Annotated in this window: 66 protein-coding genes, 1 tRNA gene and 1 riboswitch (2 of these 68 running past the window's edge); of the genes, 35 read left to right on the top strand and 32 right to left on the bottom strand. The window is 63.7% G+C overall.

Going from position 1 to position 51951, the window contains the following annotated elements; genetic code table 11:
- Positions 1–196 carry the 5' portion of an alpha/beta fold hydrolase gene (locus LB516_RS14715; protein ID WP_224719821.1) on the bottom strand. Its footprint begins 566 nt before the window's first position, so the window shows 196 of its 762 coding nt (coding positions 1–196); its start codon is at positions 194–196; its stop codon lies off the left edge, out of view.
- Positions 197–312: 116 nt separating this feature from the next.
- The gene (locus LB516_RS14710) at positions 313–1227 is read right to left on the bottom strand and encodes an alpha/beta fold hydrolase (RefSeq protein WP_224719820.1); all 915 of its coding nucleotides are present in this window, start codon (positions 1225–1227) and stop codon (positions 313–315) included.
- Between the two features lie 121 nt (positions 1228–1348).
- Between LB516_RS14710 and LB516_RS14705 the strand changes: the two genes are divergently transcribed.
- On the top strand, positions 1349–2281 hold the full coding sequence (locus LB516_RS14705; protein WP_140716273.1) for a LysR family transcriptional regulator: 933 nt from the start codon (positions 1349–1351) through the stop codon (positions 2279–2281).
- Here the strand turns inward: LB516_RS14705 and LB516_RS14700 are convergent.
- The 5 genes from LB516_RS14700 to LB516_RS14680 all read right to left on the bottom strand — a co-directional run bounded on the left by LB516_RS14700 (position 2259) and on the right by LB516_RS14680 (position 5845).
- On the bottom strand, positions 2259–3002 hold the full coding sequence (locus tag LB516_RS14700; RefSeq protein ID WP_224719819.1) for a 2OG-Fe(II) oxygenase: 744 nt from the start codon (positions 3000–3002) through the stop codon (positions 2259–2261). The genes LB516_RS14705 and LB516_RS14700 overlap by 23 nt on opposite strands.
- Positions 2999–3547, bottom strand: coding sequence for a methylated-DNA--[protein]-cysteine S-methyltransferase (locus tag LB516_RS14695; RefSeq protein WP_224719818.1), 549 nt, complete (start codon positions 3545–3547; stop codon positions 2999–3001). Before LB516_RS14695 ends, LB516_RS14700 begins: the two co-directional genes overlap by 4 nt.
- Positions 3548–3670: 123 nt before the next feature.
- Positions 3671–3889 carry a hypothetical protein gene (locus LB516_RS14690; RefSeq protein WP_224526894.1) on the bottom strand — a complete coding sequence of 73 codons (219 nt, stop codon included), beginning with the start codon at positions 3887–3889 and terminating at the stop codon, positions 3671–3673.
- Positions 3890–3903: 14 nt separating this feature from the next.
- A complete protein-coding gene (ada, locus tag LB516_RS14685; protein WP_224622651.1) occupies positions 3904–5019 on the bottom strand; it encodes a bifunctional DNA-binding transcriptional regulator/O6-methylguanine-DNA methyltransferase Ada in 1116 nt (371 codons plus the stop codon).
- Positions 5020–5152: 133 nt separating this feature from the next.
- Positions 5153–5845 (bottom strand): winged helix-turn-helix transcriptional regulator, encoded by a 693-nt coding sequence (locus tag LB516_RS14680; protein ID WP_224583741.1) that lies wholly within the window; start codon positions 5843–5845, stop codon positions 5153–5155.
- A gap of 175 nt (positions 5846–6020) precedes the next feature.
- Here LB516_RS14680 and LB516_RS14675 point away from each other — a divergent pair, with 175 nt between their 5' ends.
- Together LB516_RS14675 and LB516_RS14670 are read left to right on the top strand one after the other, a co-directional pair.
- On the top strand, positions 6021–6347 hold the full coding sequence (locus LB516_RS14675) for a DUF1330 domain-containing protein (protein ID WP_015316997.1): 327 nt from the start codon (positions 6021–6023) through the stop codon (positions 6345–6347).
- A 127-nt stretch (positions 6348–6474) separates the two neighbouring features.
- Positions 6475–7005 (top strand): hypothetical protein, encoded by a 531-nt coding sequence (locus tag LB516_RS14670; RefSeq protein ID WP_224719817.1) that lies wholly within the window; start codon positions 6475–6477, stop codon positions 7003–7005.
- A gap of 61 nt (positions 7006–7066) precedes the next feature.
- Here LB516_RS14670 and LB516_RS14665 read toward each other — a convergent pair whose 3' ends face one another.
- Positions 7067–7516, bottom strand: a complete 450-nt coding sequence (locus tag LB516_RS14665) for an ester cyclase (RefSeq protein WP_224719816.1) — start codon at positions 7514–7516, stop codon at positions 7067–7069.
- Positions 7517–7745: 229 nt separating this feature from the next.
- Between LB516_RS14665 and LB516_RS14660 the strand changes: the two genes are divergently transcribed.
- Positions 7746–9851: an EAL domain-containing protein gene (locus tag LB516_RS14660; protein ID WP_140618034.1), complete on the top strand. Its 2106-nt coding sequence runs from the start codon at positions 7746–7748 to the stop codon at positions 9849–9851.
- Positions 9852–9947: 96 nt separating this feature from the next.
- Here LB516_RS14660 and LB516_RS14655 read toward each other — a convergent pair whose 3' ends face one another.
- Positions 9948–10142: a hypothetical protein gene (locus LB516_RS14655; protein WP_181173006.1), complete on the bottom strand. Its 195-nt coding sequence runs from the start codon at positions 10140–10142 to the stop codon at positions 9948–9950.
- A gap of 200 nt (positions 10143–10342) precedes the next feature.
- Between LB516_RS14655 and LB516_RS14650 the strand changes: the two genes are divergently transcribed.
- The 3 genes from LB516_RS14650 to LB516_RS14640 all read left to right on the top strand — a co-directional run bounded on the left by LB516_RS14650 (position 10343) and on the right by LB516_RS14640 (position 13111).
- Positions 10343–11068 carry a 3-keto-5-aminohexanoate cleavage protein gene (locus LB516_RS14650; RefSeq protein WP_015317001.1) on the top strand — a complete coding sequence of 242 codons (726 nt, stop codon included), beginning with the start codon at positions 10343–10345 and terminating at the stop codon, positions 11066–11068.
- A 126-nt stretch (positions 11069–11194) separates the two neighbouring features.
- Positions 11195–11758 (top strand): cytochrome b, encoded by a 564-nt coding sequence (locus LB516_RS14645; protein WP_140618036.1) that lies wholly within the window; start codon positions 11195–11197, stop codon positions 11756–11758.
- Positions 11759–11962: 204 nt separating this feature from the next.
- Positions 11963–13111 (top strand): Fic family protein, encoded by a 1149-nt coding sequence (locus LB516_RS14640; RefSeq protein WP_015317003.1) that lies wholly within the window; start codon positions 11963–11965, stop codon positions 13109–13111.
- Positions 13112–13177: 66 nt separating this feature from the next.
- On the opposite strand, the gene LB516_RS14635 is transcribed toward LB516_RS14640, so the two are convergent.
- The 3 genes from LB516_RS14635 to LB516_RS14625 form a co-directional block, all read right to left on the bottom strand.
- Complete coding sequence (locus LB516_RS14635) at positions 13178–14281, bottom strand: serine hydrolase domain-containing protein (RefSeq protein WP_224719815.1); 1104 nt, start codon at positions 14279–14281, stop codon at positions 13178–13180.
- Positions 14282–14366: 85 nt separating this feature from the next.
- Entirely contained in the window at positions 14367–15995 is a 1629-nt protein-coding gene (locus tag LB516_RS14630) for an ABC transporter substrate-binding protein (protein ID WP_224719814.1), read from the bottom strand.
- Positions 15996–16039: 44 nt separating this feature from the next.
- Positions 16040–17173: an NAD(P)/FAD-dependent oxidoreductase gene (locus LB516_RS14625; protein ID WP_224719813.1), complete on the bottom strand. Its 1134-nt coding sequence runs from the start codon at positions 17171–17173 to the stop codon at positions 16040–16042.
- Positions 17174–17304: 131 nt separating this feature from the next.
- On the opposite strand from LB516_RS14625, the gene LB516_RS14620 reads away from it, so the two are divergent.
- The 3 genes from LB516_RS14620 (at position 17305) to LB516_RS14610 (ending at position 19223) form a co-directional block, all read left to right on the top strand.
- Complete coding sequence (locus tag LB516_RS14620) at positions 17305–17922, top strand: helix-turn-helix domain-containing protein (RefSeq protein ID WP_224642178.1); 618 nt, start codon at positions 17305–17307, stop codon at positions 17920–17922.
- A gap of 122 nt (positions 17923–18044) precedes the next feature.
- A complete protein-coding gene (locus tag LB516_RS14615) occupies positions 18045–18749 on the top strand; it encodes an SDR family oxidoreductase (protein WP_140824105.1) in 705 nt (234 codons plus the stop codon).
- A 186-nt stretch (positions 18750–18935) separates the two neighbouring features.
- A complete protein-coding gene (locus tag LB516_RS14610; RefSeq protein WP_041163796.1) occupies positions 18936–19223 on the top strand; it encodes a GIY-YIG nuclease family protein in 288 nt (95 codons plus the stop codon).
- A gap of 193 nt (positions 19224–19416) precedes the next feature.
- Here LB516_RS14610 and LB516_RS14605 read toward each other — a convergent pair whose 3' ends face one another.
- A complete protein-coding gene (locus LB516_RS14605; RefSeq protein WP_224719812.1) occupies positions 19417–20685 on the bottom strand; it encodes a cytochrome-c peroxidase in 1269 nt (422 codons plus the stop codon).
- 209 nt (positions 20686–20894) lie between these two features.
- Between LB516_RS14605 and LB516_RS14600 the strand changes: the two genes are divergently transcribed.
- Entirely contained in the window at positions 20895–22430 is a 1536-nt protein-coding gene (locus LB516_RS14600) for an acid phosphatase (protein WP_224719811.1), read from the top strand.
- Positions 22431–22477: 47 nt separating this feature from the next.
- Here LB516_RS14600 and LB516_RS14595 read toward each other — a convergent pair whose 3' ends face one another.
- Entirely contained in the window at positions 22478–23074 is a 597-nt protein-coding gene (locus LB516_RS14595; RefSeq protein ID WP_224622495.1) for a DUF922 domain-containing Zn-dependent protease, read from the bottom strand.
- 106 nt (positions 23075–23180) lie between these two features.
- On the opposite strand from LB516_RS14595, the gene LB516_RS14590 reads away from it, so the two are divergent.
- The 3 genes from LB516_RS14590 to LB516_RS14580 all read left to right on the top strand — a co-directional run bounded on the left by LB516_RS14590 (position 23181) and on the right by LB516_RS14580 (position 25577).
- Positions 23181–23675, top strand: coding sequence for a hypothetical protein (locus LB516_RS14590; protein WP_224719810.1), 495 nt, complete (start codon positions 23181–23183; stop codon positions 23673–23675).
- 97 nt (positions 23676–23772) lie between these two features.
- Complete coding sequence (locus LB516_RS14585; protein ID WP_140618044.1) at positions 23773–24231, top strand: GNAT family N-acetyltransferase; 459 nt, start codon at positions 23773–23775, stop codon at positions 24229–24231.
- Positions 24232–24407: 176 nt separating this feature from the next.
- Positions 24408–25577: a PLP-dependent aminotransferase family protein gene (locus tag LB516_RS14580; protein ID WP_224719956.1), complete on the top strand. Its 1170-nt coding sequence runs from the start codon at positions 24408–24410 to the stop codon at positions 25575–25577.
- A 91-nt stretch (positions 25578–25668) separates the two neighbouring features.
- On the opposite strand, the gene LB516_RS14575 is transcribed toward LB516_RS14580, so the two are convergent.
- On the bottom strand, positions 25669–25923 hold the full coding sequence (locus LB516_RS14575) for a hypothetical protein (protein ID WP_224583713.1): 255 nt from the start codon (positions 25921–25923) through the stop codon (positions 25669–25671).
- 154 nt (positions 25924–26077) lie between these two features.
- Here LB516_RS14575 and LB516_RS14570 point away from each other — a divergent pair, with 154 nt between their 5' ends.
- The 5 genes from LB516_RS14570 (at position 26078) to LB516_RS14550 (ending at position 30507) form a co-directional block, all read left to right on the top strand.
- Complete coding sequence (locus LB516_RS14570) at positions 26078–26506, top strand: VOC family protein (RefSeq protein ID WP_140716239.1); 429 nt, start codon at positions 26078–26080, stop codon at positions 26504–26506.
- 226 nt (positions 26507–26732) lie between these two features.
- A complete protein-coding gene (locus tag LB516_RS14565) occupies positions 26733–27692 on the top strand; it encodes an AraC family transcriptional regulator (RefSeq protein ID WP_041163409.1) in 960 nt (319 codons plus the stop codon).
- A 350-nt stretch (positions 27693–28042) separates the two neighbouring features.
- Positions 28043–28690 carry an outer membrane protein gene (locus tag LB516_RS14560; RefSeq protein ID WP_224583711.1) on the top strand — a complete coding sequence of 216 codons (648 nt, stop codon included), beginning with the start codon at positions 28043–28045 and terminating at the stop codon, positions 28688–28690.
- A 228-nt stretch (positions 28691–28918) separates the two neighbouring features.
- Entirely contained in the window at positions 28919–29635 is a 717-nt protein-coding gene (locus LB516_RS14555) for an outer membrane protein (protein ID WP_224719809.1), read from the top strand.
- 47 nt (positions 29636–29682) lie between these two features.
- A complete protein-coding gene (locus LB516_RS14550) occupies positions 29683–30507 on the top strand; it encodes an outer membrane beta-barrel protein (protein WP_140725390.1) in 825 nt (274 codons plus the stop codon).
- On the opposite strand, the gene LB516_RS29145 is transcribed toward LB516_RS14550, so the two are convergent.
- Positions 30494–30742, bottom strand: a complete 249-nt coding sequence (locus tag LB516_RS29145) for a hypothetical protein (RefSeq protein WP_411969392.1) — start codon at positions 30740–30742, stop codon at positions 30494–30496. The genes LB516_RS14550 and LB516_RS29145 overlap by 14 nt on opposite strands.
- 274 nt (positions 30743–31016) lie before the next feature.
- Between LB516_RS29145 and LB516_RS14540 the strand changes: the two genes are divergently transcribed.
- The 4 genes from LB516_RS14540 to LB516_RS14525 all read left to right on the top strand — a co-directional run bounded on the left by LB516_RS14540 (position 31017) and on the right by LB516_RS14525 (position 35382).
- Complete coding sequence (locus LB516_RS14540; RefSeq protein ID WP_224719955.1) at positions 31017–31475, top strand: hypothetical protein; 459 nt, start codon at positions 31017–31019, stop codon at positions 31473–31475.
- Positions 31476–31557: 82 nt separating this feature from the next.
- Entirely contained in the window at positions 31558–32175 is a 618-nt protein-coding gene (locus LB516_RS14535) for a C39 family peptidase (RefSeq protein WP_224719808.1), read from the top strand.
- A gap of 22 nt (positions 32176–32197) precedes the next feature.
- Positions 32198–33277: a D-alanine--D-alanine ligase family protein gene (locus LB516_RS14530; protein WP_224719807.1), complete on the top strand. Its 1080-nt coding sequence runs from the start codon at positions 32198–32200 to the stop codon at positions 33275–33277.
- Positions 33278–33399: 122 nt separating this feature from the next.
- Positions 33400–35382, top strand: coding sequence for an AI-2E family transporter (locus LB516_RS14525; RefSeq protein ID WP_224719806.1), 1983 nt, complete (start codon positions 33400–33402; stop codon positions 35380–35382).
- Positions 35383–35702: 320 nt separating this feature from the next.
- On the opposite strand, the gene LB516_RS14520 is transcribed toward LB516_RS14525, so the two are convergent.
- On the bottom strand, positions 35703–36011 hold the full coding sequence (locus LB516_RS14520; protein ID WP_140665772.1) for a hypothetical protein: 309 nt from the start codon (positions 36009–36011) through the stop codon (positions 35703–35705).
- Positions 36012–36276: 265 nt separating this feature from the next.
- Between LB516_RS14520 and LB516_RS14515 the strand changes: the two genes are divergently transcribed.
- Both LB516_RS14515 and LB516_RS14510 read left to right on the top strand, forming a co-directional pair.
- Positions 36277–36519: a hypothetical protein gene (locus LB516_RS14515; protein WP_015317026.1), complete on the top strand. Its 243-nt coding sequence runs from the start codon at positions 36277–36279 to the stop codon at positions 36517–36519.
- Positions 36520–36612: 93 nt separating this feature from the next.
- Entirely contained in the window at positions 36613–37689 is a 1077-nt protein-coding gene (locus tag LB516_RS14510; RefSeq protein WP_140716222.1) for a sensor histidine kinase, read from the top strand.
- 28 nt (positions 37690–37717) lie between these two features.
- Here LB516_RS14510 and LB516_RS14505 read toward each other — a convergent pair whose 3' ends face one another.
- The 7 genes from LB516_RS14505 to LB516_RS14475 form a co-directional block, all read right to left on the bottom strand.
- A complete protein-coding gene (locus tag LB516_RS14505; protein ID WP_224642158.1) occupies positions 37718–37984 on the bottom strand; it encodes a DUF982 domain-containing protein in 267 nt (88 codons plus the stop codon).
- 109 nt (positions 37985–38093) lie between these two features.
- The gene (locus LB516_RS14500; protein WP_015317029.1) at positions 38094–38300 is read right to left on the bottom strand and encodes a hypothetical protein; all 207 of its coding nucleotides are present in this window, start codon (positions 38298–38300) and stop codon (positions 38094–38096) included.
- A 139-nt stretch (positions 38301–38439) separates the two neighbouring features.
- Entirely contained in the window at positions 38440–38730 is a 291-nt protein-coding gene (locus LB516_RS14495) for a hypothetical protein (RefSeq protein WP_224719805.1), read from the bottom strand.
- A 209-nt stretch (positions 38731–38939) separates the two neighbouring features.
- Positions 38940–39185 carry a hypothetical protein gene (locus tag LB516_RS14490; RefSeq protein WP_140716216.1) on the bottom strand — a complete coding sequence of 82 codons (246 nt, stop codon included), beginning with the start codon at positions 39183–39185 and terminating at the stop codon, positions 38940–38942.
- A 203-nt stretch (positions 39186–39388) separates the two neighbouring features.
- Positions 39389–39462, bottom strand: a tRNA-Gln gene (locus LB516_RS14485).
- A gap of 35 nt (positions 39463–39497) precedes the next feature.
- Positions 39498–39794: a hypothetical protein gene (locus tag LB516_RS14480; protein ID WP_181166456.1), complete on the bottom strand. Its 297-nt coding sequence runs from the start codon at positions 39792–39794 to the stop codon at positions 39498–39500.
- Positions 39795–40178: 384 nt separating this feature from the next.
- Positions 40179–41087 (bottom strand): alpha/beta fold hydrolase, encoded by a 909-nt coding sequence (locus LB516_RS14475; protein WP_224719804.1) that lies wholly within the window; start codon positions 41085–41087, stop codon positions 40179–40181.
- A 188-nt stretch (positions 41088–41275) separates the two neighbouring features.
- Between LB516_RS14475 and LB516_RS14470 the strand changes: the two genes are divergently transcribed.
- Both LB516_RS14470 and LB516_RS28875 read left to right on the top strand, forming a co-directional pair.
- Entirely contained in the window at positions 41276–41572 is a 297-nt protein-coding gene (locus LB516_RS14470; protein WP_140716212.1) for a hypothetical protein, read from the top strand.
- A 92-nt stretch (positions 41573–41664) separates the two neighbouring features.
- Positions 41665–41799 carry a hypothetical protein gene (locus tag LB516_RS28875; protein WP_263492567.1) on the top strand — a complete coding sequence of 45 codons (135 nt, stop codon included), beginning with the start codon at positions 41665–41667 and terminating at the stop codon, positions 41797–41799.
- Between the two features lie 66 nt (positions 41800–41865).
- Here LB516_RS28875 and LB516_RS14465 read toward each other — a convergent pair whose 3' ends face one another.
- The 4 genes from LB516_RS14465 to LB516_RS14450 all read right to left on the bottom strand — a co-directional run bounded on the left by LB516_RS14465 (position 41866) and on the right by LB516_RS14450 (position 43354).
- On the bottom strand, positions 41866–42111 hold the full coding sequence (locus LB516_RS14465) for a DUF982 domain-containing protein (protein WP_140716210.1): 246 nt from the start codon (positions 42109–42111) through the stop codon (positions 41866–41868).
- Between the two features lie 23 nt (positions 42112–42134).
- On the bottom strand, positions 42135–42371 hold the full coding sequence (locus LB516_RS14460; protein WP_015317037.1) for a DUF982 domain-containing protein: 237 nt from the start codon (positions 42369–42371) through the stop codon (positions 42135–42137).
- Positions 42372–42483: 112 nt separating this feature from the next.
- Positions 42484–42927, bottom strand: coding sequence for a GFA family protein (locus LB516_RS14455; RefSeq protein WP_140791368.1), 444 nt, complete (start codon positions 42925–42927; stop codon positions 42484–42486).
- Between the two features lie 247 nt (positions 42928–43174).
- Positions 43175–43354: a DUF3606 domain-containing protein gene (locus tag LB516_RS14450; RefSeq protein WP_015317039.1), complete on the bottom strand. Its 180-nt coding sequence runs from the start codon at positions 43352–43354 to the stop codon at positions 43175–43177.
- 606 nt (positions 43355–43960) lie between these two features.
- Between LB516_RS14450 and LB516_RS14445 the strand changes: the two genes are divergently transcribed.
- A complete protein-coding gene (locus tag LB516_RS14445; protein WP_224719803.1) occupies positions 43961–44389 on the top strand; it encodes a DoxX family protein in 429 nt (142 codons plus the stop codon).
- A gap of 67 nt (positions 44390–44456) precedes the next feature.
- Here the strand turns inward: LB516_RS14445 and LB516_RS14440 are convergent, their stop codons facing one another.
- Both LB516_RS14440 and LB516_RS14435 read right to left on the bottom strand, forming a co-directional pair.
- Positions 44457–44762 (bottom strand): hypothetical protein, encoded by a 306-nt coding sequence (locus tag LB516_RS14440; protein ID WP_015317041.1) that lies wholly within the window; start codon positions 44760–44762, stop codon positions 44457–44459.
- A 98-nt stretch (positions 44763–44860) separates the two neighbouring features.
- Positions 44861–45115: a hypothetical protein gene (locus LB516_RS14435; protein WP_224531690.1), complete on the bottom strand. Its 255-nt coding sequence runs from the start codon at positions 45113–45115 to the stop codon at positions 44861–44863.
- Here LB516_RS14435 and LB516_RS14430 point away from each other — a divergent pair.
- The 3 genes from LB516_RS14430 (at position 45114) to LB516_RS14420 (ending at position 46133) form a co-directional block, all read left to right on the top strand.
- The gene (locus tag LB516_RS14430; protein WP_224719802.1) at positions 45114–45281 is read left to right on the top strand and encodes a hypothetical protein; all 168 of its coding nucleotides are present in this window, start codon (positions 45114–45116) and stop codon (positions 45279–45281) included. The two genes, LB516_RS14435 and LB516_RS14430, sit on opposite strands and share 2 nt — an antisense overlap.
- A 155-nt stretch (positions 45282–45436) precedes the next feature.
- Positions 45437–45811 carry a hypothetical protein gene (locus LB516_RS14425; RefSeq protein WP_224719801.1) on the top strand — a complete coding sequence of 125 codons (375 nt, stop codon included), beginning with the start codon at positions 45437–45439 and terminating at the stop codon, positions 45809–45811.
- A complete protein-coding gene (locus LB516_RS14420) occupies positions 45804–46133 on the top strand; it encodes a hypothetical protein (RefSeq protein ID WP_224719800.1) in 330 nt (109 codons plus the stop codon). Before LB516_RS14425 ends, LB516_RS14420 begins: the two co-directional genes overlap by 8 nt.
- Positions 46134–46290: 157 nt before the next feature.
- Here LB516_RS14420 and LB516_RS14415 read toward each other — a convergent pair whose 3' ends face one another.
- Positions 46291–46998, bottom strand: a complete 708-nt coding sequence (locus LB516_RS14415; RefSeq protein WP_224622488.1) for a hypothetical protein — start codon at positions 46996–46998, stop codon at positions 46291–46293.
- Positions 46999–47196: 198 nt separating this feature from the next.
- Here LB516_RS14415 and LB516_RS14410 point away from each other — a divergent pair, with 198 nt between their 5' ends.
- The 3 genes from LB516_RS14410 (at position 47197) to LB516_RS14395 (ending at position 50825) form a co-directional block, all read left to right on the top strand.
- Positions 47197–48744, top strand: coding sequence for a glycosyltransferase family 39 protein (locus LB516_RS14410; RefSeq protein ID WP_224719799.1), 1548 nt, complete (start codon positions 47197–47199; stop codon positions 48742–48744).
- A 171-nt stretch (positions 48745–48915) separates the two neighbouring features.
- Complete coding sequence (msrA, locus tag LB516_RS14405) at positions 48916–49434, top strand: peptide-methionine (S)-S-oxide reductase MsrA (protein WP_140620653.1); 519 nt, start codon at positions 48916–48918, stop codon at positions 49432–49434.
- Between the two features lie 338 nt (positions 49435–49772).
- Positions 49773–50825, top strand: a complete 1053-nt coding sequence (locus LB516_RS14395) for a formyltransferase family protein (protein WP_140876257.1) — start codon at positions 49773–49775, stop codon at positions 50823–50825.
- A 58-nt stretch (positions 50826–50883) separates the two neighbouring features.
- Here the strand turns inward: LB516_RS14395 and LB516_RS14390 are convergent, their stop codons facing one another.
- Positions 50884–51192, bottom strand: coding sequence for a hypothetical protein (locus LB516_RS14390; RefSeq protein WP_140718388.1), 309 nt, complete (start codon positions 51190–51192; stop codon positions 50884–50886).
- A 275-nt stretch (positions 51193–51467) separates the two neighbouring features.
- A riboswitch (TPP riboswitch) is annotated at positions 51468–51581 on the top strand.
- On the opposite strand from LB516_RS14390, the gene LB516_RS14385 reads away from it, so the two are divergent.
- Positions 51572–51951, top strand: partial view of a Ykof family thiamine-binding protein gene (locus LB516_RS14385; RefSeq protein WP_224719798.1) — the 5' portion only. It continues 229 nt past the right edge of the window; only the first 380 of its 609 coding nucleotides appear in the window; its start codon is at positions 51572–51574; its stop codon lies off the right edge, out of view. It overlaps the preceding riboswitch by 10 nt.

Here is a 51951-nt window from a genome sequence, read left to right as displayed (position 1 = left end):
TCAACGGATTTTGCACGGCCACCACATTGAGCCCCTTGGCCTCCAGCAAGGGAATGACCTTGCTCCAGCTCGATCCGTCGGCGAACGCGCCGTGCACCAGGACGACCGTTTTCTTCGGGACATCGGCGGCTGACGCCGGTGCTGTCGCCGCCAGGAGAACGGCGCTTCCAAGAGCCAGGAAATGCGTTAACGGCATAGAATGTCTCCCATTGTCGCGACGGGCCGCACCCTTGCTGGGCGCGATCCCGTTCGGCTTCATCGTTACAAAGGTCGGCCCTGACAGAGCCCGCGGTGGTCGCTGAAGCCGTGCTGTTACTTGGCGAGGAAGTCTGTAATCAGCGTGACGGTGGCGTCCGGGTTTTCCTCCATGATCCAATGGCCCGATGCAGGCACGATGGCTCCGGTCACGTCACTGGCGACCAACCGCAAGATGTCGGCCTGCGTCGTGCCGGCCGATTTTTCCGCACCCGCCGCGAGCACTGGCATGATCAGCTTGCCGCCCGTGGTGAGCATCGCCTGATTGTCGATCGCATCCTGGTCGAATGCCTTGAACTGCTCGAAGGCGTCGTGCATGGCATGTGGCCGGGCGTAAAGCTTGGCGTAGTGGACGCGCGTCGCCTCGTCGATCTTCTTGGGGTCGGCCGACAGTTCGTTGTAGAAGCGATCGAGGTAGATGCGCTCGCGGCCCGCCACCAGCCGTTCCATGTCGGGGCCGCGGAAGTTGAAATGCCACAGCAGCGGGCTCTGCTTGATCTTGTCCCAGTCGCCTATGCCCGGCAGCGGCGCGTCGATGACAACCCATTTGGTGATGCGCTTCGGATACTGCGCGGCCAGCGCATAGCCGACCATGTTGCCGATGTCATGGGTGACCAGGTCGGCCTTGTCGATCTTCAGCGCGTCCATCACGCCGGCGATGTCGACGGCTTGGTTCTTCTTCGTGTAGCCGTCGTCGGGATGCGCCGAAAGGCCCATGCCGCGCAGGTCCGGCACGATCACGGTGTGGTCCTTCATCAACGCTATCGCAGCCGGCGCCCACATGTCGCCGGTGTCGGCGAAACCATGCAGCAGCACGACCGCCGGCCCTTGTCCGCCGACACGGACGTTCAGGCTGGTGCCGTTGGTCTCGATCGTCTGCGTCTTGAAGCCGGCCGGAAACGCGACAACGCGCGCAGAGGCCGGAACACTCATGGCCAGCAGACCAAGGACGACAACGAACGGACGAAACATGCTGCACTCTCCGAAGCTTTTGTTCTGTGACCGCGGTATCGCGGCTTGTACAATTATGGCACCATGTCCTTGATTTCGTTAGGTGGCTGTCGCCTGACGGTGAATTTGGGAAAGCCGAACAATGCTGAAGCTCGAATCGGCCGCCGCGTTTGTCGCCGTAGCGGAATCCGGTTCGATCAGCGAAGCGGCCAGGCGCATGAGCCTGTCGAAATCCGTCATCAGCGAGCGACTGTCGGAACTGGAGCGCGGCCTCGGCACAAAGCTGCTGGACCGCACTACCCGCAAACTCTCCATCACCGAGGCGGGACGAGGTTTTTACGAGCGCGCCAAGCGCATCATGCAGGAGGTGGCCGATGCCCGCGCCGAAATCGCCGAGCGCCGCGGCGAACTCGCCGGGCCGCTCAGGATATCGGCGCCGACCAGTTTCGGCATCCTCCATCTCGGCCCGGCGCTATATGGCTTCCTGGCCAAGCACCCGGGAATTGAACTGACGCTCGATCTCGAGGATCGTTTCGTCAGCATGGTGGCCGATGGCTACGATGCCATTGTGCGTCATGGGCCGGTCGTCGAAGATGGACCTGTCATCGTCAAGAAGCTGGCTTCCAGCCGTCGCTTCCTGGTGGCCTCGCCGGATTATACCGAGCAATTCGGGTTGCCCGTGACCATCGATGACTTGAAGCGCCACAAGGGCATCATCTATTCCATCCGAGGTGCCGCCGACTGGCGGTTCAAGATTTCGCGGCGGCTGGTGACGATCCGCCCGGAAACCGCGCTGCGCGTCAACAATGGGATTTTGATGCGCGACGCCGCGCTTGCCGGCCTGGGGCTGGCGCTGCTCCCCGCCTACTTCATCCGCACCGAGATCGCCGACAAGCGATTGACGGTCGTCGATGTGGGTGCGGAGCCTGAAGGAGCCACCATCTATATCGCTTGTCCCGAGGATCGGCGCGGATCCGCCAAACTGCGCGCACTTACCGCATGGCTGCGCAACGCTTTCGGCGATCCGCCCTATTGGGAGCATGAGCCGGCGCTCACTTCGCATCGTGAAAAATGATGCCGACCGTGTGGCGCATGCCGGAGCGCAGGCGGCTGACGCCGTGGCGCAGGTTGACGCGGTAATTGCCCTTCGTGCCCTGCACCGGCCGGTTGTGGACCGCGAAAGCCACCGCATCGCCCTGGCGCAAGGGCACCACTTCGACCCGGCTCTGCATGCGCGGCCGCTGTTCGGTCAGGGCGAATTCGCCGCCGGTGAAATCCTCGCCCGGTTCGGAAAGCAGGATCGCCACCTGCAGCGGGAAGGCAAGGTCGCCATAGAGGTCCTGGTGCAGGCAGTTGAAGTCGCCGGGCACATATTGCAGCAAAAGCGGCGTCGGCCTGACCTGACCGGCGGCATGGCACTGGTCGAGAAACGCGCCATGCGTGGCGGGGTAGCGCATGGCGATCCCCATGCGCTCGTTCCAGCGGTTGGCGACCGCGGCCAGCCTAGGATAGAGCGCGCCGCGCAGGCCGCCGACCAGATCGGGCAAGGGATAGCGGAAATAACGGTATTCGCCCTTGCCGAAACCGTGCCTGGCCATGTGGATGTGGCTGCGGAAATGTTGCTCCTGGGGATAGAGGCCGGCGAGTTGCCGGCACTCATCGGCCGAGAGCAGCTTTTCCATCACCGCGCAGCCGAAGCTGTCGAGCTCGGTGGCGAGCGCCGGCCAGTCATAGGCGGCGATGCGTGTCTCGGCGGCTGCGACCAGCGATGGCGCGACCCTGGCGTCGGCGTTCATATCGCGGCCTCCCTTTCCAGCAAGGCGCGCTTGCGCTCGATGCCCCAGCGGTAGCCGGACAGCGAGCCGTCGGCGCGCAACACCCGGTGGCAAGGAATGCCGAGCGCGATGACGTTGGCGGCACAGGCCGTCGCCACGGCGCGGGCGCCGTCCGGCATGCCGAGGCGCCGGGCTAGGGCGGTGTAAGTGACGGTGGCACCGCATGGGATGGCGCGCAGCGCCTCCCACACGCGCTGCTGGAAGGGCGTGCCGTTGCGCATGTCGAGCGGCAGGTCGAGACCGGCGCCGGGCGTTTCGATAACGCGCGCTATCGCCGCGAGATCATCGCGCAGGCCGGCCGCGTCTTCGAGCAGCACCCTGCCGGGGAAGCGGTTGGCGAGGTCCTGCCGCAACGTGCCGGCGTCGGAGCCGATGAGGATGGCGCAGACGCCGATGGGGCCGCGCGCCGCCAGGATGTTTCCAAGCGCGGACTGGCCGATGGCATAGGTGATGGTGTCAAGGACGCTGGCGGTTGTAGCCTGCATATCGGTTTGCATGTGGTTCATTGCCTTCACTCCTGTCTATGCCTTGACCCTAACGAACTGGCCGGTGCCGCTCACTCCGATGCTTGCTTTCAAATTCAAATCCAGGGGGCTGAACGGCGAAAGCAGGTGCGGTTTTGGACCACCTCAAGCGACACGGGTGACGCCGACCTCGTCCAGCAAAAAAACTTCGCCTGATATCAGCCGCAGCTCGAACTCGCCGGTCGTCGTGCGGCTCCACTCGGCCTTGCCATCCTCGACAAGCGTGCCGATGACGGCCAACACCAGCGCCTTCGCGTCCTCCAGGCTGACGGCAGCGCCGTTGGCGACCTGACCGTTCGCACCGGTGGTGGAAGAACTGGCCATCGCGCGCATTGCCGTCAGGCCCGCGAGGACCGCGAGGCATTGTCCGCAGCATCGCCGGCCTCGCGGTCGAGCAGCGCGCGTTTGCGCTCGGCGCCCCAGGCATAGCCCGACAGGACGCCATCCTTCCTGATCACACGGTGGCAAGGGATGGCGACCGCGAGGGCGTTGGCGGCGCAGGCGGCGGCGACGGCGCGGGTTGCGTTCGGCGCGCCGATACGCCCCGCGATATCGGCGTAGGAGACGGTGCGGCCGGCCGGGATATCCCGCAGAGCTTGCCAGACACGCTGCTGGAAGGCGGTGCCGCGCACGTCGAGCGGCAGGTCGAGACCGAGCGCCGGCGCCTCGACGAGGCCAACGACGCGGGCCACCAGCGCCTCGTAGTCGCTGTCGCCACCGACCAGCCGCGCCTTGGGGAAACGGTCCTGCAGGTCGCGCACCAGCGCGTCGGGGTCCTGGCCGAGCAGGATCGAGGCGACGCCTTTCCGGCTCGATGCGACCAGGATGGTGCCGAGCGAGGTTTCGCCGACGGCGAAGCGGATCTCTTCGTTGGCGCCGCCGGCGCGATAGCGCGTCGGCGTCATGCCGAGCATGCCGGTCGATTTCTCGTAGAAGCGCCCGCTCGAATTGAAGCCCGCATCGTAGATCGCCGATGTCACGCTGACGCCGTTTTCCAAGCCCTGGCGGACCCGGGCGGCACGCCGGGCCGCTGCATAATCCTTCGGCGTCAGCCCGGTGACCGCCTTGAAAATGCGGTGGAAATAGCCGGGGCTGCGGCCGGCGGCATCGGCCAGTTCGATCAGCGACGGTTCAACCTCGCTCTGCCCGATCCTGCGGCAGGCATCGGCGATCATCGCGGCGTTGGCGACCTCGAGCGAAGGGCCGTCCGGATTGCAGCGCCGGCATGGGCGAAAGCCTGTCGCCCTCGCCGCCTGTAAAGTGTCGTGCAACTGGACATTGGCTGGGTTGGCGCGCCGCGACGGACAGGAGGGCCGGCAATAAACCCCCGTCGTCGCCACCGAATACCAGAATGCGCCGTCGGCCGACTTGTCGCGGGCGACAATGCGCGCCCAGCGTGGATCGTCGGCCAGCAGCGGCGCGGGTTGCAGATGTTTGGCCAGAGCGATGAACATGGCTGGCATTGAAGCCGCCAGAAGCCAGCCCCGCCACCCGTTTCCTGCCAACTGTCAGGAGGCGCACGCGTGATTGGAACCGGGATGTTGCATGTGAGCGCAGCCGAGACGCCTGCACAGACGGGACCGGCTCCTACGCCGCGCGTTTGGGTTCCACCGCGAACGGGCTCAGCCCCAGCCAGGCCTGCATCTTCCTGCCGATGGCCTGGTCGCCGGTCAGGACGACCTTCGGGCCGGCCTTCTCGACGGTGAGCACTCCCATCCAGATCGCCGTCATCGTGTGCAGGTCGGTCGAGACATAGAGGTCGACGTCGAAGCCCGGATCGTACCAGCACAGGTCGACTTCACCGTGCTTTTCGACGATCAGCCACCAGGAGCGTTTGGAGGCGGGGAGTTCCTGATACAGAAATTGTATGACCGTGCGTCCCTCGGGCAGCGGCGAGGGGTTCAAATTGCGCCGCATGTCCCACATCAGCAGCGACGGATCGAGGTTCTTGAGGGACAGCCGGGACTCGACCCATTTCTGCCCCCAGAAGCCCATCGCCTCGACGACCGGGCGCAAATCGCGGCCGGCTTCCGTCAGCCGATAGTCGAAAATTCCTTTTTCTCCCGGGACCTCCTTGCGCTCGACGATCCCCGCCAGCTCGAGCTCCTTAAGCCGTTGCGACAGAAGGGTCGGCGACATTTTGGGCACGCCGCGGCGCAAGTCGTTGAAACGGGTCGAACCGGCCACAAGCTCACGCATCAGCACCATCGTCCAGCGGGTGCACAGCACCTCGGCGGCCATCGATAGCGGGCAGAACTGTTTGTATCCGTGCTGGGTCATGACCGTGCCTCTCCCTAGAACCTGTGGGCAACATTAGTCCTTCGTGATTGAAGCGGCGAGTACAGAAACTGTACCGGCCTAGTACAGATCGCGGACTGGTCGGCTCGGGTCCCGCCATGCGAGCCCTCTGGACGGTTGCACGGATATCCCTGTGCGCCGCAACCAGGAGACGACAATGACTGCTTACGTTATCGCCGACATCAAGATGAAGGACCCGAAATGGGTGCCGGCCTATGCCGCCTCGGTGCACGACCTCGTCCACAAGCATGGCGGCAAATATCTGTCGCGCAGCGGCAATGTGAAGACGCTCGAAGGCAAGCCGCTCGACACCACGCTGATCGCCCTGATGGCGTTCCCGTCGGAAGCAGCGGCGCGCGCCTTCACCACCGATCCGGCCTACGCGCCTTTCGTTTCGGCCCGCCAGGGCGGCAGCGACAGCCGTTTCCAGCTGATCGACGACACCGATCTGGCCGGAACGATCCCGTATCTGCCGAAGGGATGATCCCTCCCGGCATTCCTTGCACCGTATCCGGGATCACCAAGCAACAACAGCCACGGCGCTTGCCTGCCGGGCCTCCGTATTTTCGGCGGCCGGCCCGCTGTGCTTTTTCAAGAAGAATGGAACAAACATGATAAGCGATTTTCGCAACGGGCTTTTCGTGGCAGGGGCCATTCTGGCCGCCTGCACCACCTTTGCCCAGGCGCATCAGGAGGCGGCTGAAACCGCGTCCGGTGCCAATCCGCTGGCCGAAAAGGTGCGGGCCGCCAACAGCCGGTTTCTCGATGTCAACGCCGCGACGGCGGAAGGCTATGCGCCCATTCCCTGCGCCAGCGGCATCACCGGCGGCGCCATGGGCATCCACTATGTCAATGGCGGGTACCTGAAGGACGACAAGATCGACATCGCCCGTCCCGAAGCGGTGATGTACGAGCCGATGGCCGACGGCACCTTGAAGCTGGTGGCGGTCGAATACATCACCTCGAAGGGGCCGGCGTCGCTCGAGGGACAGCTGTTCAACTTCAACAGCGCGCCCAATCGCTATGGCCTGGGTGAGTTCTACGAACTGCATGTCTGGGCCTGGAAAGGCAACCCGACCGGCACGTTTGCCGACATGAATCCGAAAGTGTCGTGCGAACACGCGATGGCGCCGAGCCAGTAAGCGGCATAGCCAGGCGGCGGCAATGCCGCCTGGCCCCCACCTCGGTTCTGCGTGAGATTTCTCAGGCGGGCTTGATGAGGCCGAGCTGGGTGAGGGCGGTGACGCCGTCGTCGAGACCGATTTCCTCGACGATCCTGCCGTCGATCACCTTGAGCACCGTGGTGCCGGTGAAGCGCATCGTGCGGCCGGTGGCGGCGGGCAGCGAACCGATGAGAAAATCGCCGAAGGCCGGGCCGGTATGCGTGCCGCCGCCCTCCCATTGGCCGACGACATAGTCGCCCTCGGCGATGAGATTGGCGGTCGCCCAGAAGTTGAGATCCGGGAAGGCTGCACGAAAATCGGTCATGAAGGCCTTGATGTCGTCGCGCCCGCGGCGCGGCTCGTGCAGCGAGTATTTGAGCAGCATATCGGGGGCCGCGACGGCGTCGACGACGGAGAGGTCGCAGGTTTCACCCCAGAAGTCGGTGAACCATCTGATGACAACGGCCTTGTTGTCTTCCTGCTTGGTCATTGGGAGGTCCTTTTCCTGTCTTGCTTCGTGATCACCGGACTGGCTGGTGAACACGGCCATTCCTATGACCAATCGAGCCGGGCCAAACTCCGGTTCTTGCCGGCCAATCGAAAGGCTGATGCCAAGATTGTCGCTGGGAGCGTGGACATCCCCCCTTCCGCGGCCCGGTAACGGTTTCTTTTCTGGTTTTGCCGCAGATTGCCGCGGGGCGGGGGTGGCGGAACGGGCGATGGCGGGTCAGGATAAGAAAAGTCGCAGCGGAGCGTTCTGGGCCAAGGCCCTGGAGCGCGCCCATCTTGGCGTCTGGGACTGGGATCTCAGCACCGGCGACTGCTTCTATTCGGCGACCTGGGCCCGGATGCTGGGTTACGAGGACGGCGAACTCGCCAATACCAGTGACCTGTGGCTGCAGCTCACCCATCCCGACGACCGGGAACGGGCGCAGGCCAGCGGCGACCGCCACATTGCCGGGCTGACCGACGCCATCGAGACCGAACTCAGGCTCAAGCACAAGCAGGGCCACTGGGTTTGGGTGCTCGACCGAGGCGGCATCGTCGAGAGCGACGCCGACGGGAAGCCGCTCAGGCTGATGGGCGTGCAGACCGACATCTCCAAGCAGAAGGCGGCCGAAGCCGCGCTCGAACAGGTCAATATCCGCTTTCGCCTGGCGCTCGCCGCCAGCGGCACCGGCATCTGGCACTACGACATCGCTACCAACAAGAGCTATTGGGACGCGCGCACAAGAGAGATATTCGGCCTCGTCGCAGTGACCGACGAGGTGACGGCCGATCTCTGGCACAGCTACCTGCATCCCGACGATAAGGACGCCGCCGAACGCGCCCACAGGGTGCCATTGGGAACCGACGGCGTCATCGCCGCGCAGTACCGCATTATCAAGCGCGACGGCCAGATCCGCCATGTCGAATCGCTGCTGCGCTTCATCGCCGCCGCCGGTGCCACCGGCCAGGTGCTGGGCACCGTGCGCGACATCACCGAGGACAAGCTGCGCGAACAGGAGCTTGCCTTCGCCGCCCGCCACGACGCGCTGACCGGCCTTTGGAACCGCGCCGCCTTCGACCGTCTGCTCGCCCACCATATCGCCACGGCCGTGCCGCTGGCGGTGTTCTATGTCGACCTCGACTACTTCAAGGCCCTCAACGATTTCGCCGGCCATGCCGCGGGCGATCTGGCGCTGAAGAGCGTCGCGGCGGGTATCGGCCGCTGCCTGCCGCCATCGGCGCATGCGGCGCGGCTCGGCGGCGACGAGTTCGCCCTGATGGTGCCCGATTGCGACGCCGTGCAAGCCGAAGGTCTGGCCGGCGCCATCCTGGCGGCCGTGCGCGACGCCGATCTCGGCCTTGCCGCGACGTCGCGCCGGCTGGCGGCCAGCATCGGCATCACCGTCGTCCGCGACCGTGCCACCACGGTTGCCGACGCGCTGGCCTGCGCAGACGATGCCTGCTACGCGGCCAAGGCCGCCGGGCGCGATCGCTTCGCGCTGTTTTCGACCGATGCCGTCTCCGGTTCGGCCGGCCTCAATGCGGCGCGGCTCGCCGCCGACACGGTCGACGCCATGGATGACGGCAGGCTGAAATTGTTCGGCCAGCAGATCCACCGGCTGGGCAGGCCCTGGGAAGAGAGCCGCCATGTCGAGGTGCTGGCGCGGCTTGCCGGACAGGGCGGCCGGCTGATCCCGCCCGGCGAGTTCATTCCGGCGGCGGAGCGCTTCGGCGTTGCCGCGCGGCTCGACCGCTGGATCATCCGCACCGCCCTGTCTCGGCACGGCGCGGCGATGAAATCCGGCGCGATCACGCTCGGCTTCAACCTGTCGGCGCAGACGCTGAGCGACCCAGGACTGTGGGACTTTGTCGACCGGGTCATCGAGGAGACCGGGGCGCCGCATTCCGGCATCGGCTTCGAGATCACCGAAACCGCCGCCGTCACCAATTTCGACGCCGCCGAGGCATTCGTGCGCAAGGCGCGCGAGCGGCGCTGCCGGGTCAGCCTCGACGATTTCGGCGCCGGCATGAGTTCGTTCGAATATCTCAGGCGCTTTCCGGTCGACGCCATCAAGATCGACGGCTCCTTCATCGAGCACGTCACCGAAAGCCGCTTCGACCGCGAGATCGTGCTGGCCATCACCAGCATTGCCCGCAGCCTCGGCTGCGCCGTGGTGGGCGAGAAGATCGAGCGGCAGGACACGGTAGCCATGCTGGCCGATATGGGCGTCGAGTTCGGTCAGGGTTTTCTGCTGCACCGGCCCGAACCGCTGGAGCGGGTCGTGGCGCAATCGGCGCGAATGGCCGGTGCCGCGTCGAGACGCAAGGCGTCCTGAGAGATCAAATGCATGTCGCTCCAAAAGCGGCCCGGAGCGACATGCGTGAAGACGAAGATTTGATCCGCGCGGGCTGAACAACGCCACGCGTGCTGTTCAGCCGAGTCGGCGCACCGATGCTCGCGGAAATTCCAGCACCCCGGGTTCCGGCTTCCTGTGTTGTGCTTCCGCTACCATCTCGATCAACAGGTCGAGGGCCTCGCATGTGGCGCGGCTCGTCTCGTCATTGCCGCGCAGATAGTGGTAGGCGCGTTCGAGATGGAGACGGGCGGCTGAAAAATCGCTGGTCAATGGTTCCCTCCATGATCCCGCCCTAATGGATATTGGCCGGCTTGGCGCAAGGTGGGGTAAATATCCACAGGCGCCTTTTATTCAAATGCGGCGAACGCCGTGCTGCTGGCGGCGCCATCGTGTCAGGAGTGACGGCCCTGCCGGCTTTGCGCGGTTTGGCGGCTTGTCTAGACTGCGCTCTTTTGCCCGAGGTGAAATCGATGATCGTCCAAGCCTGCATCAACGGCGCGCGTTCGCGCGATTTCCATCCCAGGCTGCCGCTGACGGCAAAGGCAATGGCCGGCGATGCGGCTTCCTGCGTCGCCGCCGGTGCCGCCGAACTGCACATCCATCCGCGCGGCGCCGACGGGCGCGAAAGCCTGGCGGCGGCGGATGCGACGGTCCTTGCCGTGCGCCAGGCCTGTCCGGGCACATTGATCGGCGTGTCGACCGGCGCCTGGATCGAGAACGATGTGGCGCGCACCCGCGCGGCGATCGCCGCCTGGCGGGAACTGCCCGACTATGCCTCGGTCAATCTTTCAGAAACCGACGCGCCCGCCGTGATGGAGTTGTTGCGCAAGCAGGGCGTCGGCATCGAGGCGGGGCTGGCCACGACGGAAGATGCCGAGCGCTTCGTGACGCTCGCCGATCACGGCCGCGTACTGCGCATCCTGATCGAGATCGACATACCGGACCTGCCTGCAGCCCTCGACGAGGCGCACGGCATCGCCGCCATTCTCGAACGCGCAGGCGTGCGGCGGCAGATCCTGCTGCACGGCGTCGACGGCACGGTCTGGCCGTTCGTGGACCTTGCGCGGCAAAAGCGCTGGTCGACACGGGTCGGGCTGGAGGACGGCAAGACACTCGCCGATGGAACGGTGGCGAGGGACAATGCCGAGATCGTGGCCGCGGCCGCCGCGAATTTCCACTCCACGAGTATGAGCTGAACCTTGTCGGGCCGCGCGCCGGCGAACTCGGCGATGCCATTCGCTCGGGCAAGGCGATTGAGGAACAGCTGAAATAAGGCCACATTCGCGGGCGAGGAGAGATGTCCAACGTTTCGGAGCTCTCGCATGTCATTGTCCGGCACGACAACCCGCTATGGGCGCCTCGCCCAGGCATTTCATTGGCTGACGGCATTGCTGGTGCTCATTGCCTTCCTGGTCTCGGCGGGCGGTCCGCCGGAGCGGGTCTATTCAGCGGCCAGGGCGTCGACGCTGCTGCTGCACGAGTCGCTCGGCTTCACCGTTTTCTGCTTGCTGGTCGTTCGCCTGATCTGGCGCCGGTTCGACCGCATTCCCGATGCCCCGGCCATGCCGTCCTGGATGGAGGTCGCCTCGAAGGCAACGCATTGGGCGCTTTATGCGCTGCTGTTCGCCGTTCCGGCGACAGCCATGATCGGCGCCTTGTTCGGCGGCCACCCGGTCACTGTCTATGGGCTGGGAGCTATCGGTCCGTTTTCCGGCAGCTGGGGCGCGCCGCTGGCGGAGATTCACGGCACGCTCGGCGACGTCATGATGTGGATCGCCGGCCTGCACGCGGCCGCCGCCATCTTCCACCATTTCTTCCTTCGCGACCGGGTGCTGAGCCAGATGCTGCCGGGCCTGCCCGATCCATCGTCGCGGCAGGGCGGCTGAACGCGGTCAGTCGAGAATGATGCGGATCGCCCGATCGACGACCGGGTGCAGGCCGCTGGCCCGTCGAAGCCGCAATACGGAAGTTTCTGAAATAGCCGAACCCTTATTTCAGAAACCTGGTGAGAAATTGAAATAGCTTTTGGAAGTTGGTCGAATCTGACATAACGATTTTCTTATTGTAGAAATCGTGGACGTTTCTGAAATATGGATTTGTCGTCTTACAAGGCGGGGCAGTACGAAAAGCGGTTGGAACATCGCAGCTTCGTGCCGACCTCGATCAATCATCCCTGGATCGTCTCCGACCCGAACATCATAGAGGTGCTTGGCCGCGCCGATCGAGCATTGGGTGAATTGAATGCGTTCGCACAACTCGTTCCCGACATCGATTTTTTCATCAGCATGTATGTTGCGAAGGAAGCAACCCAGTCCAGCCGGATCGAAGGCACCCACACCAATATCGAGGACGCTTTCAAGCAGATCGAAGATTTGTCTCCTGAGGCACGCGACGACTGGGAGGAGGTGCAGAACTATATCCAAGCGATCAATAGCGCCATTACCAGCCTGGAGCGCCTGCCTTTCTCCAACAGGCTACTGAAGGAAACTCACGCCATCCTCATGCAGGGGGTGCGCGGCGACACCAAGCAACCCGGCGAATTTCGAACCAGTCAGAACTGGATTGGCGTGAGTCTAAGAAACGCGGTCTTCGTGCCCCCGCATCACGAGCATGTTCCCGAGCTCATGAGCGATATGGAAAAATTCATCCATGCCGACAGCCTGCGCGTACCGCCACTCATCCGCATTGCGATCGCCCACTATCAATTCGAAACCATCCATCCGTTCCTGGATGGCAACGGGCGGCTGGGCCGCCTGATGATTTCGCTTTACCTCGCCTCGCAGGGGCTTCTTGTCAAACCCGCGCTCTATCTGTCCGACTATTTCGAGCGCAACAAGACAGCGTATATCGATCACCTCATGGCCGTACGCGAGGGCAACCATATGCGCGACTGGCTGATTTTCTTTCTCCACGGAGTTGAAGAGACAGCGCGTGCGTCTGCTGACGTGTTCCGCAAAATTCTGGTGCTTAAAGAGCGGATAGAACGGGAAACGCTGCCGCGCTTCAGCCATCGCCGTCAAGGAAACGCGCAACAACTTGTAAGACATCTCTACAGGCAACCATTGGTCGACGTGAAGGGTGTCACCATTCTGTTGGACACGACGACAAACACGGCTACGTCATTGATTGCCGATCTCATAAGCCACGGCGTTCTAATCGAAGTCACCGGCCAAAGACGCAATCGGTTTTTCGTGTTCGAACGATACCTCCAGCTCTTCGAGAGGCGCAGAGATGGCTGACGTCCGCGCATAGATCGCGTGAGGCCCTCTGACGGCAGCAGTTCGATTTCCTACCCCTCCCTAAGATCACAGCCGCAAGATTGTCGCGATCGCTTGATCCACCACCGGATGCATGCCGCTCGCCTGGAAGGAGAGGCGATTGCCGGAGCCGACATTGCTGGTCATGGCGATGGTGAGGTCCGTCTCGGGATCGTGCAGCATGACGGCGACATAGCCCGGAATGCTGCCCTGATGCCCGTAGAAGGCGCGGTCCGCATAGGTGCTCTGGAACATGCCCGCGCCCGTCTCGCGCATGCGGGTGCCGGGGAAACTCGCCGGCACGCGGTGTTCGAACATCTCGGCGAAGACCGGCGGCGACAACAGTCCGCCGGAGAACAGGCCGCGCATGAAGCCCACCATGTCTGACGGCGTCGACACCATGTCGCCGCAGCCATAGGCGGCGCCGAAGGGGAAGGAGTCGGAGGAATCCTGCAGTTCATTGGAGTAGGGCAGCACGCCGTCCATTTGCCACATCTCGCCGCCCGAGGCGATGTCGGTGGGCGCGTTCGGCGCCCGCGGCGGCCGGTGGTAATAGCCGCGCACCATCGATTTATCGGGGAAGGCCTCGGTCGCCGGCGACCAGGTGTTGTTCAGGCCGAGTGGCTCAAGGACCGCGCTTCTGACATAGGCGCCCAGCTTCTGGCCGGTGACGGCCTCGATCACCATGCCGGCCAGGACATAGCCGGTGTTGTTGTAGACGGCCGGTCCGCCCGGTGGCTTCTGTCTGTCGGAGGCGAAGGCGATGTCGACCAGCTGTTGCGGCGTCCATTGCCGGCTCGGGTCCATCGGAATGTAATATTCGAATTCCGGCAGGCCGCTGCGATGGTTGACCAGCTGGCGTACCGAAATGGTTTTGGCGCCAGGCAGGTCCGGGAACCAGGAGGCGATCGGCGCGCCGAGGTCGAGCTTGCCGGTCTCGGCGAGCTTGACCAGGGCCGCGGCGACGAAGGTCTTGGTGCAGCTGCCGATCTTGAACAGCTGGTCCGACGTGACGGGCGTGCCCAGCGCGCGATCGGCGAGGCCTGATGTGAGGGCGGTTGGTGTGGTGTCACCCCTGGCATAGGCGAGCGACGCACCCACCGCGCCATCGGCGATGTAGGTGGCGAGAAGAGCGTTCAGGTCTTTTGGCATGGTGGTCTCGCTTTTTGTGGATCGCTGGGTCTTCGCAAAATCGGCCGCGTAGCGGCCGGATGAGGGGCACCCGGCGCGACAAGCCTCACTCCGCAATATCGACGGCGGCGAAATTCTGCCGGCCGAAGGGGTCGAGCACGTAATTCAGCACGCTCTTGCGGATCGGGATCGCCACCATCGAATGGGCGATCGGCGCCACCGGCACCTCGGCCTTCAGGATGGCCTGCGCCTTTCCATAGATCGCGGCGCGTTCCTTCGGGTCGGCGGCAACGCGGCCCTCGTCGAGCAGCTTCTCGAAATCCTTGTCGCACCAGCGCGAGCGGTTGGAGCCGCCCTTCACGCCGTCGCAGGAGAGCAGATAGCTCAGCATGTTGTCGGGATCGCCATTGTCGCTGCTGCCGCCGAGCAGGAAGGCGTCCTGTTCGCCCGCCGCGGTGCGCTTGAGGTATTCGCCCCATTCGAAGCTGACGATCTCCGTGTGCACGCCGATCTTCGCCCAGTCGGCCTGGATCATCTCGGCCATGCGCTTGGCGTTGGGGTTGTAGGGGCGCGACACCGGCATCGCCCACAGGCTGATCTTGAGGCCGCTTTCGTGGCCCGCTTCCTTGAGCAGTTTCTTGGCGCCATCGGGATCGTAGTCGATGCCGGCATCGGTGACGGCGCCGAGCTGCGCCGGCGGCACGACGCTGCCGGCCACCGTGCCGGCGCCGGCGTAGACCGCATCGACGATCGCCTTGCGGTCGACGGCCTTGGCCAGTGCCGTGCGCACGCGCACGTCGCCCAGCGGCTGGTGCTCGACATTGAAGCCGAGGATGCCGATGTTCTGGCCCTTGAGATCGAGAACCGTGATGTCGGGATCGCTGCGCAGGTCGGCGACGGCACTTGGCGGCGGCGGCGCGGCGACCTGGCATTCATTGGCCTTGATGCGCTCGACGCGGGTGGTCGGCTCGGGCGTGACGGCGAAGACCAGCGTGTCGATCTTCGGCGCGCCGCGCCAGTAATCCTTGTTGGCGGCGTAGCGGACCTGGCTGTCGGGCACATAGGCCTCAAGCACGAACGGGCCGGTGCCGACCGGCATGCTGTCGATCAGCTCCGGCGTGCCGGCCGCGACCATCTTTTCGGTCTGCTCCAGCGACAGGATGGAGAGATAGTCGAGTGCCAGCCCGGCCAGGAATGTGACGTTGGGAGCCGTCAGCGTGAAGCGCACGGTGTAGTCGTCGACCTTGTCGATTCTGTCGATCAGCGTGCCCATGCCCAGCGCGTTGAAGTACTCGTAAGAGCCGCCGCCAAGCTTGTGATAGGGATTGTTGGCGTCGCGCTGGCGATTGAAGGTGTAGAGCACGTCGTCCGCGTCGAAGTCGCGCGTGGGCGAAAAATGCTCGTTCGACTGAAACTTCACGCCGTGCCTGAGATGGAAAGTGTAGGCCTTGCCATCCGACGAGACATCCCAGCTTTCGGCGAGCGCCGGCCCGACCTCGGTCGTGCCCGGCTTGAACTCGACCAGCCGGTTGAAAATCGTCTTGGCGGCGGCGTCCATGGTGGAATCGGCGATGCCGATCGCCGGGTTGAAGGTCTCGGGATTGGCTTCCGAGCAATAGACCAGCGTCTTGGCGTAGGCCTGTCCGCCGACAAGGACGGATGAGGCCAGAACGGACGTGGCCAGGAGGGACGTGGCCAGAAGGGACGTGGCAAGCACCGCGCGCAGAGATTTCATCGCAAACGCTCCTGATGACACATTCGGGGTTGAGGGAAGGAACTTCATGGCGTCGTCGCCGGGGTAAGGAAGCGATCGGGCGCCAGCGCCCCAGCGGTGACGCCGAGTGCGGTGACGTCGTTGGGCAGGGGCTCGCCGCGCATCAGCGCCGCGCTCAGCCTGGCCAGCGTCAGCGACACCTGAAAACCGTAGCCACCTTGGCCGCCGAGCCAGAAGAAGCCGGGCAGGCGCGGGTCGAAGCCGGCGACCGGCGTGCGGTCGGGAGCGAAGGTACGCAGGCCCGCCCACGGCGTCGACGGGCGGCCGATGCGCATAGACGTCGCCTGTTCGATGCGGTCGACGGCGATGGCGACGTCGATATCCTCGGGATACGCATCGCAAGGCTCGGAATCCGTCTCGTCGGCGAGCGAACCGATCAATCTGCCGGCATCGGGCTTGAAGTAGAACTGCTCGTGCAGATCGACCACCAGCGGCCAGCCGGCGATGTCCAACCCGGCGGGCGGATCGAACAGGAAGGCGGTGCGCCGTTTCGGCTGGAAGCCGAGGCCCGGGAGCCCCACCATGCCGGCGACGACATCGACCCAGGCGCCGGCGGCGTTGACGATGATGTCAGCCGAGTAGACGCCGGCGCTTGTTTCAACCCTAAAAGCGCTGCCGTCGCGTGAGATGGCGCGGACCTCCTCGCCGGTGCGGATGGTGCCGCCGCCGGCTTTGAGCTTGGACGCGCAGGTCGCAAGCATCTTGTCCGTGTCGACATCCACCGCGTCCGGCTCATAGACGCCGCCGCATGTGGCTTGCTGGGCAATGACCGGAACCAGCGCGTGGAGCTCGGCCGCCGAGAGGCGGCGCACTGACGGCACCAGCGCCTGCAAATCACGAGCCAGCTTGTCGATGGCGGCATCGTCACCGGTCCATCCGACATGCAGCGCGCCACGCCGGTGGGCGACGAAACCGCCCTCGACGATTGCCTGCCGGCTGGCCAGCGTCAGCCCGCGCACGAGGCGGTTGCCATAGGTCTCGGTGAACAGAGCGGCGGAGCGTCCGCTGGCGTGGTAGCCAAGATGCGGCTCGCGCTCGATGACGGTGACTTCGGCCGAGGCCGCCACCTCGGCGGCAAGTGAGAGGCCGGCAATGCCGCCGCCGATGACGACAATCTTTTGGAAGGACTTTGACTGCATTCATCAGTCGTAAAAATATTTTCGTATCCAGTCAATATTTAGCGTATAAGAAAATTTCGGTGTTGTTGATGGCTGCGGGGAGTTCGACTACCTAGGGTGGAGCGGCGCGATTCCGCGCCTTGGAGCTGGCAATGTCGGAGCAACCCAATCTCGGTGATTGTCTGCGGGCTTTGAGAAAAACCCATGGCTGGACCTTGCAGGAGGTCAGCGCGCTCACCGGCGTCGCGGTGTCGACGCTGTCCAAGGTCGAGAACGACCAAATGTCGCTGACCTACGACAAGCTGCTGCAGATCTGCGAGGGGCTCGGCATCCATGTGACGGAACTGCTCAGCGGCGACCGCAAGCAGCCGGCAGCGCGCACCCGCCGTTCGGTGACCTCGCAGTCCAACACGCTGCGCCAGCTGACCCGAAATTATGACTACCGGTATCTCGCCACCGACCTGGTGCGCAAGCGCATGGTGCCGATCCACGCCTATGCGCGCGCCCGCACGCCGCAAGAGTTCGGCCCGCTGACCAGGCATGCCGGCGAGGAATTCCTGATCGTGCTCAAGGGCGAGATCGAGCTGCACACCGACCAGTACGCGCCGGTGCGGCTGAAAGCGGGCGAGAGCGTCTACATCGATTCCACCATGGGCCACGCCTATCTGTCGGTGGGCGAGGGCGACGCCGAGATGCTGTGCGTCTGCTCCGGCGACGAGCCCGACATGGAAGGCACGCTGTTGAACGAGCTGGAGACGGTGGAAGGATAGGGCGCAGCTCACCGCGCAAGTTTTCTGCAGCTCGATTCAGGCTTTCTCGTTCGAACTGCGCGGCGAAACCGGCTATAGGACCGCTGAAACCGTAGCTCTCGCCAATCTGAAAAGGAAATCCGATGAGTGTAGAAAAGACAGCCGTCATCGTGGCCGGCGGCAGCGGCATGGGGGCGGCGGCGGCCAAGCGGCTGGCGGCGGATGGTTTCAAGGTCGCCATCCTGTCCTCGTCCGGCAAGGGCGAGGCGCTGGCCAAGGAGCTTGGCGGGCTCGGCGTCACCGGCTCCAACCAGTCGAACGACGATCTGCAGCGGCTCGCCGACCTCACCCTGGAGCGCTATGGCCGCATCGACGTGCTGGTCAACAGCGGCGGCCATGGGCCGCGCGCGCCGATCCTGGAGATCACGGACGAGCAGTGGCACACCGGCATGGACGTCTACCTGATGAACGTCATCCGGCCGGTGCGCATCGTGGCGCCGCAGATGGTCAAGCAGAAGGGCGGCGCCATCATCAACATCTCGACGGCCTGGGTGGCGGAACCGAACGCGATGTTCCCGACCTCGGCCGTGTTCCGCGCCGGCCTTGCCGCCTACACCAAGATTTTCGCCAACACCTTCGCGGCCGACAATGTGCGCATGAACAATGTGCTGCCCGGCTGGATCGACAGCCTGCCCGCCACCGAAGAGCGCCGCGACAACGTGCCGATGCAGCGCTACGGCACCTCAGAGGAGATCGCCGCGACGATCGCGTTTTTGGCGTCGGACGGGGCAGGGTATATTACCGGGCAGAATATCCGCGTGGATGGGGGTGTGATCCGGGCGCTGTGAGGGGCGGCTGGCGGCGATCCCATACCTCTCAGATTAGCCGATGCCCTCCCTCCCTTCGTCATCCTAGGGCGTAGCAAGGAGCGAAGCGACGCCACGCAGAACCCTAGGATCCATGCCGCGACGTGGGCCGAAAAAATACGGCGAACGAGGATAGTCCCCGGACGGGTTGGCGGTTACCGTCAACGCATGACCGGCTATGTTTACATGACCGCGAGCCAGAAGGGCGGCACCATCTACATCGGTGTCACCAACGATCTCGGTCGCCGCATGCCGGAGCACAAATCCGGCGAAGGTTCGCGCTTCACCAGGCGCTACGGTGTGCAGCGGTTGGTCTGGTACGAGGAACATTTCGACATTCGTGACGCCATTCAACGCGAGAAATCGCTGAAGCGCTGGTCGCGACAATGGAAGATCGAACTGATCGAGAAGACCAATCCGGAATGGTTCGAGCTGTTTCGCGGAACAGGTTGGTAGCGGTTTGATGCGTTTCGTCGGAGTTTGGAGCCAGGTTCGGCACCGTTTTGTCCGTCGCAAGCGTCGCGGCATGGATCCTAGGGTCTGCGCCGCGTCGCTTCGCTCCTTGCTCCGCCCTAGGATGACGAAGCGAGGGAGGGCTTCGGATTAGTCGCCAGGTCAACTAGCGACCCCTATGGCGTGGCTTCCCAGTTCACTGCGACCGCTTCGCCGCCTGATCCGCATCCGTCAGCGTCTGCAGAAACGCCACGATATCGTCGATCTCGGCATCGTTGAGCGCCGGCTTGTCGCCGGGTTTCTTGCCGTCGAAGGGCGGGTCTTGATTCAAGTTCGGCCAGTAAGCCTTTGGCAAATCGTCATATTTGTCGACCGTGCCGTAAGCGTTTTTCGGGTACCAGCGGCCGGGGTCGGTGTCGCGGCTGGCGTAGAAGGCCACCGCTTCGCGCAGCGTGTGGAAATATCCGTTGTGGAAGAAGCTCTTGCGCAGCGCCACGTTGCGCAGGCTCGGTGTCTTGAACAGGCCGCAATAGTCGGTGCGGCCACGGAAATCGGTGCGCAGCGGGCCGCACAGGCCGAGATCGACATAGGCCGGGTCGGCGTTGGCCGGGATGGCCGGATTGCGCGGCACGGCGATGGCGATCAGGCCGAAATCGGTGAATTGCGGCGGCTCGCCGTCATTGGCCGGTTCGCTGAGGTGGCAGGAGGCGCAATTGCCTTTCGCCTCGTCCTCGAACAGGGCGCGGCCATGCAGTTCCCGCGCCGATAGCGTCGCCTTGCCGGCGAGGAAGGCGTCGTAGCGGCTGGAATAGGGGTAGAAGTCGACCGCGCTCTGCTCGAACGTGCCAAGCGCCTCGGCGGCGGCGTCGAAGGCATCGTCCGGGCGGTCGAAGACATCGTTGCCGAAGGTTGCCTTGAAGTCATCGGCATAGGCTGACTTGCGCAAGGCGGCGGAGACCGCCACGGCATCCTTGTTTGCCATCTCGAAGGGCGAGAGCAGGGGGATTTTCGCCTGGTCCACACCGTGATCGGCGCGGCCGTCCCAGGTCAGACCGCCGGTCGGGCCATTGTCGACGCTCTCGTCGCCCTCGTCCTCGGAATCGTGGAAATGCTCGGTGAAGGCGGGCGCGGCCTGGATGTAGCGCAGCGACGGTACCGCGCGCACGCCGGACTGGTCGAGGTTCGGGCCGCCCATCTCGACGGGAGCTGCCGAGGCCGGACCGAAGGCATGGCGTGGATCGTGGCAGGAGGAACAGGCCTGTTTTCCCGAAGCCGAGAGCGCCGGGTCGAAGAACATCTTTCGCCCCAAGGCAGTCAGCGCCTCGGCGCGCGCGAAGGTTTGCGCACGCGATAGCGGACCGGGATGGACGCCGTCCGGCCCCGCCGTATTCGGGGGTGCGGCAAAGCCAAAGGTCGAGATCGCGGCACTCGCGATCACCAGGCTTTTCCATCGTCTCGTCATCATGGGGCACGGTCCGCTTTGGCCCGGAAATAAGAACGCAGTGCAACGGATTGATGACCGGTCCCAGTGCTCACGAAACCGTGTTCGCCGCGGCGGCGGATGTCACAAAGGTGACAAGGCCTCCACGTTAGCTGCCCATGGTTCCCGCGCCGTAGCCCCATAGCCCATAGCCCTATAGCCCCATAGCCACAGTCAAGCCACGAGGTCTTCCCATGACGAGGCTCAAGTTCCTCACTTCCTTCTGTCTGGCCGGTTCGGCCTTGTTTCCCCTTGCGGCCGCCAATGCCGCACCTCCCGGCTTCGACAAGATCGACACCGTCGTCGTCATTTATGCAGAGAACCGCAGCTTCGATAATCTTTATGGTGGCTTCCCCGGCGCCAATGGACTGGCCAATGTCTCGGCCGACCAGGCGCGCCAGCTCGACCGCGACGGCAAGCCGCTGACCGAACTGCCGCCGGCCTGGGGCGGGCTGACCGGAAAGGGCGTCACGCCCGTGGTGACGGAGGCGCAGACCGCGCATCTTGCCAACGCGGCCTTCGCCATCGACGATCCCAAGGGCTTCAACGAAGGCACCAATGTCATCACCCACGATTTGTGGCACCGTTTCTACCAGGAGCAGATGCAGATCGACGGCGGCAAGAACGATAAATTCGTCGCCTGGGCCGATTCCGGCGGGCTGGTCATGGGCCATTATGACGGCTCGAGCCTGCCGATGTGGCAGGTGGCGAAGAAATATGTGCTGGCCGACAATTTCTTCCAGGGCGCCTTTGGCGGCTCCTTCCTCAACCATTTCCAGCTCGCCTGCGCCTGCGCGCCGTTCTATCCGCATGCCGGCACCAGTCCGATCAAGGGCCAGATCGCGGTGGTCGAGGCCGACGGCACGACCTTGAAGGTGGCCGACAATTCGCCGCCGTCGGCGCTGGGCGGTGTGCCGAAATTCGTCAATGACGGCGCCATCACGCCCGATTTTTACGCCGTCAACACCATGCAGCCGCCTTACGAGCCGAGCGCCAACAAGCCTGCCGAGGGCGGTGACAAGGCGCTGGCCGATCCGGCCGCGCCCACCACGCTGCCGCCGCAGCACGACATCACCATCGGCGATCTCCTGTCGCTGAAGGGGGTCGACTGGGCCTGGTACGCCGGCGCCTGGCAGGCGACCCTCGACGGCAAGAACGCCACGCCGGTGCCGAACTTCCAGTTCCACCACCAGCCGTTCAACTATTTCGCCGCCTACGCGCCCGGCACGGCAGCGCGCACCGAGCATCTCAGGGATGGCGGCCTGGATGGCGCCGAGTTCATCAAGGCGATCGACGACGGCAAGCTGCCGCAGGTCGCCTTCTACAAGCCGCAGGGCAATCTCAACGAGCACTCAGGCTATGCCGACGTGACATCGGGCGACCGGCATCTGGCCGACCTCGTCGCGCATCTGGAGAAGAGCCCGCAATGGAGCCACATGCTGGTCGTCGTCACCTATGACGAGAATGGCGGCTTCTGGGATCACGTCGCGCCGCCCAAGGCCGACCGCTGGGGCCCGGGCAACCGCATCCCGGCCTTCATCGTCTCGCCCTATGCCAGGATGGGCACGGTCGACCACACGCAATACGATACGACATCGATCCTGCGCTTCATCACCGCGCGCTACGATCTGCCGGTGCTGACGGGCATCGTCGCCCGCGACAAGGCGCTGGCCGCCAATGGCGAGCCGCCGATGGGGGATCTGTCAGCCGCGCTTGATCTCAGCCGCTAGGGCGGAGCGAACCGCGAATACGCCGCCGCGCCGCGAGGCGCGGTGGCTCAGCCGCCATTGACCAGGGCAAGAATGAGCTTTTGCAGATTGCCGCCCTGGCCGAGTTCGATGCGGTCGAAATCGCGGCTTGCCTGCCGCTGCGCCTGCGAAAGGGCGGACAGGCGTTTGGTCATCTCGACCCGGATCTTGCTGCATTTGGGATCGTCGGGAACGGTGAGGCCGACCGTCGCCGCCTCGATCTTGCGCGCCATGTCGACAATGGTCGCGCCATGCACCTTTTCGTGGGCGCTGACGCCTGCGAGGAAAACCTCCCAGTTCTTCTGGATGGCGGACGGCAGCGGCGAGGAGGGGCTGGGCAAGGTGTAGGTGATGATGAGCTTTGGCTTGGCCGAGACCAGCACGCAGGCTCCGGCACGCGGCTGATAATCCCTGGTCCAGGTCAGCTTGAAATTGGTGTGAGCAATGGCGCGGGTAATGCCGACATTCGGCCCGTTCTCGCCGATCGACCGGTAGAGCTCGAGCCCGGACTGGCCTGAAATGGCGTAGGTCTCGACCTTCTCGACAGGCTTCCACTCGGCATGCGCCGCAAGCGGCAAGGCCACCAGGGCGGCGGTCGGAAGATACAGGCGAACACAGGCTCTCAACACTGCTCTCTCCGAGGCGCGCGGCCTTGCCATTCAGGCAACGCTATTCAACGGCTTTTCCTATATGCTGCCGGCGGGCGCTGCAAATGGCCCGGAGGGGGAAGTCATGAGAAGAAATCTCGTTGCCGCCGGTGCCTTGGCGGCGGTGCTTGGCTCGCAATCGGCCTTCGCGGCATCCTGCGGCGGCTGGAGCGCCAAGATGGAGGAAGACGAGGGCGGCAGCGTGCTGACCGCTTCGGTCTGCGGCGGGCCGAAGGGCGACGCCTATCTGATGCTCAATTGCTACGACAAACCGGTGCTGAGCTACGATCTGGGCGCCAGCGGCCAACAACTGGAACCGGGCATCAGCGGCGCGTTCGACTTCAAGGCCGACGGCAAGACGGTGACCAAGACCCTGCAGCTGGAGGCGATGTACAATTATTTCGTGGTCGATCTGGAGAAGGGGGACCCGCTGCTCGACCTGTTGCGGTCCAAGGGGGACGTGTCGGTCAGCGCTGCCAAATATGGTTCGATCAGTTTTGCACTGAAGGGTTCCAGTGGGGCAATCGGCAAGGTGCTGGCGCAGTGCGGCAAGGCGAAGCCCGCGGGCGACGGGGATTGAACCTCGAGAGGTTGCGCCGCCCCTCATTGTCCTGCCGCCCATTGATCCATTCCATCAGCGGCTTGCCGCCAGCGCCGGGCGGCCGTATCTCACGTCCATGACCGACATCCAATTCCGCAAGGCGCAAGCCTCCGACTTGGCAGCCATCGTCGCCATGCTCGCCGACGATCCGCTGGGTGCCGCCCGCGAAGACGCCTCGTTGCCGTTGGCGCGGGGTTATATCGATGCCTTCGACGCCATCGATGCCGATCCCAATCAGCTGCTTGCCGTGGCCGTGGATGGCGCGGAGGTAATCGGCACCTTGCAGATCAGCTTCCTTGCCGGTATTTCGCGCAAGGGCGGCTGGCGCGGGCAGATCGAGGCGGTTCGCGTTGTCAGCGGCAGGCGCTCCGACGGCGTCGGCAAGAAGATGTTCGAATGGGCGATCGACGAGTGCCGGGCGCGGGGCTGCGGCCTTGTGCAGCTCACCACCGACAAGGGGCGAGCGGATGCGCACCGCTTCTATGAAGGGCTCGGCTTCAGTGCCAGCCATATTGGTTACAAGAAGAGCCTTTAGCGGAAACCCGTGCCGGTTCGGGCCTGGCGGTGACTGGCGTATAGCGGAAGCCCTTCAGGCACTATTCAAATCGCCTGGCAAAGCGGATATAGGTCAGTCAGGTTGACCTATTGTAAAAACGTCCGGGGAGGCGTGTCGTGACCCTTTTGAAGCTTCTGGCCTCGCGCTCATCGCGCATGAAGGCCTCCGAAATCCGCGAGCTGTTGAAGCTGCTCGACCAGCCCGACATCATCTCCTTCGCCGGCGGCATTCCCGATCCGTCGCTGTTTCCGGCGGACGCCATCCGCGATGCCTATGCCGACGTGCTCGGCGGCCCGGAAGCGGGGGCAGCACTGCAATACCAGGTTTCGGAAGGCTATCTGCCGCTGCGGCGCTGGCTCGCCGGGCAAATGGGCAAGCTCGGCGTGGCCTGCGACGAGGCCAACATCTTCATCACTTCCGGCTCGCAGCAGGCGCTGGATTACCTCGGCAAGCTGTTCCTGTCGCCAGGCGATACCGCGCTGGTGACATGGCCGACCTATCTCGGCGCGCTGCAGGCCTTCAACGCCTACGAGCCGCGCTACGACCGGCTGCGGCCCGAGGGCGGCAACATGACGCCCGATGCCTACCACACTGCCGCCGCCGCTCATGGCGGCAAGGTGAAATTCGCCTATCTGGTGCCCGATTTCGCCAACCCGACCGGCAACACGCTGGACCGAAAGCAGCGCGAAGCGGTGCTCGACCTTGCCGGCGAGCTCGACATCGCCGTCATCGAGGATGCCGCCTACCGGGCGCTGCGCTATGACGGCGAGGGTGTGCCGCCGATCCTGGCGCTCGACTGCATCAGGTCCGGCGGCATCGACAAGGCGCGCACGCTCTATTGCGGCTCGTTCTCGAAAATTCTGTCGCCGGGCATGCGTGTCGGCTGGGTTTGTGCGCCGCGCCGCGTGGTGGAAAGGCTGGTGCTGATGAAGCAGGCTTCGGACCTGCACAGCCCGTCCGTCAACCAGATGGTGATGCACCGCGTCGCCGAAGCCGTGTTCGACGGCCAGGTGGAAAAACTCATCGGCGCCTACCGCGAGCGCCGCGACGGCCTGCTCGGCGCGCTTGAAGCCAACATGCCGGAGGGGGTGACCTGGAGCCGTCCGGAAGGCGGCATGTTCGTCTGGGTGACGCTGCCGGAGGGCACCGACGCCACGGACCTCCTGGCACGGTCGGTGAAGGAGGCGCGGGTCGCCTTCGTGCCGGGCAACGCCTTTTACGCCGACGGCACCGGGCGCAACACGCTGCGGCTGTCGTTCACGCTGGCCACCCGCAGCGCGGTGAGCGAGGGCATTCCCCGGCTGGCGGCGCTGCTCAAGGGGTAGAGCAAATTCCAGGAAAAGTGTGAAACGGTTTTCCCGGGAAAGCGCCCAGCGCTTTCCCCGGAATTGCGTAATAGCAAAGAGCGGCATGCGCCTAAGCCGGCACGTTCACCAGCTGCTTGAGCTTTGCAAGCCTGGCGCGGGCGAGCTTGCGGATCGGCTTTTCGAAACCCTCTTCGCCGGCTTCGACGACGAAGACCAATGTCTTGAAGTCCAGCATGAACTCGTCGATGGCCCGCGTCGTCTGTTCAGACCTGTCCTTGAACCGGCGCAGCAATGCGTTCGCTTCCTCGATGGCATCGGCATTGGCGCCGTCGACCAGCGCTTCAAGCTTCTGTAAACAATCCAACCGACATTCTCCCGCCGCGCCACCAAACTTGCCATCGGCCCAAAAGTTCCATTCGGCCTCGAAAAATTGTCGCTGGTTGTCAGCAGAGGCACGCGCCCCGCGTTGACGCCCTGCCGACCGCGCCTAAATTCGGGCCTTGCGAGGAGGCGCTTTCATGGACACCCAGGAATTGCATCGCGGCCGGCTTATCGACCACCTCCAGCTCGTGGTCCGGGATCTCCCCGCCAGCCGGCGTTTCTACGAGGCGGTTTTCCAAGTCCTTGGTGTCCCGATCGGCGGCACCGGCGAGGATTATTTCTGGGCCGACGAATTGTTCATTTCCAGCGCCGACAGCCGGGCCGCGCTGGGAAAGCTGACCGGACGTCATCATCTGGCCTTCCAGGCCAGGGATCACGCCATGGTCGATGCCTTCTACAAGGCCGGGCTCGAAGCCGGCGGCACGGACAATGGCGCGCCTGGCGAGCGGTCCTATCATCCCGGCTATTATGCCGCCTTCCTGCTCGACCCGGACGGCAACAACATCGAGGCCGTCCACCACGGCCCGGCCAACCGCAGCGCCGCGTCGGTGAAGATCACGTTCTAGGAGCAATCGGTCGACCGCGTCGAGGCGAGGTGATTCCGATGCCGCATTTCCGGGGTCTTTCGGAGACTCGGACGCCACACCGGCGAATCCGATCGGATTCTTGACCTGGGCGGCACTGAAATTGTCCTGCGGAGCATGGATGGCGCCGTCTCTGGACAAGAGGCAAATCGGTCCCATACGGTGCGGTTTCAGGGAAGACGCGTGCGCGGGAAAGGCCGGTTGCTCGTTGAAAAAGAACGTCTTCTCTTCGCTCGATCTGCCGTCGCATCTCGACGACCGCGCGCGCTTCGCGCTCTGGCAGGACATTCATGTCGCCGAGATCTGGTCGGTCGAATATGCCATCTCCGGCAATGTGCCGTTCCAGGCGGATATCGAAGCCACCGCCATCGGGCCGCTGGTGCTCGGGCGGATGGCCGGGACGATCAAGCATGCGAGCCGCAAGACGCGCAACATCGCCGACGACGGCCGCGACGGCTATCTGCTGCTGGTCAACGATGGCGACACCAGGCTGAGCGGTGTGCAGACCGGCCGCGACTACAGCATCGGCAGGGGCGAAGGCGCGCTGGTCTCGGCTTCGGAAGCGCTGGAAATGACCGGCGGCGACCGCAATGTCTGGACCAATGTCGTGGTGCCCCGCGAAATCATGGAAAATGCCTTCGCCCATGTCGAGGACCGCCTGGCGCTGACCATCGGCGTCGACAATGAAGCGCTCGACATGCTCAAGCGCTATTGCGGCTTCCTGGAAGCGGGGCCGGCATTGCTCTTGCCCGATCTTGTCGCCCATGCCACCGAAACGATCGTCGACCTGATCGGATTGGCGACGGGCGCCAAGGGCGAGATCGCCGAGCTGGCGGGCGTGCGAGGCCTGCGCGCGGCAAGGCTGCAAGCCATCCTGCAGACGATGCGGGACAATTTCGCCGATCCCGGCATCTCGGCCCAGCATATCGCCCAGCGTTTGCGGCTTTCCGCGCGCTACGTCCATGATCTCCTGCAGGAAACGGGCTCGAGTTTCGCCGAGCATATTCTCGAACTGCGTCTGCAGAGAGCCCACCGCATGCTGCGCGACCGGCGCAACGACCGCATGCGGGTCAGCGAGATCGCGCTGTTGAGCGGCTTTTCCGACGTCTCCTATTTCAATCGCTGTTTCCGCCGCCGCTTCGGCTCAACGCCGAACGCCGCCCGTTAGAACGAATCGTCGCTTCACGGAATCGATGGCCGCTCTAACTCCTTGTTTTCCGCAATTCCGGGCGGAAGCGCGATATCAAAGACAAGGACTCGAAGCGAGTCGGATCAGTCGTCTTCGAACCGATCGACTGATGCCGAACGGCCACACTGATCGGCCCGAGTGCCGCGGCGCTCTCCACGACAATTCCAATGCGGCTCAGCCCAAGACGCCGCCCGCGAACAATGCAAAACCTCGACGATACCCGGGTCGCCGCGGAGTATTTTCCACGGCCGGGGAAAGCAACATCATTGGGGTAGCAAACAGTGAAAACGATTCTTCTCGCCACCATCCTCGTGCTTGCGCCAGCCGGCATGGCGTCCGCGGCGGACGTCAACGAAACCTTGCCGGTTGCTGCCGGCTATGACTGGTCCGGCCTCTATGCCGGCGTTCACTTCGGTTACGTAGCCGGGAAATCCAATCTCTTCATCGGCGGCGCCGGCATTGGGGGCACCGACGTCAATGCTGCCTTCGATCCGGACGGTTTTATTGGTGGCATCCATATCGGCGTCAATCAGGAATTGGCGAACCGTTTCGTGCTCGGCGCCGAGGCTGACCTTGCCTACAGCAATGTCGATGCGGTGGGGACCTTCGCCGGTGCCGGCGCGTTGTTGTCGAGCGAACTCAAGTGGTCGGGTTCGGCCCGGCTGCGGGCCGGCTATGCGTTCGATCGGACGTTGCCTTATATCAGTGCCGGCGTGGCAGCGGCCAAGTATGAAATGAGTGTGGTCAGCAGTGGTCCCCTCGGTACAGTAACAATCCACGACGAAACCCATCTTGGCTGGACGGTTGGGGCCGGCGTCGAGCACGCTTTCACCGACAAATGGATCGCCCGCGTCGAATATCGCTATTCCGACTTTGGCAAAGAGGATCTCTCGGTGCCGATTTTTGGTCTTGGCACGGTTTCGAACATCGATCTCAAGACGCACGATTTACGCGTCGGCCTCAGCTACAAGTTCTGACACGCCGGTTCGAACAAAACCCTGGCGTCCGCGCCGGGGTTTTGCCTGCGCCGCGGCTGATGCTGAACGGCCACACCGGCCGGGCGGGGTGCGGCGGCGCGCTCCAAGACAATTCCGATGCTGTCCAGCCCAAGACGCCGCCGGCGATCAATGCAACACCGTAGCTTCGACTGACCGCCACTGACCATGTCGGTCGTGGTGCAGCATCCCGGGGACAGCAGACAAGCAATGAAAACGATTCTTCTCGCCACTGCCTTTCTTTTCGTTCCCGCCGGCATGGCGTTGGCCGCCGACCCCACCGAGACCTTGCCGGTCGCGGCCAGCTACAACTGGTCCGGCGGCTATCTCGGAGCACAGGCCGGATATGCCCGGAGCGACGCCAGGGTCGGACAGACTTTCGCGCCGGGCAGCTTCGACAATTACGGCTGGGGTTACAGCCCGTCCGGCGGTTTCGGCGGTGTGTTTGCCGGCTACAACAAGCAGTTCGACAGCGGATTGGTTGTTGGCGTCGAGGGAGACTACAGCTTTGCAAGCGTGAAAGACACGACGCTCTACCGGGCGCTCGGCGTCGACGACCCCGCCTTTGGTGGCGAGCTCGAGCTTGAGGCGGTAGGCACCGTGCGCCTCAGAGCCGGTTATGCGATCGATCGCTGGCTTCCTTTCGTCACCGGCGGCCTGGCGGTGGCAAGCTACAAACACACGACCACCAACATTCCGGGCGGTCCCTATGCCGACGTCCGAGATACCGTCGCGGGTTATACGCTGGGTGCGGGCGGCGAATACGCCGTCACCGACAATTGGGTGGTTCGGGGCGAATACAGGTTCGCCGATTTCGGCCGCCACACCTCCGTGCGCCACGCCTTCTCCAATGGCGCTCCCCTCAATCGGGATGCCATCGAACTGACGACACAGGATCTGCGGATCGGCGTGGCCTACAAATTCTGATCTCCACGGCCGGACGCTGGTCCGGAAATTCGCATTCGAGGGCTCTAATGCATCGCTTTTCAATCTTCGCCGCGTCGTCGCTGGTCGCCGCGACCTCCGCTTACGCCGCCGATACGCAGCAGCCGCTGGCAGCGGAGACGGTGGTGACGCCGCATGTTTCGGGCTACGGCGAACTCTATCTCGGCGGGCTTCGCTTCGTCGGCGACGACTACACGACCCGGGCCGGCGGCGGCGCCGTGCGCGTCAACATTCCGTTTGCCGAGCGCTGGAATTTGCAGGGCGACCTGACCTACGACCGCATCTGGGGCCATTACGATCCCCTGGATGACACGCGCGGTGCGGTCCATGGCTTCTACCGCGATTCCGACCGTTTCGCCGCCGGCATTTTCGCCGCCTACACATCTGTCGGCGAAAGCGGGGTGACCGTAAACAACTATGCGGTCGGCCCGGAAGCACAACTCTATTTCGGCAATCTGACCCTCTATGGCCAGGCCAGTGTCGGCCAGCTCACCATCAGCGACTTTCATGGCGACCAATGGGGTATACGCGCGGTGGCGCGCTACTTCGTCCGGAAGAATCTTCGCCTCGATGCGGAGCTCGACTTCAACCGAACCGACTACAACGGCACCAACGAAGACGTGGTCGGTGCCGCCGTGCAGGCCATGTACCGGTTCGACGAAACGCCATGGGCGGTGTTCGGACGCTATGAATTCGAGCGGAGGAAGTTCGAAACGTCTACGCAGGACACCAGAGCCAACAAGGTCGTCATCGGCCTGCGCGCCAGCTTCGGCAGCGATACGCTGTTCGACGAGGACCGCAACGGCGCGACCATGGACACCTATCGGGCCGCTTCGGTGATCAATACGAAGTGAGCCGGCGGCACGACTGGAAAGGCGCGACCTGGCTTTTGCCTTCGACCTGCATGCCGAGCGGGTTATCGGACTGGTCGCACGGCCGATGCCGCCTTCGCGGCGCGTCCTGGAAAAACACGTTTTTCGCTTCGAAGGCGAGGTGATGCCGCACGGTGCGCCGACCGACCTCTTCGCTCTCGAAAGAAGGCGGGAAACAACCGGCACATCCGGTCAATGACAGGGCTGCCAGCCGCAAGCGGGCTTTCTCGCGCCGGCACCTTCGCAAGCGGCACGAGACGGTGGAGACTGGCGCCGATCAGCCTTGTTGAGCCGTGCCTTGCGTTGCCAGATTGGTGGCCGCGGTGCTAACCGGGAAATGGCGGACGGGAATCGACCTCAAAGCAATGCGCGAGGTCTTTCCCAATAACATCCCGAACAGACCATCTCTTGCCCACCGTGGAGAAACAATTTTTATGCAAAAATCAGCCAGGGCGATCCGTGTCGCCGCGCCGTTGCTTACGATTTTGGGCATGGCCACACCATTCATATTAACAATTTCTCATATATCTTCCGCGCAGGCTCAGGAGGAATATCTTCCGACCCAGAAGGACTTTGTCGGCAAATGGCAACTCAGCGGCGCGACCACCCGGCCGCCGCGCGACATGAAGGATGCGGCAACGCCGGAACAAGAAGCGGCCGCCAATGACTTCCAGCAGACGGTGACCGCGTTCTACGGCGCGTTCGACTATCTGGAGATCACGGCGGACGGCCGCTACAATTTCCATCAGCCCGGTGACCCGGCATCGGGTTCCTGCGTCTGGTGCGGAACCTGGTCCTTCAACAAGAGTTCGCTATGGCTGGAGCTGGACACGGCACCCCGGCTTGATATCTACGCCAAGGGCGGCGACATCCAGATGACCTATACCGCCGAACCCGACGAAAAATCGAAATACGCCTGGCTGGTTTTTGGCTGGACGAAGGTCGAGTAGACGCCGCGCGCCTCGACAGGTCCGAGCGGCTTTTCTCCAGTCTTGTATGCTCGTATACGAGTTGAAGACCCGGGGAGTTCGCATGAGTCCATTGCCTGAAACCGTGCCGTTTTTCAGTCAGTGGGAGACGCCTGACATGACGCTGGCGGTGCTCGCCGACGGCGCCGAAGCCGCGTTGCGGCGGGATCCGCTATGGCAGGGATCAGGCGCTGCCACGCTCGATGAATACACGGCCTGGGCCGCCAATGTCTGCGGCATGGCGTGTCTCAAGATGATCCTGGCGACGCGCGGCGAGATCGTGCCGACGATCGAACTGGCCAGGCGATGCACTCCGTATGGCGGCTATGTCGTCAATGAAGGCTCGATCAAGGGGCTGATCTATGCGCCCTTCGTCACCTTCGTGAAGGCGGAATTCGGCCTCGATGCCGAGGTGATGACCGGTGTCGCGACGGCGGACATTCCGTTGATCCTCGGCCGGTCGCGGTTCTTCATCGCTTCGGTCAGCAGTTCGATCCGCTGGCCCGAGCGCGAGCCGCCATCGAAGGGCGGACATTTGGTTCTGGTCACCGCCGCCTCGGATGAAGGGTTCCGCTTTCACAACCCATCCGGCCATACCAGTGCCACACAGGTCAACGCAGTGTTGGCGCCAGCCGCTTTCGACCGCTTCTTTGCCAATCGCGGCATTGCCGTCGCCATTTGATTTTGACAGTTGAGGGATTTCGATGACCGGAAAGATCAGGGTTGCGATCCTCTATGGCGGGCGCTCGGCCGAGCATGACGTGTCGCGGCTTTCGGCCGCCAATATGCTGAGGGCCATCGACCGGACGCGCTACGAGGTGGTGCCGATCGCCATTTCCAGGGAGGGCAGATGGCTGCTGCAGCCGGCGTCCGAGGCCATCGGCGAACGGGCGGGAGCTCCAGTGTCGCAGGATGGCGTGGAGATAGCCCTGCTGCCCGGCGGCAAGGGCCGGCTGATCTCCGCGTCGCCTATGGGAACGCGGACTGACCTGGCGCCGGTCGATGTCGTCTTCCCCGTGCTGCACGGTCCTTTCGGGGAGGACGGCTCGGTGCAGGGCTATGCAGAGGTTGCCGACGTCGCCTATGTCGGCTGCGGCATCCTCGCCTCGGCCGCGGCGATGGACAAGGATGTCGCCAAGCGGCTCATGCACGGGGCCGGGCTTGCCGTCGCCCGCTCGGTCACTGTCCATCGTAACGACGTCGGTTCCTTCCAGGAGATCGCCGGGGCGCTGGGGCTGCCATTCTTCGCCAAGCCGGCGCGCCAGGGCTCGTCGTTCGGAGTGAGCAAGGTGAACGACAGGGATGGTTTCGATCAAGCCCTCGAAACGGCTTTCCGCTATGACGGCAAGGCGTTGATCGAGGAGTTCGTCGAAGGCCGCGAGATCGAGTGCTCGGTGCTGCAACGGGCCGACGGCTCGCTCACGGTGTCGCTGCCCGGCGAGATCATCCCGGCCGGCAAGCACGGCTTCTATACCTATGAGGCCAAATATCTCGACGCCGACGGCGCGGTGGTCAAAGTGCCCGCCGATGTGCCGGCAGCGGTGATCGACCGGGCGAGGGAAATGGCTGGGCAAGCCTTCAAGGCGCTTGGCTGCGAGGCGATGGCGCGCGTCGACTTCTTCCTGCGCGCCGACGGCTCCCTGCTGGTCAACGAGGTCAACACGCTGCCCGGTTTCACCGACATCTCGATGTACGCCAAGGCGCTGGCCGCGATCGGCATCGGCTACAGCGAGGTCATCGATATCTTGATCGAGCATGCGCTGGCGCGGCACGGCGCGCGCTGATCCGAGTCAGCGGCCGCCGCATCGGATAAACCGCCCTTTGGACGGCGTGTCTTTCCACCTCTGGCTAATGTTGCTGGCCGGCTCTATATCCCCGATCATGGGGCTGGCAGGGGAGGCACGGAATGGCGGCCAATCGTCGAAACGGAATGGCGTCGCCCGCGCGTGGCTTGGAGGATATTCTTTCGCCCGCCGCCCCGCACCCCCGAACGTCGTTGCCCAATGTAGCCACCATCGTCACCACGGTGGCGGCGCTGTATTTCGGGCGTGAGGTTTTCCTGCCGATAGCGATCGCGCTGTTGCTGACTTTCGCGCTCGCCCCCCTTGTGTCCGCGCTCAAACGGGCCGGTGTTCCCCGGATTGCCGCCGTCATCGTCAGCGTATTGGGGGCTTTCGCCGCACTTGCCCTGTTCAGCTTCATCGTCGCCACGCAGGTCAGCGAACTGGCGCAAAACATCCCGGTCTACCAGGCCAACATCCTGACCAAGGTCCGATCGCTCAAGGAGACTGGCGTTGGGGGAGGGATCATTGCCAGGTTGAGCAAGGTGGTCGAACGTGTCGGCCAGGAGATCGACAGGCAGGAGACGTCGCCGCCGGCCGCCACCCCGGAAAAGCCGCCGCGTGAACCGGTGCCGGTCGAGATCGTCTCGCGCGAAAGGCCTTTGGAGGTTCTGCAGAACATAGTCGGGCCGCTGATCAGCCCGCTCGGATCGGCCGGGCTGATCATCGTCGTCGTCATCTTCATGCTGCTGGAGCGGGAGGATTTGCGCGACCGCTTCATTCGCCTTGTCGGGTATGGCGACCTTCACCGTACCACCGAGGCGCTTCAGGATGCCGGCAAGCGTGTTGGCCGGTACCTGCTGATGCAATTGGTCGTCAACATCGTGTATGCCGTACCAATCGCGGCCGGCCTGTGGGTCCTGGGCATTCCGAATGCCTTGCTGTGGGGGTTGCTGGCACTTGGCCTGCGTTTCGTTCCCTATATCGGCCCGGCGATCGGCATGCTGCTGCCGCTGTTCTTGGCGCTGGCCGTGGCGCCAGGCTGGTCGCTCGTGCTGTGGACAGCCGCCCTGTTCGTGGTGATGGAACTGATCACCGGCAATGTCGTGGAACCTTGGCTTTATGGCTCGCGAACCGGGCTGTCATCGCTGGCCATCATCGTTGCGGCCATCTTCTGGACGTGGCTCTGGGGCCCGCTCGGGCTGGTTTTGTCAACACCGCTCACCGTGTGCCTGGTGGTGCTGGGCAGGCACGTGCCGCAGTTTGAGTTCCTCGATGTCCTGTTTGGCAACGAGCCCGTGCTCGAACCCCACGCACGCCTCTACCAGCGTCTGCTGGCCGGTGACCCTGACGAAGCCACGGACCACGCCGAGGAGATGCTGGAAGAGAAATATCTGGTCGAGTTCTACGACAAGGTGGCCATTCCCGCCCTGCTGCTGGGCGAGCAGGACCGTGCGCGCGGTGTCATGGGCGACCAGCAAAGGCGTCAGGTGGCCGAGAGCGCCCTGGTGATGGTGGCAAACCTCGACGACAGCGCGCATGAGGAAGCAGAGGAAGAGGACGGCCCGCCGGCCGAAGAGGAGCCGGATGACAAGGATCCTTCCCGCGAAGACGAGACCGAACTGCCCGACGGCACGGATCTGTCGGTGCTTTGCACAGGCGGGCGCGGTGAACTGGACGATGCCGCCGCCGCGATGCTGGCACAGGTGCTGGAAGTCCAGGGGACGACGGTGTCGAAGGCCGGCTTTGCCGATATGGAACCCGCCAACATCCGCCGTCTCGAACTCGAAGGCATCGATACCGTGGTAGTCGGCTTTCTGAACCGGGATTCCGTCAAGCATGCCCGGTTTCTGGTTCGCCGGCTGAAGCGGGCGAAAGCGGCGTTGAGGGTGGGAATCGTGTTCTGGTCGCAGGGCCCCAATGAGGACAAGGAAGCGGCCGCGAAGCTCGCCCGTGACATCAACGCGGATTTCGTGGCGCATGGCATGGTGGACGCAGTGGTCGGCGCTCTGTCGAACGAGCCGCCAATTGCCCTCAAGCTCGTCGCCAAACGCCGGATGCGGCGACAGCGCGCCACCTCCCAAAAGGCCTCGGCGGCCTCGACCTAGCCGTGGATGCCGGTTGATCTCCGAGACTGGGTCGATCTCGGTCGTTCACATATTGGAAGCGACATCGCGGGAGGAGGGCGGCCTTGACTTGTGCGCCGGCCGGATCCTCGCGGCCTGGCGGGGGACGCGGGAAACGGGTTTGACTGGATTTCCAGCGAGTGATTTCTGCACCTTGCGGCGCTGGAGCCAGCTCGACGACAGTTCGGCAAGCAGACTGCGCAGGACCTTCACGACGTCCTCCTCTGCTGGACGATGCGGTAATCTCCGAAGGCCGGACTGGTTCCATGCCGCATGGAGCCGTCGCACCTTGGCGCTTTTGGCTATTGCATCGAGCCTGATCGATGCAGACCGAGAGGGATCATCGAGCTCTCATCACGGTTCTCGACGAGTCCGGTTCCAGGCGGGGCCAATCCGTTGCCCAAAGCGTCGAATTCGATCGCAGCACCAACCAGTTGGGCAGCCTGCAGGACCAGATGTTCAATGTCCTCGAGGGCGACGTTCTCGGCCAGGTTCCTGATCCTGATCCTTTCCGCCACCACCGACACGTTGATGATGCCCGCGGTCTTGAACGCTGCGCGGACGCTCGCATAGACGTCTTCACGCAGTCGCGTGGAATAATCGTATCGCATTGAAACCTCCCAAAGCGAGTTGGTTTCCTCAAGCTGGCAGGATGCGCCCCATGGCGGCGCATGGCAAGTTAAAAGTGGAAAAAGTGTAAACAAAATCAGCTAGTTAGCATAGTTACACGAATGGGCAACCTGCGTTGGATGATCATCATTGGTACGACGCTGCATTCACCCACTGACCGCGCTTGACGCAGGATGCCGAAATTCCTAACTGTAAGTAGAATGAGACGGTTACTAACTCGCCTGATCTTTGCGCTTGGAGGCGCACATGGCTGACCTGGAACGCCCGGAACGACTGCAGATCATGTTGACCCAGGATGAACTGGCCGCACTGGAAAACTGGCGTTTCGACAAACGCATGCCCAGCCGCTCGGCGGCGGTACGCGAATTGCTGCGCCGTGGCCTTGCCTCCGATGGCTTCCTGACGGCCGAGGTGGGCGCCAAGTCGCAGGAATTCGGCGTGCTCCTGCCCAATGGCGACGGCAAGGCCCCGCCGGAACAGGCGGAGTAAAACTTCCGCGGTAAGCCTTCCATTCTCGCGCCGGCGATTGCCTTGATCCGTTTGCGCCTTATCTGATCGGGAAAGATGCAATTGCGGGTGGCGATGAACGACATCGATGGCAGCGACAGACAGGGGGCGACCGCCGACGCCCGGCTTGCGGCAATTGTCGATTCCTCCTTCGATGCCATCATCAGCAAGGACCTGAACAGCGTCATCCAAAGCTGGAACCAGGCGGCGGAACGCATGTTCGGCTACACCGCCGAGGAGGCGATCGGCCAATCCGTCCTCATGCTCATTCCCGATCACCTCAAGAGCGAGGAGACCGAGATCATCAGCAAGATTCGCAGCGGCGACCGCGTGGCGAGCTATGAGACGACGCGCAAGCGCAAGGACGGAGCGCTGATTTCGGTCTCACTGACGATTTCGCCGATCAAGAACGGCGATGGCGAAATCATCGGCGCCTCGAAAATCGCCCGCGATATCTCCGCCGCCAAGGAAAGCGAGCGCCGGATCAGGCTGCTGATGCGGGAGGTCAACCATCGGGTCAAGAACCAGTTCGCGGTCATCCTGTCGATGGTCAGGGAGACCAGCAAGCGTTCGAATGGTCCGGGCGAGTTCGAGGAATTGATCCGCGCCCGCATCATGGCACTGTCGCGGTCGCACGATCTGCTCGTCACCTCGGAGTGGGCGGGGGCGAGCCTGTTCGACCTTATCCAGGAACATCTCAAGCCCTTCGGCCTCGAGGAGCAGATCCTGCTCTCCGGCCCGGTCCTGACGCTGCAGTCGAACGCGGTGCAGAACCTCGGCATGGCCTTTCACGAACTGGGCACCAACTCATCAAAGTATGGCGCGCTGGGCAGCGAAGGCGGCCGGGTCGAGATTACCTGGACCATCGGCTCCGGAGCGCATGCTCCGGGCTCCGCGGGCGAACGGGAATTCCAGCTGACCTGGGAGGAAAACTGCGAACCGCATCCCGGCGACCGGCGCGATCAGACCACGCGCAAGGGGTTCGGCACTGTCGTGCTGCAGCGTGTGGCGCCGCAGTCGCTCGGTGGCTCCGCCATTCTGGAGCGGTCGCCCGGCCATCTCAAATGGCAGCTGAACGCGCCGCTGGCCTCCATCATAGTGGCGCAGGCCGGCAGCGAGGCCGACGGTGTTTCGCCGGGTTTCGGCATCTAGGGGCGATCCGCCGGTGTGGACGCCGCCCCTATTCCCTGTCGGGCTGCACCTGCTCGACCAGGATATGCGCTTCGCGCGCGGCCTCGACAAAGGCCTCCCTGGCGGTTTCGGGGGGCAAGTCGCCGCTCATTGCCCTGCGGCAGGCGCGCAGCGCGGACTGATGTTTCAGGCTCCCGGCATCGCGCCAATGTGTCGTCAGGAGCTCGATCGCCTGTTGTGTGTTGGACAGGTTGCGGATGGCTCCGGCAACGCCTACCGAAACGACGACGGGCTTGGAGAACCATGCAGTTTGCATTGGAACCTAGACCATGTTTAGCCCGTGTAACGCGTTGGGCGGCATGAGGTTTCATCGCCGCCGATCACTGTAGCGTGAAGCTTTCGGGCATCTCCGCGCGAACCAATCCCTAGAGGATGCTGGTCGTCACTTCGACAATGATCGCGGCGCCTTCCAGTCCACCGTTGGGAACGTGCACGACGCGCGAGACCCGCAGATCCTGTGGGTTTCCGTCGACCGACAGGGACACGCTCTCGCCAATGCGCGGCACCGCCTGGAAAGTAACATTGGTGGCGTCAGGCCTGTTGTCGATGGATATGCGGCAATTGACGGTCATGGACTCTCTCCGGTGTCTGGCGATGCCCCGGTCGTCAACGCGGGGTCCATGAAATGGTTTCAGGAGGTTCGCTTCAAACACCTGCCGACCGCGGGCGAAATCACCAACTGCCCGGTAGCCCCGGCGTCCGGCCTCTGATTCAGTCGTCGGCTCTCGGAACGAAATAGCTGGTGGTGACCGCATCGCCGCCGATTCCACGCGTGACTTGAACCGAGGCATAGCCTTCCGGGGCAATCGAGCCGGTCGCCATCCGGTCGACCTGCTTGCACCGGCCGACCATTTCGCCTTTCGGCCACGGTGCCAATCTGATTTCAAGCGCCGCTTGGCACTCCGCCATCGATGAATAGGCGACCGGGCGCGACTCCATGGGCCGACAGAGCGATGCGTTGCACGACAGCATGATCATCACCGCCGCGGTTGCCGGATCCATGAAACTCTCCTGTTGGCCGACAATGAACGTCCAACAGGCCGCAAGGTTTCATGCTGACGGAAGCGACCCCAATCGGTTGGTCCGATTGTCGAGAAGCTCAGGACGTGCGGGAACAGGCCAGGACCGAGATCTGACGGCGCACTCACGCCTTATCAAAGGCCCGGCGGCTTCGGTCTCCGCGCCTCTGGGCAGCCAGAATTCCGGGAACATCAAAGGCCAAACGAGGACATGGTCCAAGGGTTTTGGTACCCAAGGCGCGGCTTGGCATTCGCTGCGTCGGTCGGGGTCGATGTTGCTGTTCCGGTTGCTGTGCAGTCCAATTTTGCTGCCACCGCCGCCTTGATCGACAGACCAGCGCATGCCTTCGAGGCGGTGACGGTCGCCTTCTTTTCGTGTGCCGCAGCGACATTTGAGCCGGCGAGGACAAGCGCCAGGCAAATGAAAACCATCTTCATTAGATCCCCCTAGTTTAGCTTAAGCTAAATTAAGGTTAACGTAACGTTACCTGGCCGTCAATTGCGACAGAGGTCCAGGGAGGAAGCCACCTTCCTCCTGCCCGGATACCGGCCGGTTCCTGTCCCGGATCACGGCATCATTGATCGGAGAGGATCGGGAGCTACCCGACCTGGTTCCGGCTACTCGTTGGCTTGCAGCTGCCTGGTTCCCGCTCATGGGCTCGAACCACGATTCACGCCTTCAAAGGGCGCTGTCCTACCATTAGACGAAGCGGGAAAGCCGGCACGTTATGGCGCCCAGGCAGCTTGCGGTCAATTCGGGAAATTGTTGACCGGCTCTTCGCAGCGATAGACCGGGCAGTCCCCGTCGCGGGACGGGACATAGGCCGACATCGGCACTTCAGGCCAGTCGCACTCGTTGCCGAACTGCCTGACATAGCGATCGTAGGTGTTGGGGCCAGTGGTCAGCACCACGGCGCGGTGGTTCTGGATCATGGCCCGGATCTGAGCGCAGCCCATGGAGCGGCTGTCGGGCCGGGCGTCGGCCAGACCGGTCGCCGCGAGCACGACGGCCATGGCCATCAACAGGGTCGGAACGCGAACGGACATGATGGTTTCTCTTCGGTTTGGCAGAATTGCGAACGCGGCTGGTCCGGATTCGCCGGGGAATGGCCGCATGCATTGTCGCACATAACCCCTTATCGTGTCCGTTGGTTCCGCGACGGGCCTTGCCGGGCGCGCGTTGGCGCGCCGCGCAACCAAATCAGGCGTCGTGCATTGCTGGGCATGGACGGCAGGAAACCTTACGAAACACCGCAATGGCGGCCCGGAAACGAGGGCCGCGAGGCGATGTGCTGCTCCTTCTGCGGCGGCCGCGACCATCGGTTCGAGGAATGTCCGCGAATGCCCGATCCTTTCCGGCCCGGCGAGCCCGAGGGCGAGGATATAGCGGAGGAACCAGCCGGCTGATCCGAGGTGCCCGGTGGCGGGTGGCTAACCGGCATCCGACTTGAGCCCGCCGAAGAAATCGATCAGCGCACCTGCCGTTTGCGCGGGCGCTTCCTCCGGGAAGAAATGTCCGCCCGACATTGCGCGGCCGCGCACGTCGTCGGCCCAGCTCCGCCAGAGCGCCAACGGCCCACCTTCGCCCGCATACCATTCGGCGAGCGCGCCTTGCCCGCTCCACAAGGCCAGCACCGGGCAGGCGATGCGCCGGCCGGCGGCTTTGTCCGCCCGGTCGTGATCGCGGTCCAGCGTTGCCGCGGCCCGGTATTCCTCGCAGATCGCGTGGAGGTGGGCGGGGTCGCGCAAGGCTTCGACATAGGCCTGGCGGATGCCGGCCGGAAAGACATCGGGCGACGACCCCCAGCCACCCAACGCATTGTCGACGATGGCGTCGGCGGCGCCCGCCAGGATCTTTTCCGGCAAGGGTTCGGGCTGTGCCAGCAAGGACCACGGCCAGAAGCCGAGGGCCAGCCGCGCGTCGGCCCGGTCCCAGGCGTCGGCCGTGGGGACGATGTCGAGCACGGCGAGTTTTTCGATACGGCCGGGATGGTCGAGCGCCATGCGGTAGGCGACGCGCCCGCCGCGATCATGGCCGGCGACCATGAAGCTGGTAAAGCCGAGCCTGGCCATCATCGCCACCATCTCCGATGCCATGGCCCGCTTGGCATAGGGAGCATGATCGGCGCTCGAGGCCGGGCAGGCGCTGCGCCCATAGCCACGCAGGTCGGCGCAGATGACGGTGAAACGATCGGCAAGCAGCGGCGCAATATCGCGCCACATCAGATGGGTTTGCGGAAAGCCGTGCAGCAAAAGCACCGCCGGTCCGGCACCGGCGCGGCGCACGAAGATGCCGGCGTCCTCGATGTCGACGTCGATAGGCTGGAAATGCTCGAACATGGCTGGCCTCCGGCACAGGCAACGGCTGGAGAACGGGATTGGTTGCGGCGCCTTCGCAAGCGCCGGCCGCAACGGGCCGATCCCGCGCAAGCTCTCCCCCAATCCCTTGGGCCAACCTTTTGGGCCGGCGGACGTTGTCCCCGTGAACGGAAGGCCGCCGTGGGGCGGCTTCAACGAAGGAGGCCGAGATGAAATCCCTCGTCATTGCGTCATGCGCCGCGATGCTGGCCCTGGCATTGCCGGCAGCGGCACAGACGGCCCAGCAGTCGCCGAACCAGCAGGCCGACAAATGCCGGGCACAAACGGATCAGGGCGGCAAGCAGCAGTCCGGCAGCGGCGACCTGAGCGAAAAGCTCAACGATTGCGGCGGCGTGCTGAAACCGCCGCCCACTGGCGACCAGGGCATGGCCGCGCCGGCGCCCGATGAAGGCAAGACGCCGGTCATCAAGCCGGGCGAGGTGCCGCCCCAGCCGCCAAAGCAGTAGAGATCGTTCAGCAGCATTGTCATGACGGCGGAGGAACTTCGCGGATCAGGAAACGTTTCTGTGACAAAACCGGATCTGGAAAGGATGGAGCCGTGAGAGATGTTGCCAGTACCGCCGCGTTGCTTACCTCTATTGCCATCGTCATCGTCCTGATGCTGATGGCGCCGAAGAGCTTCGGCTTCGAGGCCACCCACCCGATCGTGGACGGCGATCTGCCAGTGGAATGACCGAAAGCGGTTCCGCACAAGAAAGCAGGCGAGTTCGCCTGCTTTTCGTTTGCAGGGCGCCTTGGCTTACCTGACCAGAAGGCCCGCGTGATCGCAGAGCGCGGTGAAGGCTTCCTGCGCCTGTGCCGCGCCCTCATTGTTGGCCAGCGCCGACTCGATCTTTTCGCGCGCGGTCTGGTAGAAGGGGCCGCGCCTGGCCTGTGGCCAGTCGATCAGGATTTCACTGGCGTCCTGAAGCGTGGCCACCTCGCGGATCGTCTCCGAGCCATGGGGCTTGACCCGCAGCGGTGTCGACAGCATCAAACCGGCCATTGGTTTCTCCTGCTACTGGGTCCTCATTGCAGGATGCGCGCCTCGCGCGCGGCGTCGATCATCGCCCGCATCGCCTTTTCCGCCGGCGTCCAGCCGTCCAGCGCATCGCGGCAGCTGCGCAGTGCCGCGCGGTATTGACGGCCTTGTCCGGCCGGCCAGTCGCCAAGGCATTCCAGCCCCTCCCAGGCGCTGCGCACCACGCGCTCCCGCTCGGGAGCGAATTTCAGGCGGATCGGTCGGGGAAACATCTTGTCGTTCAACGGTCGTCTCCATGAATCATGCACATCGGCCGACATGCACCGAGGAAGCGCCGGATAACGTCGGCGTCAGGGGAGGGTTCCGAGCCCGGACAATCAATTTTTAACCATGCTTTCAGTCGCGCGCGACAGCGTCCGACAAGGGCCTGGGCGCCGGCAGATCGACATCCTGTGCTTGCGGTCGATCATGTTCGAACTGCTCGGCGTCGGGTAAGGCATGCAGCCAGGTTTCGCGCCGGCCGGTCCACAATTCATATTGCGGTGCCAGATCCGTCGGTGCGACGTCGAGGCTGCCGAGCATCACCTCGGCCTCGTTGTCGTCGACCCAGGCGACGCGGCTGCCGCAGGTCGGGCAAAAGCTGCGTGTGCCGTAGCTGGCGACCTCGCCCGATGTCTCGAACGCATCGCGCGGCCAGATGGCAAAGGCCGAATAGACCGAACCACCCGCCTTGCGGCAATCCTTGCAATGGCAAAGGCCAACCCGCGACGGCTGGCCGTTGACGACGAAATGCACGCCACCGCACAGGCAACTGCCGGTCCTGCGTGTTGTGTCGGACATGGTTGCGCCCTCCGTTTCGCCAGCCTGGCTTTGCCTGCCATAGGGCTGCTCCAGCCGTGGCCGGCTCCGTCAGTTTGGCATGCCGCGGGCCGGGCGGGACAGATGCTCGTCTGCCATTTCGTTGGCCAGGATGAGAAACCGGGAAAAAGACATCCTGTTCACCGTACCGCCGAGCCCGGTTGACGCGGCCCGCAGCATTCTTCAACGCCATGCCGGCGAATTGGTTGCCGCCTTGCGGCCGCTACTTCTATCCGCGGGCGGCCATGTGGTTGTCGAGCTTCTTGCGCGAGGGTCCGTAGCGCTTGATGATGGTCTGGGCCTCGCTCTGCGGAATGCCATATTTGCGCGCGAAGGCCGCGACCTCGTAAGTTTCCTCGCTCGAGACCAGCTTGCGGTCCTGTTTGGTCTTGGATTTGTCGTCAGGCATGTCGGGCCTCACTTTCTGTAAGCCGCATGGTCGCGCGGACGCCTATATGTCGCGGTCACACATAACACGGATCGGCGATGCTGGTTCCATCGCGGAGCAACGCCAGTTCAGCCTAGGCCGATCAAGAGGTCGGGTCGGCGCTGTCGGTGTCGCTGCATTGGGCGCAGCGCGCGCTGGCGCCGGGACAGCCGCGGCGATGCGTGCCGGCGGGGCAGCAAAGGCCGCTGGAACTCGTCCAGCGCGTGCATTGGAAAACCTGTCCGGTGCCGCCGCAGCCTTCGCACTCCAGAACCGGAGTCCGGACCAGATAGGACTTCGTCCCCAGCCTGACGCTTGCGCCCAAAACCCACCCACCCATATCGTGCACCAGACATAGCTGTGCATTAGCCCCGGCTAACAATATCACGATCAGGGTTACGGACAAGTTTCAGGATCATTAAGAATTTCTAAAGCTGTGCCTGCCGGTAAGCGGTCTTGCTTCTTCCTTCGAGCGGTGCGCTGCCATAGCATCGGGCGTCAAACCGGAACCGGTGAAAATTTTTGCCCGGCATGTCGGATCGGCACATGGCGGTGCGTCCTTGGGGCTGATGAAGCTGGAGAACAACCATGTCGCCCCAAATCGCACAATCGCCGTGGCAGACCGCGGCCCTTCTCGTCGCCCGCCTGATCTTCGCCGCCGTCTTCCTGATGGCGGTGACCTTCAAGTTCCTGGGCATGGAGGCCACGGCGGGCTATATCGCGGCCGCGGGCTTTCCGTTCCCGCTCTTCCTGGCATGGTGCGCGTCAATCCTGGAGGTGGCCCTGGTGCTGTGTTTCCTCAGCGGCGCCTTCTTCGCCCAAGCCGCCCTGGTCGCCGCCGCCTATGTGCTGTTCCTCGCCTTTGCCTTCCACGGACCCAGCCACTGGGCCGGCAACCAGGCCGAATTCGGCTTCTTCGTCGACCATTTTTCGTTCCTGGCCGGACTGCTGTTCGCGGCGGTCCATGGACCGGGAAGAATTCTGGCGCTGAACGTGGGATGGCCGGGCAGGGCATAAAGCCCGCCCGGGGCAGGGCATGAGGGTCCGCCGGAGGCAGGGCGTAGAGCCCGCCAGGGCAGGGATCTCACATCTGATCGTTGTAGGGCTCCTTCATCTGGCCGACCATGCGGGCCAGCTTCGAGAAAGACGGCATGTCGGCCTCCGGCTGGCACTGGTTGGCGAGTTCCAGCAGCCGGATCGGAAAATTGACGGCGTCGCGGTTCGACGCCGACATGCCGTCCGATCGCTCCTCGCCGGTTTCCGACGCCTCGGCCTTGCGAAGCGCGATGTCGATCTCCTCCGACGTCAGCACTCCCTTTTTGACCAGGACGTGGTTGATCGAGGCGACGGCCATCAGCAGGCCTTCGAGTTGCAGGTTGGCGACGTTCATGGATTTCTCCCTCCGTTGATCGCAGTGGAACGCATCAGCGGCGTTTCCGATCCGGCCGGCGTGCGGGAACCAACGCGCCGATCGTGAGCGGTCGGGCGCTACTCCTGCGTCAGGCGCTCGCCATACTCGCGCCAAAGCGCCCTGACTTCCAGGCTGCCGAGGCGCGGGATCGAAGGGTCGCCGCAGTCTATGGCGACGGTGCCGATGTCGTAATTGGGGTAAGCGTTGGCGACGAAGCGGATCGCTTCGCCAAGCGAGTGCACCCGGATGACCGGATCAGCCTGGCCCTGGCCGGTGCTGCGCACACCGGAAACCGTGGCCGGAGCGTGCCGCATCCTGAAGACGGATGCCATGGCTGGTCTGTCCATCGTCCTCTCCCACAAGGCCGTGCGACGGGAATCATTCCATGAGCTGGCGCTGATGATTTCACAGGTGCCGGTTCATGAACAGCCGGATAAACGTCAGCCGCCGGGATCATGCCTCCCGGAGAAATATGAATTTTTTCCTATTTGGCGTTGACCGGTGAGGGCAGCGATGCTATAAATCTATCCATGGTGCTGATTTGCGCCACCGACCCGCCGTCGAGGCGGGTTTTCTGTTTCTGGCCCCTGGTTGGGCTGCCTGCCGATGCGGTGGCGCCGTAGAGCGCTGCTTCCGCGAGATGCGAGAATCCCATGCCCCGCTATGCCAGCATCATCACCGGCGATGACGGCCGCGAGATCGTCAGCGCCATCGGCGAATTCGAGGGCGCCGCCCCTGTGGCGCGCCTCGGCCGCGTCGAGGAGGTTCCCGCCGGCGTGCTGATCGGCATGGTGCGCGATGCGGCCGGTGGCTTCTGCTTTCCGCAGGCCGGTATCGGCGCACAGCTCGTAGGTCTCGCCATGGCGCGGCTCAAGGCTGCAAGGCCCGTGGCGAGGCCCGCACAGGCCGCGAAGCCGAAGCGCGGAAAGGCCAGGAAGAAATCCGCCCGCTTGAAAAAGCGGGCCAGGCAGGCGCCGCCGAAGGCCGCCGCCGATGATGTCAATGTCGGGGCGCGGACCCATGACTGATGAAACCGGGCCGGCGCGCCGCAAGGCCAGGGCGGCAAGGCGCAAGCCCGCTGCCAGTCCGGTAGCCGCCAAGACGCCCCGGCCGAAGCGGACCAAGAAAACATTGGGCGACGATTTCCTGGCCGCCGTGCGGGCTGATTTTCAGGCGCATGGCGCCGGTGTCCTCGCCGAGGTGCGGACCGACAAGCCGGACCAGTATCTGAAGATCGTGCTGTCGGTGCTGCCCAGGGATTTTGATGTCGCCGTCAACCAACTGGACGCCCTCTCGGATATTCTGTTCGAGGTGATCGTGCGGAAGTTCGGGCCAGCCCCGGAGGACTGACGGCCGGCCCTGCTTTGGGACCGGCACCTGACGGCTCGATCGAACCACAAGCCCGCCTTGGCTCACGCCAGGGCGGGCTTTCTTGCGTTTTCGGGCCGCTCATCGTTCACGGATACGAGGCCCGGCTCCTCTTCGGCGCAAGGTCGGAAAACCGTACTCAGGCCAGGATGTTGACGGCGCGGGCCGCGACCAGCGCGATCGTGAGCAGCGAGATCATCGCCTCCGCCATCATCAAAAGCTTGGCGCGCTGGGAAAGCGGCAAGGTGTCGGTTGGTGAAAACGCCGTCGCATTGGTGAAGGCGAGGAAGAGATAATCAACGAAGCCAGGCAGCCAGTCGCGGATCTCGCGATCGTCCAGGGTCATTTGCGGAAACAGGAAATCGGCATGGGCGCGTTTGACCAGTCCGCAGGTCGGCGGCCCGCCGCGATCGGTGCTCCAGAACCACAAGGCGAAGACGATGATGTTGGTGAGCCAGATGTTGAGCGCGTCGACGAGCAATGTCTGGCCGCTGCTGCCGGCATGTCCCGCCAGCAACACGCGCACCAGCAGCACCAGCGAACCGCAGTTCATGACGCTGACGACGCCGGTCATTACCAGGGCCGTCCTGCGGATCATGACGCGAAAACGGCCGACGAGATACCAGTGCTCTTCCTCGACCGCTTTCTGGGTGGCGACCTGCGTCCAGGCGGTGGCCACGGATAGGGGCACCAGCAGGGCGGCCTCCAGCGCCGGCGCCAGCCAGCGAGGGCCGAACGAAAGATCGTTGATGACCAGAAGCTGCAGGCAGATGATGACGAGGACAGCCGCGCGCGCCAGCCAGAAGTCGAGCGCGCGGTGATGGATGACGGCATGCTGGTGACGCATCGAATGTCCGGGATGCTGAAGTGGGATCAGGTGTGCGGGCTGTTTTGCCCGGGGAGGGCAATAGAACGCCGAGATTCCCGCTCAATCTTGGTATTGCAATGGCACGCAAGTATACTTTTTTGTAAGCTTTGACCTTGGGGCTATTCGGCAAACCGGGCGATGTGATTTAAGCGCGGCATGGCGGGAATTGACGACTCCATGGATCGTTGGGTGCCGGCAGCACTGCCTGCCGTGGGCCTGGACTCGTCATTGGTCTGGTCCGCGCTGCTTCGGCACCCTTGGGGTTTGCTGGCACTTTTGTGCCTGGTGCAGATCCTGTGCTGGACCTTGGTGCCAACACTTATCGATCCCGCACCGCCCGGCGATGTCGTGGAAGGCTTCATGTGGGGCCGCGAATGGGTGCTTTTGACCTACAAGCATCCGCAACTCCCCGGCTGGCTGCTCGAGATCAGTCATCTCCTGACCGGATCGTTCCGCTGGCCGCAATATCTGCTGGCCCAGCTGACGATCTCGGCCACTTTCGTCCTGGTCCACCTGCTGGCTCGCGACACGCTCGGCCGCGACAAAGCGCTGGCCGCCGTGCTTTTGATGCCGTCGGTCTATTTCTTCGGCTGGCCGACGCCGCAATTCAATCACGACTATGCGCAGATGCCGTTCTGGGCGGCGATCTGCTGGTTGCTGTGGCGCGCCAGCCGCGGCGGCGGGCCGGGCTGGTGGCTGGCGCTCGGATTGGTGTCGGGCGTTGGGCTCTACGCCAAGTTTTCCACCGGCTTGCTGCTTGCCTTCGGCGGCCTCTGGCTGCTGTGCGACCCACGTGCGCGCAGCCGGCTGGCGACACCCTGGCCATGGCTTGGCCTGGCTGTGTTTCTCGCCGCCGCCGCGCCGCTTGCCATCGCACTCTACCGCATCGATTTCCTGCCTTTGACCTATTTCGCCGGTCGCGATGCATGGGTGAGCGAGCACCGGGCGCGGCTCTATTATATCGGCGTCCAGATGGCCGGCCTTTCCGGCTTTCTCCTGGTGTTGGCGCTATCAGGGCTGTTGCGGCGCTCACCAGCCCCGCAAGTGCCGGTCGAGCGCGACACGATCGTCTATCTCTGCTGGATGGGGCTTGGGCCGGCGGCGCTGATCATGGTGGTCTCGTTGTTCACCGGCACCGGCGAAGCCTGGGGCGCACCGATGTACAATCTTGTCGGCGTCGTCGCGCTCGCCTTTCTCGGTCACCGGCTCGGTGCCGTCGAGATGAGGAGGTTGGCGATCTGCGCCTTCATCTGCATCGTCGCCATGTCGGGCGCCTATGGGGCGATCCGATGGACGGACTGCAATGTGCGGGGACGCATGGACGCCGTCTGCTGGCCGGCGCGGCCGATCTCGGACGAGGCCGAGGCAATCTGGCACGCGGCGGCGCCGGGCCGGCTCGACATCGTCGGTGGCGACACCAATCTTGCCATGCTGGCTGGCCTCAACGCCTATGACAAGCCGTCTATCTTCACCGATCTCGATATGCGGTTTGCACCCTGGATCACGAGGCAGCGGTTGCGCGACCACGGCATGCTGATGGTCTGGTCGGGTCGTCACGTGCCGTCAAGGCTGCTGGCATGGGTGGACAATATCCCGGTCAAGACCGTTCTTTTCAACTGGTCGCGCGAGGCACCGCCGGTGGTGATCAGCTTTGCCGTCATTCCGCCCGGCACGCGATATCTGCCGGCTGCCGCCAGTAGCCGGACCCGGCATCCGCGCAGCTAGGGTGAGCGGCGACGTGCGATCCCATTCCCTATAATACAAGCGGACGGCCGCTCGTCTGACTGGACGAACCAGGCAATAATGCCCATTTATGCACTATCCAAGTTTGTGCCGCGCAATTCCCGACGGAGAGCCGCTACACTTCCCCGGAATTGCCTTTTGAGGAGACGTGACATGGCGACTTCGAGCGAACGTGCAGTGCTTGCCGGCGGCTGCTTCTGGGGCATGCAGGATTTGATCCGGCGCTTCCCGGGTGTCCTTGCCACGCGTGTCGGCTACAGTGGCGGCGACGTGCCGAACGCCACCTATCGCAATCATGGCACGCATGCCGAAGCCATCGAGATCACCTTCGACCCGGCGAAAATCAGCTTTCGCCAGCTTCTGGAATTCTTCTTCCAGATACATGATCCGACGACGCGCAATCGCCAGGGAAACGATGTCGGCATGAGCTATCGCTCCGCAATCTACTACACCGATGAGGAGCAGAAGCGTGTGGCGGAGGACACCATCGCCGATGTCGACGCCTCCGGCCTGTGGCCCGGCAAGGTCGTCACCGAACTTGCGCCGGCCGGAGCGTTCTGGGAGGCCGAACCCGAGCACCAGGACTATCTCGAGAAATATCCCAACGGCTACACCTGCCATTTCGTCAGACCAGGCTGGAAGCTGCCGGTTCGTGAAAAGGCGGTTTCATAAGGTTCACCAGCCGTTTTGGCAGCAGGTGGGGTATAAACGCCCGTCGATTGCCAAGGATCATACGCATAGGGGCTGTTAGCCGCCGTGGCGGTTGACAGTTCGTTGCGTTGCTGGCCAACTGTGTGGGTTGATCGATCATCGGGGATGAGCATGAAGAAGATCTACGAAAAGCCGGTGTTGGTGAAGCGGGAAAGACTCTCAAGTGTTGCGGCGGGACCGCTTTCTTCCAAGGCAGCCTGACCGGCCAGGCCGGCTTTCGGGCCTGGCTGGCCGAGTTGTAACGGTGATCGAATTGCTGGCGCGGGCAGGCTACGTCTCGCCCCGCTGGGCTTGAGAAGATGATTTCTTCCGAACCCGCGGCCCGCGCCGGGGAACTCAATGCAATTTTCATCCTGGATGTTTCTGCTTATACCGGGCCGCTGCTTTCCGGATGGATCGAGGCGGGAAACCGTGTTGGTGCGATCATCGTGCCTGGTTTTCAACGCCCATCCAGAGGCTTCAGCATTGGCAATTTTCGGCGCAGGCTGAGGCGCCGGCTTTTGCTCAGGCGCCATCTCGGCAACACGCCGGTAAAGCTGATCGAATTCCGCCGGCCTTACGACTGGAACGAGCTTGCCCGGCAATTGCCTGACATCGCCGCGGATGTGCTGATCTGCTTCGCTTTCCCGACCTTGATCCCGCAGCAGCTGCTCGACCTCTTTCCCAAGGGCGGGCTTAATTTTCATCCGGCGCTGCTGCCCAACTACCGGGGGCCGCATCCTCTCCATCGTCTTGTCGCGGATGGCCAGCATGCGGTCCATGGCGGCGTGACACTGCATAAGATGTCGGCCAATTTCGACGACGGCGACATCCTCGGACAAGTGCTGTTCACCGAAGCAGACTGGGCATCGCGGCGGGATATGGTGGACGGCGTGGCGAGCGCGATGCGCCGGTTGGTGCGTGAGGTGGCGCCAGGCTATTGCAAGAATCTGGTGTCGGGGATGCGGCAGCCAGCCGGTGATTTCGTCTGGGCTCGACTTGAGCGGGACCACATGGCGATTTCGTCCGACATGTCGATCGGGCACGTTGCCCGGATGTGGCACGTATTGGGCGCTAAACCCGGTATCTATCTGGATGTCGCCGGCCGCAAGGTCAGGCTGGCCTTCCAGGTCAGGCGACTGGGTCCGCCAACCGGAAAGGGTCCCGTAAGGCGGTGGGGGATGGTGGAGTTCGATCTTGCCAATGGCCGGGTTCGGCACCTCACCTACGGGCGCCTGCTCAAACGGCTGATGAAAATATACGCCTCATTCCCACGCCCCCGGGCCGGCAAACCGTACGCTGAATTAAGGGTCTTTGGCCGGGTGGGCAGTGAAGCGGCACCAGAGCCGCAAGCGGGTAGTCGCGGACACTGAATCCCAATAATGGGAACCGCGGAAACTGCGTCCGCGGTTCTCATATCGCGATGGCAAACTACTTTCCGCAGTTGTTGTCGTTCACGGTCGGCGCGGTGGCGTTGCCATTGGCGTCCGTCTGTGCACCCTGCGGGTTGGTCGGGCAATTCTTGTCCGCATTGGAATTCATGTCGCCCGGCGTGGTGGTCGTGCTGTTGGTCGCGCCCGGATCGATCGTACTGGGTGAAGCCGGGGTGCTTGGGTCCACAGTGACGGACTTGCCGCTACCGCCGGGCCCATCCGCGCCGGCTGCGCTATTGCTTTGTGCCATGGCGGATGTTGCAACGGCAATGGTGAAGGCCGAAGCCGCGAGGATTTTCATGAACATGATTTGTCTCCATTTTCTGTGAACTCGTCGCCGGGAACGGTGCACGGTTTCGCGGAAATCATGAACCGCTCAATCTCTTGTTTTGACACAATCCCGAACGGAAAATTGATCCTGGAATCGCGTCCAGCGACTGGTGGGACAACCCCTCGGAATGGCGAAGGTTCCAGACAAATTTCCGCGCCGGCGATGTCCAATTGCCCTGGAGCTCGGGCAATGCTTTAGCGCGGCTTGCCAAAAAAACAGCTTTCCCAACCGTCCGAATGATGCTTTAACGCGCCTATCCACAGGGGTGCTCCGTACGGTCGGGGCTGAGACGGGGGCGGCAAGCCCACAGACCCTAGAAGCTGATCTGGGTAATACCAGCGGAGCGAGGCGGGCGATGTTTTCAGGCGCACAGGTTTCCCTATATCCAATGGCCGACGATTTCGTCGGCATCATTCTGGGCGCGCTCGGCGCGCTCGATCAGTACCGCGATAAGCTCAGGATCGAGACCGACGACATTTCGACCTTGCTGGTCGGGCCCCCCGAGGTGTTATTCCCTGCGCTGCGCGACCTTTTCGTGGCCGCGTCTGGCAGCGGCAGGCATTGCGTGCTGTCAGCCACCATTTCGCGTGGCTGCCCAGGCGAGCCGGATGACCCGATCTGCCGCTCCGACACGTTCGGCGGACCTGCCGGGCCACTCGGCCCGCGCAAGCAAGCCGCCATCACCGCAGTGCGCGGCGCGCCGGCCACTGGCCAGCCGGCGGCGGCGCAGTTCTC

The sequence above is a fragment of the Mesorhizobium sp. CO1-1-7 genome (assembly GCF_020164885.1).
In the GTDB taxonomy this organism is placed as follows: Bacteria; Pseudomonadota; Alphaproteobacteria; order Rhizobiales; family Rhizobiaceae; genus Mesorhizobium; species Mesorhizobium australicum.
This window is presented reverse-complemented; position numbering and strand designations above follow the sequence as displayed.

Bases quoted from the DNA above. Each gene is read 5' to 3' on its own strand.
- LB516_RS14710 (WP_224719820.1), bottom strand. From the start codon at position 1,227: ATGTTTCGTCCGTTCGTTGTCGTCCTTGGTCTGCTGGCCATGAGTGTT.
- LB516_RS14705 (WP_140716273.1), top strand. From the start codon at position 1,349: ATGCTGAAGCTCGAATCGGCCGCCGCGTTTGTCGCCGTAGCGGAATCC.
- LB516_RS14700 (WP_224719819.1), bottom strand. From the start codon at position 3,002: ATGAACGCCGACGCCAGGGTCGCGCCATCGCTGGTCGCAGCCGCCGAG.
- LB516_RS14695 (WP_224719818.1), bottom strand. From the start codon at position 3,547: ATGAACCACATGCAAACCGATATGCAGGCTACAACCGCCAGCGTCCTT.
- LB516_RS14690 (WP_224526894.1), bottom strand. From the start codon at position 3,889: ATGGCCAGTTCTTCCACCACCGGTGCGAACGGTCAGGTCGCCAACGGC.
- ada (WP_224622651.1), bottom strand. From the start codon at position 5,019: ATGTTCATCGCTCTGGCCAAACATCTGCAACCCGCGCCGCTGCTGGCC.
- LB516_RS14680 (WP_224583741.1), bottom strand. From the start codon at position 5,845: ATGACCCAGCACGGATACAAACAGTTCTGCCCGCTATCGATGGCCGCC.
- LB516_RS14675 (WP_015316997.1), top strand. From the start codon at position 6,021: ATGACTGCTTACGTTATCGCCGACATCAAGATGAAGGACCCGAAATGG.
- LB516_RS14670 (WP_224719817.1), top strand. From the start codon at position 6,475: ATGATAAGCGATTTTCGCAACGGGCTTTTCGTGGCAGGGGCCATTCTG.
- LB516_RS14665 (WP_224719816.1), bottom strand. From the start codon at position 7,516: ATGACCAAGCAGGAAGACAACAAGGCCGTTGTCATCAGATGGTTCACC.
- LB516_RS14660 (WP_140618034.1), top strand. From the start codon at position 7,746: ATGGCGGGTCAGGATAAGAAAAGTCGCAGCGGAGCGTTCTGGGCCAAG.
- LB516_RS14650 (WP_015317001.1), top strand. From the start codon at position 10,343: ATGATCGTCCAAGCCTGCATCAACGGCGCGCGTTCGCGCGATTTCCAT.
- LB516_RS14645 (WP_140618036.1), top strand. From the start codon at position 11,195: ATGTCATTGTCCGGCACGACAACCCGCTATGGGCGCCTCGCCCAGGCA.
- LB516_RS14640 (WP_015317003.1), top strand. From the start codon at position 11,963: ATGGATTTGTCGTCTTACAAGGCGGGGCAGTACGAAAAGCGGTTGGAA.
- LB516_RS14635 (WP_224719815.1), bottom strand. From the start codon at position 14,281: ATGCCAAAAGACCTGAACGCTCTTCTCGCCACCTACATCGCCGATGGC.
- LB516_RS14630 (WP_224719814.1), bottom strand. From the start codon at position 15,995: ATGAAATCTCTGCGCGCGGTGCTTGCCACGTCCCTTCTGGCCACGTCC.
- LB516_RS14625 (WP_224719813.1), bottom strand. From the start codon at position 17,173: ATGCAGTCAAAGTCCTTCCAAAAGATTGTCGTCATCGGCGGCGGCATT.
- LB516_RS14620 (WP_224642178.1), top strand. From the start codon at position 17,305: ATGTCGGAGCAACCCAATCTCGGTGATTGTCTGCGGGCTTTGAGAAAA.
- LB516_RS14615 (WP_140824105.1), top strand. From the start codon at position 18,045: ATGAGTGTAGAAAAGACAGCCGTCATCGTGGCCGGCGGCAGCGGCATG.
- LB516_RS14610 (WP_041163796.1), top strand. From the start codon at position 18,936: ATGACCGGCTATGTTTACATGACCGCGAGCCAGAAGGGCGGCACCATC.
- LB516_RS14605 (WP_224719812.1), bottom strand. From the start codon at position 20,685: ATGATGACGAGACGATGGAAAAGCCTGGTGATCGCGAGTGCCGCGATC.
- LB516_RS14600 (WP_224719811.1), top strand. From the start codon at position 20,895: ATGACGAGGCTCAAGTTCCTCACTTCCTTCTGTCTGGCCGGTTCGGCC.
- LB516_RS14590 (WP_224719810.1), top strand. From the start codon at position 23,181: ATGAGAAGAAATCTCGTTGCCGCCGGTGCCTTGGCGGCGGTGCTTGGC.
- LB516_RS14585 (WP_140618044.1), top strand. From the start codon at position 23,773: ATGACCGACATCCAATTCCGCAAGGCGCAAGCCTCCGACTTGGCAGCC.
- LB516_RS14580 (WP_224719956.1), top strand. From the start codon at position 24,408: ATGAAGGCCTCCGAAATCCGCGAGCTGTTGAAGCTGCTCGACCAGCCC.
- LB516_RS14570 (WP_140716239.1), top strand. From the start codon at position 26,078: ATGGACACCCAGGAATTGCATCGCGGCCGGCTTATCGACCACCTCCAG.
- LB516_RS14560 (WP_224583711.1), top strand. From the start codon at position 28,043: ATGGCGTCCGCGGCGGACGTCAACGAAACCTTGCCGGTTGCTGCCGGC.
- LB516_RS14555 (WP_224719809.1), top strand. From the start codon at position 28,919: ATGAAAACGATTCTTCTCGCCACTGCCTTTCTTTTCGTTCCCGCCGGC.
- LB516_RS14550 (WP_140725390.1), top strand. From the start codon at position 29,683: ATGCATCGCTTTTCAATCTTCGCCGCGTCGTCGCTGGTCGCCGCGACC.
- LB516_RS14540 (WP_224719955.1), top strand. From the start codon at position 31,017: ATGGCCACACCATTCATATTAACAATTTCTCATATATCTTCCGCGCAG.
- LB516_RS14535 (WP_224719808.1), top strand. From the start codon at position 31,558: ATGAGTCCATTGCCTGAAACCGTGCCGTTTTTCAGTCAGTGGGAGACG.
- LB516_RS14530 (WP_224719807.1), top strand. From the start codon at position 32,198: ATGACCGGAAAGATCAGGGTTGCGATCCTCTATGGCGGGCGCTCGGCC.
- LB516_RS14525 (WP_224719806.1), top strand. From the start codon at position 33,400: ATGGCGGCCAATCGTCGAAACGGAATGGCGTCGCCCGCGCGTGGCTTG.
- LB516_RS14520 (WP_140665772.1), bottom strand. From the start codon at position 36,011: ATGCGATACGATTATTCCACGCGACTGCGTGAAGACGTCTATGCGAGC.
- LB516_RS14515 (WP_015317026.1), top strand. From the start codon at position 36,277: ATGGCTGACCTGGAACGCCCGGAACGACTGCAGATCATGTTGACCCAG.
- LB516_RS14510 (WP_140716222.1), top strand. From the start codon at position 36,613: ATGAACGACATCGATGGCAGCGACAGACAGGGGGCGACCGCCGACGCC.
- LB516_RS14505 (WP_224642158.1), bottom strand. From the start codon at position 37,984: ATGCAAACTGCATGGTTCTCCAAGCCCGTCGTCGTTTCGGTAGGCGTT.
- LB516_RS14500 (WP_015317029.1), bottom strand. From the start codon at position 38,300: ATGACCGTCAATTGCCGCATATCCATCGACAACAGGCCTGACGCCACC.
- LB516_RS14495 (WP_224719805.1), bottom strand. From the start codon at position 38,730: ATGGATCCGGCAACCGCGGCGGTGATGATCATGCTGTCGTGCAACGCA.
- LB516_RS14490 (WP_140716216.1), bottom strand. From the start codon at position 39,185: ATGAAGATGGTTTTCATTTGCCTGGCGCTTGTCCTCGCCGGCTCAAAT.
- LB516_RS14480 (WP_181166456.1), bottom strand. From the start codon at position 39,794: ATGTCCGTTCGCGTTCCGACCCTGTTGATGGCCATGGCCGTCGTGCTC.
- LB516_RS14475 (WP_224719804.1), bottom strand. From the start codon at position 41,087: ATGTTCGAGCATTTCCAGCCTATCGACGTCGACATCGAGGACGCCGGC.
- LB516_RS14470 (WP_140716212.1), top strand. From the start codon at position 41,276: ATGAAATCCCTCGTCATTGCGTCATGCGCCGCGATGCTGGCCCTGGCA.
- LB516_RS14465 (WP_140716210.1), bottom strand. From the start codon at position 42,111: ATGGCCGGTTTGATGCTGTCGACACCGCTGCGGGTCAAGCCCCATGGC.
- LB516_RS14455 (WP_140791368.1), bottom strand. From the start codon at position 42,927: ATGTCCGACACAACACGCAGGACCGGCAGTTGCCTGTGCGGTGGCGTG.
- LB516_RS14450 (WP_015317039.1), bottom strand. From the start codon at position 43,354: ATGCCTGACGACAAATCCAAGACCAAACAGGACCGCAAGCTGGTCTCG.
- LB516_RS14445 (WP_224719803.1), top strand. From the start codon at position 43,961: ATGTCGCCCCAAATCGCACAATCGCCGTGGCAGACCGCGGCCCTTCTC.
- LB516_RS14440 (WP_015317041.1), bottom strand. From the start codon at position 44,762: ATGAACGTCGCCAACCTGCAACTCGAAGGCCTGCTGATGGCCGTCGCC.
- LB516_RS14430 (WP_224719802.1), top strand. From the start codon at position 45,114: ATGGCTGGTCTGTCCATCGTCCTCTCCCACAAGGCCGTGCGACGGGAA.
- LB516_RS14435 (WP_224531690.1), bottom strand. From the start codon at position 45,115: ATGGCATCCGTCTTCAGGATGCGGCACGCTCCGGCCACGGTTTCCGGT.
- LB516_RS14425 (WP_224719801.1), top strand. From the start codon at position 45,437: ATGCCCCGCTATGCCAGCATCATCACCGGCGATGACGGCCGCGAGATC.
- LB516_RS14420 (WP_224719800.1), top strand. From the start codon at position 45,804: ATGACTGATGAAACCGGGCCGGCGCGCCGCAAGGCCAGGGCGGCAAGG.
- LB516_RS14415 (WP_224622488.1), bottom strand. From the start codon at position 46,998: ATGCGTCACCAGCATGCCGTCATCCATCACCGCGCGCTCGACTTCTGG.
- LB516_RS14410 (WP_224719799.1), top strand. From the start codon at position 47,197: ATGGATCGTTGGGTGCCGGCAGCACTGCCTGCCGTGGGCCTGGACTCG.
- msrA (WP_140620653.1), top strand. From the start codon at position 48,916: ATGGCGACTTCGAGCGAACGTGCAGTGCTTGCCGGCGGCTGCTTCTGG.
- LB516_RS14395 (WP_140876257.1), top strand. From the start codon at position 49,773: ATGATTTCTTCCGAACCCGCGGCCCGCGCCGGGGAACTCAATGCAATT.
- LB516_RS14390 (WP_140718388.1), bottom strand. From the start codon at position 51,192: ATGTTCATGAAAATCCTCGCGGCTTCGGCCTTCACCATTGCCGTTGCA.